The following is a 57,671-nucleotide window of genomic DNA, read 5'->3' as shown; positions in this document are numbered from 1 at the left end:
CCTTCATCTACATAGCGGACGTCTCTGACCAATGTGATGCCCGGGAATGCCTTCGCAAAATCATCCGCCACAAAGAAGTGGGTCGTGGCTTTCTGATGATCCAGCAAGCCAGCCGCCGCGAGTAAATAAGCACCGGTGCATACGGACATTACTACAGAAACACTATCCTGGTACTGCCTGAGCAGTGATAACATCGCACTATCCTTGCTAAGCGAATCAATCGTTCCCATAGATGCACCGGGAATCACCAGGACATCCATCTTTGGCATCTGCCGGATGGTGTAATCGGGTTGTATACCCACATGTCCTTCTGAATACACCCATTCCTGTTTCATTGACACGGTATATAACTGGTACTCTCCACGTGTTATTTCCGCTGCTTTTATAAATACATCTGCCGGGCCTGCAAAGTCCTGCAGTTCCATTCCCGGATATAACAATACCGCCACTTTTACAACCGGCGTTTGCGCATATAGCGCTACTGCTCCCGTTAAGAAGGAGACGATTAAAAAAATCATTCTCATGAGTAAAAAATTAAAAAATATTCGTAAACGTTAGGAGACCGCCAACAGGCGTGCCGAGGGAGGGAACCCCGACAATGCAAAAAACCGGTAAAAGCCGGTCAGTAGCGGGTAGACCGTTATGAGACGAAGTTGCATCATCCGCAAGTTATAAATAAAATGGTCTGCTTTTGATTATTTAACTACAATTGTCTAAATTGTTGAATTGATAATCCGCCTATGCCACGTCTTATGTTATGACTGACAAAGATCACTCAATGGTGAGATTTTGAACATGAATTATCAATGCGGGGAGTATTAATCTCACAGTTGAAAAAGACCTTCGATAAAAATTACAATTAAAATGGATTACTCTAAAAGCCACATCATTGAAGAGATCAACAAACTGATTCCTGATCACAACTTTAAACAAGAGCAAATTATTACTTCAGGGAAAAACTATTTTGGCTGGGTAAGAGAGCGAATCGTATGGGACACCCAGGTGATCATCAATGCCGTGAGATGTAACGAACAGGCACTACCTGACGTAGAGAAGAAAATCAGGTTTCAGCTGGAACAGGAATTCAGGTCTATTATCAAGGTCGAGCCTATATTTTATGATTACTCCAACATGGAACTGATGGAAGGGGTAGTAAATGGCGTAGTAGCCCATTATGGTACACATACAGCAGTGGCCGATATATTGCAGGATAATTCCTGTAAGGATGGAAGCAAACAAGCGGGGTGCATTGTGCTGACTGCAGTAAGACTACCCAGGATTGCATAGTCCCGGGCAGCTACTAAATCTGACTGTAACTGCTTCAGGACTGTCCTTACAAAAGGCAGCGCTGAAGCAGGTTTGATATTTTGGGCCAAAACTATTTACCATATGGTTCAAATTTCTCTCCGTCAAATTTAGCAATGCCAGCGGAAACAGGACGTTCCACATTATTAATATAACAACAGGCGATCAATATAGCGCTTTACCCTTTTCTAAATAACCGTGCAGCATTTAGAATGAAAATCAATTCAGAACCTACATGAATCATTGCGGCTGTCATGGGACTCAAATACCCCAGGAAAGCCAGTACAATGCCGATAGCATCTACAATGATGGTCCCCCAGAAATTAAACTGAATCACGTTCATACATTTCTTAGCAATCGCAATAGCGGTAGCCACTTTTCGTAAGTCATTGTTCGTGAGCACCATGTCTGCACTTTCGAAAGCCACATGGGAACTGGTACCCATGGCAATGCCGACATTGGCTTCCATAAGGGCTGGCGCATCGTTGATGCCATCGCCAACCATAATGACTTTGTGGCCACGGGATTTCAGACTTGATATGTACCCTAATTTATCTGTAGGCAGCAGGTTGCCGACGGCTTCGTCTACGCGCAGGCTTTTACCTATACCCGCCACACTGGCTGTATTATCTCCAGATAATAAAATGGTTCTTAAGTGATGATCGTGCAGGTCAGAAATGGCTTCGCACGCTTCGGAACGAACAACGTCGATGATTCGGGCGCCACCTAAAATATGTTGATCATTACCGATTAAAACAGTTGATTCTCCGTTTTGACGGGCTGTATCCAACCATTGTTCTGCAGCGTGTAAGTTGATATTGTTTTCAGTAAAAAGACCTGCATTCCCGATCAGGTACCTGGTATTTTGCCGGGAAAATTCTAACCCTTTTCCTGGGAGGTAATTATACGTGTCATAGTCAACAGGCAGGATAGCTTCCTTCTTTGCAGCATCCATGATAGCCGCTGCCAATGGGTGATCGGAATGTTGCTCACCGGTGGAAAGCAAGGTCAAAAGCATGTTTCTGCCAATGCCGTTAAAGCTGGTAACGTCTGTGACTACGGCTTTATTCAATGTTAATGTGCCTGTTTTGTCTAAGATAACGGTATCTGCCTGCGCCAGTTGTTCTAAATAAACACCCCCTTTTATGACTACGCCTTCGCGGGCCGCACGACCAATACCTGCTAAGATAGCGAGTGGCGTACCAGCTGCCACACCACAGGCACCAGTCACTACAAGCGCAGAGATGGTAGCATTGATATTATGTGTGACGAGGTAGGTGATCAAAGCACCTCCGAGAGCAAAATAAACGAGCCTTGCGGCCAGTTTATCGGCTGTTTTTTCAATGGGGGACTGAGTGGCCTGGATTGATTCCATCACGCCTATAATCCGGCCAAAAATGGTATCTTTCCCAACACTGGTCGCAATGATCTCCAGTACGCCATCCTGATTGATGGTTCCGGCCAATACTTCGCTATTGATGCTTTTTTCTACCGGCAACGATTCTCCTGTAATAGCGGCCTGGTTTACAAAGCTGTTCCCTTTGAGCACAATACCATCCACCGGGATATGTGACCCTGGTTTTACAACAACTGTATCACCGGGTTGCAGGTCCTTAGCGGTTTGTGGCATCAATGCAGCCAACCCGGTTAATGCATCGCGGCCACGATCTACAATCAGGTGTTCCAGTAATTCGGCAACGAGGACAAATAGCGTAATGACCAACCCTGTTGTATACTGCCCTACCAGCAGCGTAGCCAGTACGGCTATCGACATCGAGAGCTCCATGGTCATATGACGCTCCCTGATAGCGTCAAAAGCTTCTTTAAACATAGGATAACCACAAATCAGGGTGGCTGCAACAGGGATAATGATGTACGGCAAATAACCGGACAGGGATAGTGCCAGCGCCAGGGCGGCGCCTGCTATCCGGATAAGATCGGATAAATGATATTTCATGGCTCAAAAGTACCCAGGGGCATTTTCCTAAAACAGGTAAAAAACGAAGATATTTCCGTAATTTTCAGGCATGATTAAAAGTGACTTTGCCCTGGCTATTAAGGAGTATTTTGCTGATCACACCCCCATGCACAGGCATGACTGTTTTGAGATCATCTTTATACAGGATGGTCGTGGTATGCATTTAATCAATGATAATCAGTTCCCTTATGGCAAAGGGGACCTGTTCCTCCTCAACCCTGCAGACAAACACGCGTTTCTGGCAGCCAGCAGGTCTTCTTTCGTAATTATTGATTTTACAGCAGCGTTATTCGGACGCAATTCTCCTATCGGTTACGACAAACCGGAACTGAGTCATTACTTCCGCCAGCTGGAATATATTTTTCAACACGCCGGACATTTTAAGGGGTTCATCGGGTTAAATGAAGCTGACAGGGAGTTTTCCGGTTCACTCATCCAAAGGATCGTGACAGAATGGGAGCAAAATGGCATTTTTAGGGAAGTTGTGCTCCAAAATCTTGTTTTTTTACTGTTAAATATCATCGCACGCTATGCCCAGCAGCCTGTAACAAGTGAAATCCCTGTACAGGTAGAATCTGCCGGATACGAAATGACCCAGTTTATACAGCATAATATATATGACAACGAGAAGATCAGCCTGAATGGCATAGCTGCACATTTCAATCTTTCGAAAGATTACATCGGTGCCTATTTTAATAAAAAAACAGGCAAAACCATCAGGCAGTTTATATTGGATTATAAACTGGAACTGGCTAAAAGCCGGCTCAGGTATAGCAGCTTGTCTATTTCCCAGATTGCAGAGGAATTAGGTTTTACAGACGAAAGTCATTTAAATAAATTGTTTAAACGACAGGAAGGCCTGACAGCGGGACAGTTCAGGAAGACAGCTTTTTTATCACTTCCTTGAGTGTATCGTTTGAGTATTGTAAATGAACTGGTATACTCTTTTTGATTACATCCTGAAGGGGGAATGCTTTCGACCTCACTTTTACCAGGTTAATCAGGTATACTTTGAGCCGTGCTTTTAAGATTAAATACCTCCATTATTAATCAGTTTTAAAACATATTCCATCTGCGTATCCCTGTTCTGCATAAAGCCTTCAAACGTAGGCCATACCGTATAATCAGGAATAATACCCCTACCCTCCGGCTGATCAGGTTTCACCACCGCATCCTGCTCTACATGCACGATTGAAAACTTCGACCTGATCTTTGAATTCGGTAATTCATAGACCAGCGGCATGTGTCCATTGTGGTAATAATACCCGCCCGTCGTCTCTACTCCAACTACTGTTACATTCCTTGCATATGCTTTCACCAGCGATGCCATGTGCGAACCCGCAGAAGCGACACCTTCATCAATCAGCATATACAATTTACCTTTATAACCGGGACTTTTTGGATGATAGACAGGGTTGTATTTGGGGTTCTGCATATTTCGCCCATTTATTAAAACAGGAAAATAATCCTTTAAAAAAATCTTGCCCTCTACTTTCTCCACCGAATCCATTTTATGCGAAGTGGAAGTGCCCCAGAAGTATTGTTCATATGGGATACCGTCTCCCAAAATGCTATAGGCTACTGCATTCTCTTTGAAATTTGAATCCGTCAGGTACATTACCGGTTGTTCGAAGGTCGGGTCGCTACCACCGGGATTGCCACGCAGATCAATGATGAGATTGGGCACATTATTTTGCGCCAGCAACCGGAAGACACTATCGAGGTATTTTACATAACCGGGGAAACGGGGATCCGTATCATCATCCGCCATATTGAATATACGGAAATTGAACAGCCCCGTATTCGGACTGACCATTTTAAAACTATAAGAAGGCTGTACCCGCCAGTCAGTAATACTATCTACCGGGGCGCTATAGCGTTTTGGAAACATCGCATTCCGTTCATCGTTTGTGATGGCAGCAGCAGTGATAGTTTGGGACTGATTACTACCGGGCACACGGTAAGCTATTTTAAAGCTATCATTTACACCATATTCATAGAGGTACCTGATACCATAACTTCTATCTACGCTATTGGATTGTTTTTCAGTGATATTAAAGCCATCGGTAGTGCAGTATTTGTAAAAGGATTGCATCAGTTGTTGCGCCGGAACACCATTGATACTCAATATTTCAGCGCCAACAGGGATTTGTTCACCGCTGTTATTGAAGACTATTTTTCCTTCTATGTATTTCAATGCGTAAGGGAAAAAGGCTTTCTGGCGATTTAAATATTCCACCAGTGCTGACCCGGGTTCGGTATAGTTGTGACAACTCCCTTCAAAATCTGTGAGTTGCAGAATAATATGGAAAAATTCCAGCGTTGTCATAGGCTTTTTAACCTCCTTAAATGCCCATTTATAAATGCTGTCTATCTGCTTTTGTGACCGATAGCGATAAAGGCCTGAATTAGCCGCCTTACGGATGTTAAGGAAGATGGTCAGGTCAGATTTCATTTCTCCGGGATTCAGGGTTTTATTGTAGCGCTCAAGGCTATCTTTTCTTATAAGTTGTGCGCTTACCCCCTGCTGGAATAACAGGAGCAATAACAGTACATTTTTCATAGCTACAAATGTAGGCATGATTTTGTTACCTGAATCATTGCAACAAAACGATGTGATATGATACAGCAAGATCCCAAAAAGAAACAAGACGAGCCATTAGTAAAACCCGATCCTGAAACCACGGGAGGCCATCCTGAGGAACATATGGACGGACCGATCTCTACGCTTGTACGCAAAGTGGGAGAAGAAATGGCGTCACATAACGATTTGCCTGATAATGGGGAGGAAGATGAGGAAGATGATAAAAAATAAGTATATTTACAGCAGTGGCATACAGAGGATAATCTCCGTATGCCCTGCCATTATACTTATGTTGAATACCTTATTGCTATCCCTGGTTTTAGCCTGTAATGATGCACCCAAAGATCGGGGCATTGATTCTACGCTCATCGTAGCACCTGTAAATACTACTACCCTGACTGGCAAGGTCCTCCGCTTTGCCAAAACACTGAAAGGCACCCCTTATAAATATGGTTCGGCCAATCCCGGCGTAGGTTTTGATTGCTCCGGATTTATTACGTATGTGTTTAATCATTTCAGGATCGATGTGCCCCGGAGCAGCGTGGGATTTACCAATGAAGGCAGACCTGTTGCACTGGCTGAAGCACAACCCGGAGACCTGATCTTATTCACAGGCACTGATAGTACAGTACGTACTGTTGGGCATATGGGAATTATTACGCAGGTAGGTAACCGTATTGTGTTTATTCATTCTACATCAGGGAAGGCGTATGGTGTAACGGAGACCCCACTTGATAAGTATTATATGGGACGGTTTGTAAAGATCATCAGGTATATATAGCAAAAGCCGGGTTATAACCCCGGCTTTTCTGACTGAAACTGTAACTGTGTAGCTGGTGCTTTCTGCTGGCTCTTCTGCTGAATTTTCTTGAAATCATCCAGGTCTTTCTGATTGGTGATCTGTCCTTTTACAAAAGCTGACAAAGCTTCATTCCCACATACATTTTCATTGCATGACAGACCAGTTTCCCGCATGGTCTGGATATATTCTTTTACGAGATTTTTAGTCACCGATTGATCGGGGTGCCAATAGTCTTTCCGCACTACTTCCAGCATACGGGAGATCATCACCTGATAAGCATATAAATTATGCCCTTCAGCAAATTGTTTTTTGCGCCGGGTATTGATGTAGGTATTGTAGAACTGCTGCCAGTTATTTTCATCAATAGCTTCGGGTACGGTGACCTGCCAACCCCATACGTTCGCAACCACTTTATTGATCATTCTGCCTCCGGCGTAGCCTTCCTGCAACATTTTGTCTATCCATTTGGGATTCAGGTACCGGCTCTGCAATTCCTGACTGATGTAGGTATCCAGTGATTCCTGTACACCTTTTCCTTTTGTTAGATTAGAAATAACCACGGCCGGAGATTTACCATCGATCGCCCTGATAGCCATCGCAGCACCTCCAAGGTATTGGAACAGGTCATCATTATCCAATGCGCCATAGAGATTTGAGGAGCGACTGTGCACTACGACCTTTGTGCCGGAGAGCGTGCTTTTCATCAGTTGCATACTAAGGTTGTGTGGTAAGCTACTATCGATCGCCTCAGCTTTATCACCCCAGAAATGCTGGCCGTATAAGTGGCTCATCCTGTTAAAGTATACATCGGATACCTGGGTTTCATCATTCCAGGTACCTGAGGATTGGATTACATCATCGAGGCCGGTGCCATAGGCGCCACTGGGTACGGAGAACATTCTGACAGCGGCGAGTCTGGCAGCGAGGGAGTCGTTGATACCGCTGGCTCTTAGTCTTTGTTGGGTAGCTAAAATATGCCTGCGTACATAGTTATCCGGTTCATCCGCTTCTTTCACAAGAGAGACAGCTTTGTCTAAAAGTTCCATCAGATTAGGGAACATATCCCTGTATAAACCAGATGGAATAATGACTACATCTACTCTTGGACGGTTCAACTGCGAAAGCTTTACACCGCTTACCCGCCCGAAGCTATCGTAAGTAGGTTCTACCCCCATGAGCCGTAATATCTGTGATTCAATCACGCCTTCATGCCGGATCGTCTCTGTAGACCAAAGATTGAATGTGACCTTTTCAGGAAAAGTATCACAGCGGGCAATGAGTTCTTCTGCCAGCTCACTACCGGCTTTGTATACATCTTTAGAGGGTAGTTTAGCCGGATCGAAAGCATAAAAGTTCCTACCTGTAGGTAGGGATGCAGGATTACGAATAGGATCATTCCCCTGCCCTGCGGCGATGTATTTGCCATTAAGGGCATCCATGAGTGCATTCATCTCGGCTGGACCACTGGCAATGACATTGCGATTGGTATCAGGTGGAGAAACACCGAAAGTATGGAGACCAAAGGGGGTTTGTTTTTCGCCTGTTTCCTGCACAAAATGTTCAAGCGATTGAATGCCTTTATTAAATTCTTTTGTAAGGGAAAGTTGGACACTGAGTGCTTTGATGGCTGCTAGTTTTGCATTTGCCAATACCTCGCTCTTTTCTTTCGCAGCCATGTATTCATTGATCAGCGCTCCTAATTCTTTCATCTTCGGGTTTAACCCTGCACTATCAAATGGTGGTGTCATATGATCAATAACTATGGCCATCCCTCTTCTTTTTGCCTGTAAGCCTTCACCTACATCATCTACGATGTAGGGATAAATGTTCACCATGTTATTGATCAGTGCTTCGGGCGCATCATCATCATTCAAACCAGTTTCCTTCCCACTCAGCCATTCGTGGGTACCATGTGTACCTAAGTGAATGAGCGCGTCTGCATGGTATTTATGTTTCAGGTACAAATAAAATGCGATATACTGGTGATGTGGTGGCAATGTAATATCATGATACATGGTATTTACATCCTGATCCCAGCCACGGGCAGGTTGTGGCAGGAGCATGATATTGCCATATTGCACAGCAGGTAATACAAAGTAAGCCTTACCCTCCGCATCGCGCCATGTCATGATTTTCGAAAATGCAGGCGCCCCCCATTTGGCAATCACCTGTTTCTGGAAAGATACGCTTAGGGTGGCAAACCACTGCTGGTATTCTTCCATGGAAACTAAAACGGGATGACCATATTTCACAAGACGATCTATTTCGGCAGGTGCCCAGGTACCGATGTTCCGCCCCTGTTTCATTACATCTTTGAATACAGACAAGCTATCACTACCTAAGTTATATCCTTCCTGCTGCATTCTATGGAGAATTATTTCCATACTGGCAGGCAATACATTCAGGTAACTGGCGCCTACATTATCTTTTCCCGGAGGGTTGGAATAATATACGACTGCAATATGTTTGTCTTTGTTAGGTTTGTTTTGCAGGTTGATCAAGGCTGTCACCCTGTCTACGAGGCGTTTTACACGATCCGGAATGACGGCTTTTTCTACGATGCCATTCATTAACTCCTGACTACTGGTGACAGTGGGTTGTATTTGTCCTGTCAGTTCAGGTCTGCTCAGGTACATCCCTCTTGCAAAGATACTGAGACCCGTCTTAGAATGTGCCCAATCTTCATAACTGCCATCTAATTGAATGATACTGATAACAGGGATCTTCATTTTTGCAAACTGTTCCTGTAACGCTTCTGTAGACGATCCTGTTAAGGTAGATGCTGTGATGAGCAGATTGAGTTCAGCACCGAATTGCTTCAATGCATTTACCATCGGGAAACCAAAGAAAGGCATAACATTGTACCCTGCCATTTCCAGTGCTTCCACATGTTTATCAATATATCCATGTTGCCCTGTCAGGAACTCATAACGAAAACTATAGAGGCCGATCCAGGGCTGGCCGGGTTTGTAATGTTTGTAGGTATTTTTATAAATTTCAAAACTACCACATACTGAATCGGTGGTAAGATTATAGATCGCATTCTCCGGATAGCGGATCACGTCTTTGTAATCTAAGTTGGTTTTGAAATCTTTGTTCAGGCAGAAGCGTACCATGTTTTTAAGGTTCTCCAGACTGGCCTGCGCAAAGTAGCTCAAAACCTTCTGGTTGAAGATGACACCGTCCTTTTTATAGCTTTCCTCATCGGGTGTGGTGCCCAGTACGTAAACTTTCGCGCCATGTGAGACCGCCTTTATTATTTGTGGGCGCACCTGTTCGAATACCGAAGAGGCATGTATATATACAAATATAAGATCAGACTGCCCAAGCCATACCGCCTGTGCACTATCATAAGAGGCAGTGGAGAATACATGCATATTGCAGTCATTCGACAATAATTCCTTTACCCTGGCCCCTGTCTGACTAAAATTGTCAGACAGGACCAGACTTACTTTTACCTGGGCAGATACAATTGTGGTAAATAGCATTGCCCATAACAGGATCACTGATTTCTTCATAAATTATAAGATAAGCCTACATTAAATGAGCGGCGGGGTGCATAATAATAACTGGTAGCAGAGCCATAGTAGCCGTAATACAACTTATCAAACAGGTTCAAAACATTGGCATATACATTGAATTTTGTGATCTGTTTTGCGACCCTTATATCAAATACAGTGTTAGCTGCCAGCTCTCTTGCTTTGGTATTTTCCAGATCACCGTAACTTTTATCGGCATACCTTACCCAAACACTTGCATCAAAGAGTTTGGCTTTTGAAAATGCTATACCGCCATCCAATCGATGATGCGGGTTGCCGTCCATTTCATTGCCTTCGTAGGCAGTATTGGATTCGTATTTGAGGATCTTTGAGTTATTGTAGAAATAACTCAGTATCGTGGTGAGATAAGGTGCCACTTTGTAACGTACAGAGGCCTCTACACCTGAGAGTCGGACTGCGCCGATATTAATGTATTGACGTACAGCCCATGAACCCGGATCAAAGTATGAGGGCACCTTTGAAGCATCTATGAGAACCGCATCCAGGAAATCTTTATAGCGGGAAGTGTAAGCAGTAGCAGCTACTTCCAGCACCTGACCGATGGTATAATCAGCACCTGCTTCTACAGAATACACCATCCGCTCAGGTTTCAGATCCGGGTTTCCTAAGCGGAAAGTACTACCCAGCAGTGACGAATTGTACATGTAATACATACTGGGCGCTTTGAATCCCATGGCATATACAGCCCTGAGCCGGAACTGGTCAGTGATACGATATACTACACCTGCTTTTGGAGACAGTACTGACGACGAAGCATTGCTGTAGTGAATAGCCGTAGGTGTACCACTTTGGTTATCGTAGAATTTACCATTGTCATTGTGCCAGTTATCCCAGCGCAAGCCTACATTGAAATTCAGGGAATTGCCTATAGACAGATCATCATTTATAAATAAGGAATAGAAATTCTGATTGCCAGAATAGTTTTGATTGCCTTTGCCGTAATAGTATTTTTCTGAAGACAATTTATTTAATCTTATATCTCCGCCAATAGTCAGGTCATTTACGCCTATTTTACGGCTGATCTTTCCAATAAAACCCGTTACATCAACAGGCACATTAGTTGTATAATAGTTTGTGCTAAAGGAACCTTTTTCTGTATTGTAATTCAGCGCATCCGTATTCATTTTCTCATGATTATAATAAGCGGAAGCGCTATAGTCGAACAAGTTATTTTTTCCTGTATACCGCAGGAGGAAATTGGCTACATTGTTTTTCTCTTTATATAATATGGATGTACCGGAAGCAGGGTTTTCAGTGTGCAGGTCTACGATACCTTCCAGTTTGGATCGTTCATTCAGCTGATACACGACCTTTACATTTGCATTTAACAACTCCATGACTGGCTTTTGATAATAGCTTTTCCAAAGGCTATCTGCCATGTATTGGTAACCACCTGTTTTCTTATACTCTACAAATGCGATAATGCCAAAGCCGTTGTTAAAGAGCTTACCGGCTTTCACATTGGCGATTAAAGTATTCATAGATCCATAGCGTACATCTGCGCCGAACGTGGTTTGTTTGCGGGGATTTTCAGTCACTAAATTAATCGTACCACCCATAGAACTGGAACCGTAAATAGAAGACCCGGGACCACGTACGACCTCAATTCTTGCAATACTGTTTGACGCAATGCTGTTCCATAAGGAAACCCCACCGGTGTAAGTATCATTTAATGGAATGCCATCTTTCAGGATCAGTGTACGCCCTGCGGAGCCAGTACCTCTCAGGGTTACAGTGGTGTGAGAACCTGTAGTGGTCAATCCCCTGTTACGATCTACTGCAACACCGGGTATGTATCTTAATGCCTCATCAATGGTTTGTATCTGTTTCATCTCAGGATCACTGCTCTTGATGATGGAAACGCTGGATGAAATCTTTCGCAATTCTACCGGCATGGCGGATGCCGTGACGGTTACTTCATTTAATGGTGTCTGCGCGTGAGTTTGGAGCACGCAAAATAACGGCAATAATATGCCGGGTATAGTCAACTTCATTGTAATATTTTGAAAAAATAAGCCCTGCGCGAACGGGTGTTCACGTCAAAAAAACAAAAGAATTGTCAGGCTATTGCAGGCGGGCCGCGAAGTGGGTAGTGAAGGGATGTGAGGGAAATAAAACCTGCAGTATATGCAGCATACTGCTGTACGACAGGCAGTAAAGGAGGGAAATAAGTGGGCAGACCCGGTACCTCCACATCTCTGGTGAGGTGAAAGTCGCAAATGGCGCAATGATGACCGGGCTGCTGAAAAGAAATTATCTGCAATTGTCGCCCCTCCCCCTGCGGTACCGCATGGTGGTGGAACATCTTTACACTGTGTACTACCGCCAGCAAGGCAAGCAGGCACCAGGCAAGACATCTTTTGAAGATGATATTTCTCTTGTCAGACACGCGGCAAAGATATAAGATCACCCCAATAAATGCAACAATGTTTTATTTTTTATTCAACCACTCTAAACGACGCTGGTCAGGTAAATGCTTCACAGTAAAGTTTTCGAACTTTGCTTCGAAGCCCTGTCCATCAGGAGAAGCAGCCATCATGCCTACCATTACAGGGCGATTGTCCTGCAAAGGGCAGTTGCGGGTCATGACATAATTCACATCGTCAAAAGAGTAAAAGATCTCTACTGCATCCAGTCTTCTTACGGCTTTGATCCAGATGAACGGCGGCACCTTTTCCAGTGTGGTTACAGACCAGTCGCTGGTTTTGTGGGTCACTACAGTGCTTACATTGAACTTACCATCTACAAACTCCACTCCTGTCTTGATATAGTTCTCCTGGTCTGTTCTGATCATCAGGCCCATCTGATCGAAACGTGCTTTATAATTGCCGGTGAGTTTTACCTTTACCTCGAATTCTCCGCCGTAATCAGCATAATAAAAAGGGGCGTCATCTACGGTAAAGCCATAGTGGGAAATACGCCAGTAATCGGTTTGCGGGGTCACGAACATCGTCAATGCCTTATCCTTAATATCCCATCTGGCGGGTTCGTTATACCACTGCATTTTCTCAAGTGTCTGTGCAGATACGGTGTGCATGGCTATGAGAGCAGCTACGGTCCAGAGAATCTTTTTCATACTTGTTGAATTATTACTTTTGCAAATGTAAATGCTGGTTATGCAAGGTGCAATGGTTAATATTAACCAAAATATACTGAATGATACGCTGTTGACGCAATCCTTTTCGCAACAGGACTCTCCGCTGGCACAGTGCCAGTTGGTCGCGAAGATGTATGCGGGTATCGAAAATGCGGTAGCTGTATTGAGTGACCTGAAGGCTAACAGGAGTTATATCTATTCCGGTGGTGTGGGGACCGCAATGGGATTGGACATCGGAACGGAGATCGACTCTATCTGGGAAGAAGGCTTATTTAGCAGGATACGGCCGGATGATCTGGAAGCGAAACATGCGATGGAACTTCAATTCTTTCATATGCTGAAAGATCTGCCGAATCATGAACGATACGATTACTATGTAAACAGTATTCTTCATATGCGGAATGCACAGGATGAATATGTACCTGTGCAGCACCGTATGTTCTATATCAGGAGTGCAGATAATGGCAGTGTATGGATGGCGCTATGCCTGTACAATTTTCCTCCACAGCAGGTAGAGAGTGATAATTATTTCGGGCGGATCGTGAATTCAAGAACGGGTAAGATCATGCTGCCAGACAGGCAACAGGTCAATGATATTCTCTCAGAAAGAGAAAAAGAGGTACTGCGTATGATCAAAACCGGAAGTAGCAGCAAGGAGATTGCTGCGCGGTTTTCTATTAGTGTGTATACAGTGAACAGGCACCGGCAGAATATTCTGCAAAAGCTCCATGTGAACAACTCCATGGCGGCTTTAAGGATTGCGGATGCTATTCATCTGTTAGAGAATTAGCCTACATTTGCCCTATGAAAACAATAATTACCACCCTTATATCCCTTTCGCTATCAACCGGGATATATGCGCAAACCTTGAAAGTACCAGCTGCCAGCAGCGGCACCAGCATCACACAAAAAGTAGGTATTCACGATGTAACTTTAAAGTACAACCGTCCAAACATGAACGGTCGTAAGATCTTTGGAGGTCTGGTACCTTACGGTTCCGTATGGAGACTGGGTGCGAACGGTATTCCTGCTATTACCTTTGAAGATGCAGTTAGCATAGAAGGTCACAAGATCGAAGCAGGTACTTATGGCCTGTTCGCTATTCCTGAAAAAGATAAATGGACGATCATCATCAGCAAAAAATCTAATCAGTGGGGTTCTTATTCCTACAGCAAAGAAGACGATCTGTTGCGTTTTGATGTAAAGCCATCTACCCTGCCTTATGCAGTAGAAACTTACACCATGGCTTTCGAAAATGTAAAGCCGGCTGCTGCTGTATTGAGCATTTCATGGGATCATACACAGGTACAACTGCACATGACTGTCGATCAGAAAGCTGAGATCATGGCAAGCATTGATTCAGCTATGGCGACTGAAAAGAAGCCTTACATGCAGGCAGCACAATATTATTACGACAATAATATAGATGCTAAAAAAGCGCTGGAATGGATCAATGAAATGGACAAGGCACAGCCGAACGTATTTTATATTAAATACTGGAAAGCGAAGATGCAGCTGAAAGCTGGTGATAAAGCCGGTGCAATTGCTTCTTCCAAAGAGAGTATAGAGCTGGCAAAGAAAGATAATATACAGGAGTATATTAATCTCAACAACGAGTTCCTGAAGCAAGCAGGTAAATAATTAAACCCTTCATCAAAGAGTGAATTCACCAACTGGGATGAAAACCATTTTCAGAAAAAGAGCGGGGCACTTTGAGGTGCCCCGCTCTTTTTTTGAATAACCTAAGCCGCCCGCTCACAAGTATCAATAATATCCGCTGCAATCTGGTTCAGGTCCTGCAGATTTTGCGGCTTTACTATATACCTGAATGCTCCGGCGTTCAAACATTGTGTTCTAAAGTGATGAGAATTGGACGTGCTCCAAACTATTTTTGGTATGCTGGTGAGCCTGTGGATCTCTCCTATCCGCTCCAACACCTGCAGGCCATTGATGCCTGGCATGTTGTAATCCAATACTATTAAACAAGGAGTATCATCCTCCCTGGAAGATAAATAATGTAAAACCTCTGACCCGTTATTGAATAATTTAATACAAATAGCTGGCGCTATTTTATGAATGGCTTCAGAAAGTAATGTCTGGTCTTCAATATCATCATCTACCAGTAAAATGGTAATCTGGTCTTTGCACATAAGTGTAAGTCCCCCGGCTATTAGGGTGCCGCAAATTAGCAATTTTTATCAATTTCAAGTAATGAGTGATAAAACTGGTTTCGATTATATCCATCTGCTAAAGCCCACACCCGGCAATGCAATTCTTCCCTGATCGGGGAATACAGTGCGGAAGAATATGCCTGGCCCCCCTGCTACAAAAGAGCGGAATACGCATTTTAGTCGGCTGTAAGCGTATACACCCTGGAGTAAGCGCGCGTTCTGTCCTTATTATGCCAGATAGAAAACGCAATAAATTCGCAATTTTCACCCAGGAATCTTCCTCTCATATCGAAACCGGGGAACTGACAAACAATTGCCCGTTTGTCAGAAACTGAAAAAGTTCCGATGTCATTTGTATCACATTCCTCTCCATCATACCTGGACTGGTCGACAATCTTTGTAGTGAGGACTACTTCGTTCTTTTCCTCCGTAAAACGTAAAGTGGTTTTGTAGATATAACCATCAAAATTTCCGCCGGCCACCCAGTCAATGTCTGCATCAATAGGGCCGTCATACACCTTGTCAAATACGATCTTTTCAATACTCATAGGATAGTAAAAAATATGGGACCGTAAATTATAAAAAATTATCAAATATCCAATTTATAGCTTTAATTCATCTCCTTTAGGATCTCTGTTTGTATTTGCCATCTTTAATATTCGTCTCATTCTCATAAAAGACACGCCTGACATATAACCGATGTTCAACTGTAATCTAAACCCGCTATAGCGCTCCAATCCGCCGATGTAAGGGCTGTACTTCGGTGTCCAGATGTATTTGGCAGAAAAGTCGTACGTGAGGCGTTTTCCCACGCGGGTGAACATCCCAAACCCGCCTTCCAGTGCAAATTTCTGCTGGGAGTAGTCAGTAGAGCCGATACCGCTGGCATCACTACCCTTTACTTTGATCAGGGTGGTATTCACGGCACCTACCCCGAATAGCAGGTAAGGTTTCGGCTCTGCGGCCAGCATGGTCCTGAAGTAATTCCGCTTTGCCATGAGCAGTCCCGTTTCTATATCGTCTACCTCTTCAGAAGCAGCGATTTCGTCGTCCAGCTGGTGAATCTTAATCCATTGCCGTTTCTTATATCCCTCACTGTATATGCCTTTAAGGCCCCACTTCAGGTAAGTGAAGTTAGACAGGATCATACCCATTGTAGAATTGATGGATATACTGTTGGTACCAGTCACCGACATAAACCGTTCCGTCCTGTTGAGGGTCAATTCATTCCCGATGCGGTGCCGGTCGGTGATAAAGTTCTCAGTAGCGAAGCCAAAGAAGAACTTCCGTTCAGTGATACTGATCCTTGTTTTCATATCTTCCCCGCTTCTGAAACCATCCGGGATGAGGGTAACGCCCAGGGGTATGCTGAAGATGGTATTACCCTGATAATGATCCAGCATTTCGTCTGACAGCTCCTTTTTAATGTGTTTATACATTTTTTCGTAGCGTTCCAGCCTTTCCACTTCCCATTCATAATCGTTTTCACCATTCATCTTCCGCTTCTGGATATAGTACATGGTATCCGTTGGTATTTCGCTGGTGCCCAGGGTATAATGGGTCTTTTTCCGTTCCCTGTTCACTTTATGCATTGGGAACATGACATCGCCCACATAGGTGGATACAATAGACATACTGGGTTGCATGAACATCATGCCCGGCCAGGTAGTAAAGTAATCCGGTACGATAGACATGGCAGGAACCATGGTGACGCCGACAGCGGCACCTTCCAGGCCCATGTTGACCATACGGATACCTTTGATCTGGCTTAGTTTGATGGTATCGTATTCATGCATCGGGATCTTGTTGGGCAGGCGGATGGGAAGTGGGATCGGCAATGGAATGGGTGGTACAGGGATAAAAGGAGACCGTTTTAAAAATATAAGGGCACTATCCGTCACCCCCATCAGGTTGGATTCTACATAATAGGTATGTTTTCTGAAGTCGGTGCGGGTAAGTGGTTGTTCCATCTTCAGTTTCGTATCGGACCAGAACCACAACCTGATAAAATTACCCATTTTAACCGTGTCAGTTTTTCCTGTCTTTTCATTCAGAATAAGCAGCACTTTTTGCGTACGACCGGTAGGCATAGGCGGACCGGGAGGCTGTGACCAGACAGACAAAGGGATAAAAGCAAGTAGAGTGACAGGCAATAAATACTTCATCCGGCAAATCTATATTCCTATATATCCGGCAGAAAATAATAAGGGAAAACCATCCTATTTTATTGGAGAATCGTCATCACACTACTGCGATAAGTATCTCCTACCGGCAGCTTTTTCCCTGCCACCGTGACGTAACGGCTGGTAATAGCGCTCACCCTGGGGCGAGGCACGATGTAAGATCTGTGTATGCGCATGAACTGATGGCCCGGCAAGCGGCTCATCATCTCTTTCAGCGAAATCATAGACAATAAAGGATGTGTGGCCGATGTGGTATAGATTTTAACGTAGTTGTTTAACCCTTCGATATACAGGATGTCTTTCAGCTGCACATTCCTCGTTTCATAGTCGGCCCTGATAGTGAGTGAGGGCGCCATTTCCTGCACATCTTTCTGCATACCGGCTTTCAGGATCGCCTGTTCAAAACGCTCTTCCGAAAAGGGTTTCAGCAGGTAGTCTACCGCCGACACGTTAAATCCTTCTAATGCATACTCAGGATGTGCGGTTGTGAAGATCACCATAGGTCGCTGTGGCAACGATCTGTAAAACGCAAACCCATTTACATCTGCCATTTCTATATCCAGCAGGATCAGGTCTACATGGTTGCTGGCCAGGTATTTACATGCCTGCTCCGGATTGGTAAATTGCCGTTTCAGCCTGATCCCGTTTAGCCTTTTGCTGTAGTGTGCCAGGATTTCGTGGGCGATCGGCTCGTCGTCGATAGTAATAGCATCTAAAGGTCTCATAACTTTACACTGAGTTGAACGATGAATTGCTGCGTTTGCTGACTGATGGTCAGCGTGTATTGATCGGGATAAATTAAATCCAGTCTGCGTTTTACATTTTTGATACCAACACCGTCATTCGAAGCTGTTTTTACAATTGTATTTGTTGCTGAAAAATGAAGTGAATCTGTGGTTGTGTTTATTTCAATCAGCATTTGCGTCTCCCTGCTGGAAGAGATACCATGTTTGAAACTATTCTCGATAAAAGGTATTAGGATAAATGGTGCAATCTGGTTTGTACCCGCCTCCCCGGTGATGCGCAGTGATACCTGGTTGTTCAATCCAAGCCTGAGCTGTTGCATCTGGCAGTAGTTGCTGATGTGGTCCAGTTCTTTGGCAAGCGATACTTTGTCAGCATTGCTTTCGTATAGTACATACCGCATCATGTTTGCCAGTTTCAGAATATACGCAGGTGTTTTTTCTGATTGCTGTATAGATAACCCATAAATGCCATTCAGCGTATTGAAGAAAAAATGTGGTTGCATTTGTTGTTTCAATGCGAACAATTCAAACGCTGTCTTTTCTTCTGACAACTGTTTCCATTCATAGCGTTTGCGTGCGATGTACGATAACATGAGCGCTGCTGCCAGCAATACTAATTGAGGTATAGGAAAGTGCAGCGGATCTAAAAAGTGAAACCCTGAAAAAAAGTAGTTGAGTATTGTGGGAATATAAATCACGCATATTGCATAGGCGATTAATACCAGGAAATAAAACGCCCTTTTCCCGTAATACAAAAAGGGAATAAAGACATAAAAATTCAGGAAATATCCACCGGCGGCCATCACATTGTCCAGCATCACGGAATAGTATAATTCCCGCGCAGTGATGGTCAGGGAATGCTTAGGCGGATATGGTACAAATATGGTCAGGAGTATGATGACGACTATCAGTATGCCATGAAAAGTATTTTTCATAGGTGAAAATTATAACGAAGGAAATATTCATCCTATACCCTTAGTCAGAAATCCTAAAATTCAGAGATGAAAACCTCTTTTTCGTAGACAAAAAATTGTTAAAGTTGGTCATCAATCGTTAAATTTGTCCACTTCACGCTCTCACTGTTGTTTTTACCCACCTTTTTATTCCCCCACTATATGAAAAACGGAAACTTCTAAAACATTAGAAGGGCATAGAAAACTGGTTACGCCTTATTGGATGGCTGCTGATCGGGTTCGTGGTATACTTCCGTTACAGCCTCATCATTCGAAAATCAGGCAGAAAGGGTAGCCTAATTAAATAATATCTAAAAAATTCCGGGTCTCTTTGAAATAATTCCCGAAATATAAAATGGGTATTGACAATAATAAAAATCCTGATAACTTTGTCATCAGATGACACGACATCGGACTTAACATTTAGACTTTAATTAATACTTTAAGAAGCAATGGCAAATTATTTTAATTCTTTACCCCTCAGGGAGCAACTGAACCAATTAGGTGTATGCGAGTTCATGGACATCGCTGAATTTGCTGACGGCGTAGCAGCCCTCAAGGGTAAGAAAGTAGTTATCGTTGGAGCAGGTGCTCAGGGTTTAAATCAGGGTCTGAACCTCAGAGATAGTGGTCTGGACATTTCCTACGCACTGCGCCAGGAAGCGATCGACAACAAGAGAGATTCCTGGAAAAATGCAACTGACAACAACTTCAAGGTTGGCACATTCGAAGAACTGATTCCAGGTGCAGATGTGGTAGTGAACCTCACTCCCGACAAGCAACACACTGCTGTGGTAACTAAGATAATGCCTTTGATGAAAAAGAATTCTACCCTGCTGTACTCTCACGGGTTCAACATTGTAGAAGAAGGAATGCAAATCCGTAAAGACATCACTGTAATAATGGTGGCACCTAAATGCCCAGGTTCTGAAGTAAGAGCAGAGTACCTGAGAGGCTTTGGTGTACCTACCCTGATCGCTGTTCACCCGGAGAACGATCCTGAAGGTAAAGGTCTGGAGCAGGCAAAAGCTTATTGCGTAGGTACAGGTGGCCACAGAGCTGGTGTACTGCGTTCCAGCTTTGTAGCTGAAGTAAAGTCTGACCTGATGGGTGAGCAAACCATCCTGTGTGGCCTGCTGCAAACCGGTTCTATCCTGTCTTTCGACAAAATGCTGGAGAAAGGTATCGATGCTGGTTACGCTTCCAAATTAGTTCAATACGGTGTAGAAGTAGTGACTGAAGCACTGAAACACGGTGGTGTAAGTGGTATGATGGACCGTCTGAGCAACCCTGCGAAAATAGCTGCTTTCAAAATTTCTGAAGAACTGAAGACCATTATGCGTCCGCTGTTCCAGAAACACCAGGATGACATCATGAGCGGCGAATTCAGCAGCACCATGATGAAAGACTGGGCTAATGGTGATGCGAACCTGCTGAAATGGAGAGCTGAAACCGGTGAAACTGCCTTCGAAAAGACACCTGCTGGCGACGTGAAGATCGGCGAACAGGAATACTTTGACAACTACACCCTGATGGTAGCATTCATCAGAGCAGGTGTGGAACTGGCTTTCGAAACAATGGTAGAAGCTGGTATCAAAGCTGAATCTGCATACTATGAGTCTCTGCACGAAACTCCACTGATCGCAAATACTATTGCACGTAAGAAACTGTTCGAAATGAACCGCGTGATCTCTGACACCGCTGAATATGGCTGTTACCTGTTTGATCAGGCTTGTAAACCATTGCTGGCTGGTTTCATGAAGACTGTTGATACTGATCTGGTTGGTAAAAACTTCAACGAAGGTAAAACCGGTTCCGTTGATAACGCTGAACTGGTAAACATCAACGCAATCCTCCGCGACCATCCGGTTGAGGTAGTAGGAAGAAAACTGCGTAAAGCTATGACAGCTATGAAGTCAATTAAGACTACCTAAAATATATTAAAGAGCGTGTATCTTACTTTTGATACACGCTCTTTAAAATTCGGATCCATTTATGCGATTCTCAGGAGTTTCATTTATTGAAGATACATCCTGCCTCTTCCTCTCAGAAATTGGAATATGATGTCAGAGCCCGTTGTTAAAGTTTTAAATCTGAATGTCAGGTTTAAAGACAAGATCGTATTAGATAATTTAAGCTGGAATATAGTTCGTGGACAAAACTGGGTGCTGAACGGAATAAGCGGGAGCGGAAAAACCACCCTCGCCCAACTGATAGAAACACCTAAAGGTATCGACGGCAACATCGAATATAACTTTGATAAAAACAGCCTGCTTCCTCAGCAGGTACTCTACGTTTCCAACTGGTACCACTTTAAGAACTTAGAAGGCGACGCGAATTTTTACTACCAACAGCGCTATAATCGTAAACAGGCGAGAGAAACCCTTACCGTACTTGGCGATTTTAAAGTCTTTGGAAAAGAAAAGAACCTCGATATCGCCGATGCCGATAAAATTATCGATGCACTCGGATATAGAGAACTGCTGGACTCTCAGCTGATAGAACTTTCCAGCGGGGAGCACAAAAAGCTGCAATTGGTCAAGGCCCTCTGGCTCAAGCCACAACTGCTAATCCTGGACCAGCCTTACGCCGGTCTGGATGTAGCTTCCAGAAAGAACTTAAATACCCTGCTGGAAGAACTTACCCAGGTGGGATCTCAATACATTCTTATCACCAACGACTCTGCCGTACCCAATAATGTGCATCAGTATGCGCAGATCATTGATGGTAAACTGGTCTCCTCTTCTACCAATGAGCATTCCAGCGAGATATTGCACGAACTGGAACCACTGCCTGAATTCCTCACGGAAAAGCCAGTGTATCATGCAGCACAGGTAGTGAAGATGGTCGATATGAATATTCACTATGGTGAAAAGCAGGTACTGAATAATATTAACTGGGAAGTGAACGCCGGTGAAAAGTGGTTATTGCAGGGACACAATGGTTCCGGTAAATCAACTTTACTAAGCCTGGTCTGTGCAGATCATCCACAGTCTTATGTAGATGGCCTCTTCCTCTTTGGTAAACAACGAGGGAGTGGTGAAAGTATCTGGGACATCAAGGAAAAGATCGGTTTAATCAGTCCGGAACTGCACTGGTATTTTGATCCCAGTGCAACGGTATTCACCAGTATAGCATCCGGTTTTTATGATTCTATCGGGTTGTTCAAACAGCTCCCTTACTCGCAGACTGTGAAAGTAAGAGAACTGATAGCGTTCCTGAACATGAAGGATGTACAGCATGAACTACTCAACACCCTGCCATTGGGTAAACAACGCCTGGCACTGCTGGCGAGAGCGATCATCAAGAATCCTGAATTGTTAATTCTGGATGAACCGTGTCAGGGACTGGACAATGACCAGACACAATACTTCAATAAGTTTGTCGACAAATTGTGCGCAAACGGGACAACATTAATTTATGTAGGCCATTACGAATCGGCCCTTCCATCCTGCCTGGAAAAAAGGATTTTACTGGATAAAGGACATGTGGTAAAAATAGAAACGATTCAATAGCTGACATGACTAAAATACATAGGAAAACACTTGCGGAAGAAGTTGCTGATCGCATAAACGATCTGATTGTCAATGGTACATATCAGGTAGGCGAAAAGCTGCCGAACGAAACGGATATGATGGCTTCTTTTGGGGTGGGCCGGTCTACAATCAGAGAAGCTATAAAGTTGCTGGCTAACATTGGCATACTCGATGTACGCCATGGTGTCGGTTCATTTGTAAATGAGATGGTGAGCTCCCGCGAGCCCATCGATGTTCGTCTGAGCAAGGCGGATACCAAACACATAGATGAAGTACGCGCCTGGCTGGAAATCAAAATGGCGGAGAAAGCGGCAATGAACCGTACAGAAGCGGATATCCGCAACATGGCAGAAGTGCTGCAGCGCAGGGATCACTTTGGCAAAACCGGGCAGATAGAACAGAGTATTGATGAAGACCTGGCTTTTCATAGCTGTATGGCCCATGCAACCTGCAATCCCGTGTTGGAAGACCTATACAAGGCAACTGCCAAACATGTAAAAAGATACCTGCTGGACACCATGCGGGATACTTCTATCATGACCGTAACACAGGATCTGCATGTAGAATTATTAGACGCTATTAGCCGCCAGGATTGCGAACAGGCCATTGCCTGTATCAAAGAAATACTGGAATATTGAATATAACGTACATTTACCCCCAAAAAACCTATGAAAAAGGCCATATTTTCATTGGGGGTGGCTATGATACTGACTATTCCGACCTATGCACAACCCTTCACACAATTATTCCGGCAGGCGATAGAGTCGGGCATGTTCTCAGGACAGGCGGTGATTCTGAAAGATGGGGCTGTTTTTTACGGCAAGCAAAACGGCTTTTCTGAGAACTCTACCAAAAGACCATTGACTGCCAATACCCTGTACAATACAAATTATCTTACCAAACAATTTACTGAAGAAATTATCCGCCAACTGATCAGCGAGGGAAAACTGGATGAACTGGCATCTGTAGACAAGTTTGTGAACATTTTTCCGCCTGAAACGGGCAAGGCGATCACAGTCGCTCAATTGCTGACCATGCGATCCGGATTAGGGGATTATGAGCATAGTCCGGATTATGCGAAGATCAGGAAGACGGATTTTAAGCTCAACGACCTGTTGCAGATCATTTCCTGGCAGCCATTATTATTTAATCCGGGCACTGGCGAGGCCTATTCCAATTCCGCTTATGTGGTGCTGGGGGCGGTGATAGAAAAAATTACCGGACAGCCTTATGGCGATGCGGTGCGTACACGCATCGGGACCCCACTGGGCATGACTTCGATCGCTTATACCAGGGCAGAGAAACTGGCGGCCACTAACCGTGCGTATGGCCAGATCGTCAATCCTGATGGGACCAAAACCAATGTGGACGATATTGAAAACGGGCATCCTGATGAGGGGGTGTATATTACGCTGGATGATATGCTGAAATTTGTGGAGGCTAAGCGGAAGCAGTTGCTTCCCTCCCATTATAGTTATCCGCTCACAATGCATATGACGGGTAGGTTGCCTACGTGGACATCGGCGATCGGGTATACAGAAGATGGATATAGTTATGTGATACTATGCAATATGGGTGAGTCAGCTGATAGGTTGGCGCCACGGGTAATTTCAGTGATGAAGGATGGAACGTATAAACCATTTACACCGCCTACGCAGCTAACGCTGTACAAGTGGATCACGGGGAATGGAATGCCTTATGTAGAGCAAAATGTGCGTTCACTTTGTGAACAGGAGGGCAGAAAATTTGATGCTGATTTTTTAAATGCCAACGGTGATATTTTTATGCAGAGCAAGCAAACGGGGTTTGGAATAGCGTTGTTTAAACTGAATGTAAAGCTATTTCCAACTTCAGCTATAGCATATGAATATTTAGGCAATGCGTATACGCAGATAGGTGACAAAGCAAATGCTGAGATCAATTATAAAAAAGTAATGGAACTGGATCCAAAGAATGGACGTGTGAAGGATATTTTGAGTGCTAAATAGCATCTACAAGTATTTGTTCTTTTTCTACGTCATTTCTTACAACTATCTATTTGTTTGCTTCTTAAAAATATTTGTGCGAAAAAAGGGGGCGTGTCTCAATACTTCGAGGCGCCTCCTTTTTCTGAAAATGGTTTTCATTCCCCGTTGGTGAATTCTCTCTTTCATGAAGGTTTTATTCGGGTACCTTTTTCGTACATGTCATTCTCCTGGCCTTCCTGTTACTTGGTACATCCCTTTTTTCAAATCGGTATATTCGATTGTTTGGATTGAAAAATAACGTTTTGCCGATCCAGGAAACTTCAGACCTTTGCAGCTGTTTATGGAACAGCTTATCGAAAATTCAAAGCCACCTTATACTGTATTGTTGCTATCAGGCTTGTCACAGATCCTTTTGTGGGGCGGGTCTTACTTTCTTTTATCCGTATTATCCGGACCGATTATGCAGGAAACGGGCTGGTCGTACCAGCAGGTATACGGGTGTTTATCTTTATCGCTGTTGATTTCGGGCTTGCTATTGCCAGCTATCGGGAAGATGATCCAGCAATACGATCAGAACTTCATCCTGCATTATACGGGGATTGTAATGGGCATAGGGCTTATTATGATTGGATCCGCACAAAGCTATTTGCTGTTTGTACTGGGTTGGGGCGTTATTGGTGTAGGTATGGGCATGGGGCTGTACGATGCCCTCTTTGCTTCGCTGGGAAAGCTATATGGCAGCAAGGCGAAAAAGGTGATTGTATGGGTCACACTGATAGCCAGTCTGGCGCCTTCTATATCATGGCCATTTACTTCGTTTTTACTTCATGAACTGGGCTGGCGGCATACCTGTTTCACATTTGCAGGGATCCTAATGGTGGGGATCTATCCTATTCATAAATACATATTCCGGCCAACAATCATAAAAGAAACGATCACCCAAAGGGACAGTGTTTCTTTCCGTTCCAGGATCTTTTACCTCCTTCTTGCCAACTTTACCATCGGCGCCATCATCACTACTGGTGTAGTGGTACACCTTATCGACATCCTTAGTGCTAAAAAAATTGAGATGTCTGTTATATTGATGATCGTGGCCTTTCTCGGGCCCAGTCAATCAGCTGCCCGTACACTGGAACTCATGATCGCCAACCGCAGCGCGGTTGAAATGGCGTTCATTTCTACCTTCGCTATGCTACTCGGTATCGGCCTCCTCTTCTTTCACCCCGGCCTTGCTACTATAGGAATAATTATCTTTGGGGTTGGAAACGGCATGCGATCTGTGCTGAGGGGCACTTTACCTTTAGCTATCTTTGGTCCTGATCAGTACCCGCTGGTCATAGGCCGGCTGGCCCGTATGCCGCTTATCGCGCAGGCGGCAGCGCCTTTTATAGGTGGGTTTATGATTCAACAATTCGGCACTACTATTTACCTGTGTTCACTGTGTGCACTATTATTAATCAATCTCGTATTAATCTGGAATATAAGATCATATGAACTACAACTTCAGAAAAGCTAGCTTAGAAGAACAATCGGCCATCTGGGACATTCTGGCACAGGCCATTCAACGAAGAAAAGAAGACGGTAGCAGACAATGGCAGGATGGCTATCCGAATCCGGCCGTGGTAAAAGAAGACATCGAAAAGGGGCATGGCTATGTGTTGACTGAAGGCGATGAAATTCTTGGTTATGTAGCCATTCTTATCAATGACGAACCGGCTTATGCAGCCATAGAAGGCAAATGGCTTACTGATGGCGATTTCGTGGTATACCATCGTGTAGCGATCTCTAAAAAGCACCTGGGTAAAGGGCTCTCCAAAATCATGCTTAAACACATAGATGAATGGGCCTTGCAGCAGGGCATTACCAGTGTAAGGGCGGATACGAATTTCGACAACCCAAAGATGATGGGCGCCTTCGAAAAAAGCGGATATGTATATTGCGGTGAAGTATTTTTCAGGGGCTCAGCCCGCAAAGCATATGAGAAAGTATTAACTAATCCTCATGCTTAAGACCGATCAGGATCTTTTTGAATTCTTTTATAGCCCTGGTTTCGTAGGCTTCCTTCAGTGAGATAATATTTGTATTGCGCACCAGTGTTTTTTCATCAATAGGGATCGTCACCAGGTCCTTGTCAATCACACTCGTTTGTACGACGATGCTGTACCACTTACCTGTTTTGACGAGGTCTAATACTGTGGGGATATCATTGACTTCAATGGAAAATTTCGGGTCCAGGCCATATCTCGTAAAGGTCTTACTGATAATATGACTACTGCTGTATCCCCTTGTCGCAATGACCAGTGGCAGCTGGCAGATTTCATCCAGAGAAAGGATCTTCTTTTTCGCAATCTTTGATTGTTTGTTGGCCACCACGACCATGGGGCTGCTAAACAACTCCTGGTAAGCAAAATGGGGTACATCAGTCCCTTCGTGAAAGGCCAGGCTGAAATCCAGTTCGAACTGGTCCAAGCGGTCGAACAATCCCAGGGAGGAGTCGTATACTACCTTCAGGTTGATCTGTGGGAAAGTAGCGGCAAACTGTATGAGTGCCTTTGTGAAAAAGTTCTTCAGACTATACGCCACTCCTACCGTGACCGTACCGATATGCAGGTTATTCAGGTCCCTGATCATCTGCAGCCCGTCTTCCGCTTTCTTCACCGCCTGCTTGGCATAATCTGTAAACAGGGTGCCGGCTTCCGTCAACGTGATCTGTCTGCCGATACGGTTGAAGAGCGGGGTATTCAGTTCCATTTCCAGTTGTTTGATCTGTTGTGACAGGGTGCTCTGACTGATGTGCAGCTGTTGTGCTGCTTCAGTAAAGCTGAGCAATTCCTGTGCCTTCAGAAAATATTTAAGCTGTCTATGTTCCATCCTGGAAGCAAGTTACAATTAAGTTACACGCAACGATTGACAATGATCAATATCATTATTCCACATAATTTTAGTAATATGCAATTGCATGTAATTTTTAACCCATGGAAAGAAAAACAATTCTGTATATAGCTACCAGTGTTGATGGGTACATAGCCCAACCCGATGATGACCTGAGCTTTCTCTCCATTGTAGAAAAGGAAGGCGAAGACTATGGCTATGCGGAGTTTATCAATACCATCGACACCGTGATCATAGGTAGAAAAACATATGATTGGATACTGAGCCATGTACCGGAATTCCATCATGCGGATAAAACAACTTATGTGATCACAAGAACGCCACGGGCGACAATTGGCAGCACTCATTTCGATACAGGTTCGCTGCCGGAACTGGTTACCAGATTGAAAAAGGAGGAAGGGAAAAATATCTTCTGCGATGGGGGTGCGGAAATCGTCAATGCATTATTACAAGACAATTTAATTGATGAATTTGTGATTTCAATTATTCCCATACTGCTGGGTAGCGGGACAAAATTATTCCAGGATGGTCGTGGGGAACAACTACTGGATCTTATTTCTGTAAAACATTTTGAAAAAGGATTAACGCAACTGCATTATAAAAAAGCCTGATGAAATTATTGCTTTGCCCGTTAGCCGGCATGGCCACAAAGTAAACAAATGCAAATTGTATTACTGGTATTTGCGGCTATCTGTGCAGGAGTTTCGCTATATACTTTGTAAAGGCTGAAACGCTTATTAAATTAAGCATTCCAGCCCTTCATATCATTAACGCTGATGACCGTGCTCACCACCATGACGACCACCGCCGCCGTGAGGACCACCATGTGGTGCACAACTAGTTAAACTAATTGCTACTACAAATAACGCTACCAACAAATGAACGCTGTACTTTTTCATAATTACTCAATTTTAAAATATTGTGATTAAATAAATGACGATGCCCTTACCGTTTTACGCGATTCAAATGATTTTGAAGTGGTAAATGAAAAGGTGTGGCAGTTATTCGCATAGGAGCATAACAGGCAATTTCATTGCTCATTAAGTTCGCATACAGCTCAGTAAGAAGGTTAGGCTAAATGATAGAAAGGAAATATGTGGGCAAATATAAACATATATTCATAAACGTGAAAAAAATAAGGGGCTGTATCGTAAGTAACAGGAAGGCCATCAGAATTGCATGTACGAAAAGGTACCCGAATAAACATTCATGAAAGAGGGAATTCACCAACGGGGAATGAAAACCCATTTTCAGAAAAAAGGGGCGTCCCGAAGTATTGAGACGCCCCTTTTTCAATTTCATTATCCTTCACAACTCTTACAAGTCACCAGGTTTGTTACCAACTCTTTGGAAACGCTCTGGCTGCGTTGATAATAGAGTGTTTTCACACCCAGTTCCCACGCTTGTATCAGTAATCTGTTCACCTCTTTTACAGGCAGATTAGAAGGTATATTCAGGTTCAGACTTTGAGACTGATCCACATATTGCTGACGGATAGACGCCTGCTGAATGATTTCCAGCTGACTGATTTCCTTGAATGTTTTGAATACTTCTTTTTCTTCAGCTGTCAGTTGTTCCAGGTGCTGTACGCTACCATGGTTCATCATGATACTGCGCCAGGTTTCCTCATTGTCAATACCTCTTTCGGCCAGTAAAGCTTTCAGGTATTTATTTTTACGCATGAAGTTACCTTTTGACAGACCTGCTTTGAAATAGTTGCTGCTGAACGGCTCGATACCAGGAGATGTCTGACCCAGGATCGCGCTGGAAGAAGTGGTTGGAGCAATCGCCAGCAGTGTGGTATTTCTCTTGCCATAACCTTTCAGCAATTCTGGTTCACCATAGATCCATGCCAGTTCTTTACTTGCTTTCTCTGCTTTGGTCTGGATATCTTTGAAGATAGAAGATGTCAGTTGTTTAGCACGTAAACCTTCGAATGGAATCATGTTCTTCTGAAGATAAGAGTGCCAGCCCAATACGCCAAGACCCAGTGCACGGTGTCTTTTTGCAAAACGGTTAGCAGGCTCCAGGAAGTGGTTACCTTCAGTCTTTACGATGAACTCCTGCAATACTGCATCGAGGAAGAATACTGCCAGTTTCACAGCGTTGGTATCTTTCCATTCGTCGTACAGTTCCAGGTTCATGGAAGACAGACAACAGATGAAGGATTCTTCTTCTGTAGAAGGCAGCATGATTTCGGAACACAGGTTACTTGCGTGGATAGTCAGGTTCTGGTCTTTGTACACCTGAGGTTTGTGCCTGTTTACATTGTCAGTGAAGAAAATGTATGGCAGGCCTTTCTGCTGACGGCTTTCCAGTACTTTCGCCCAGATCTGCCTTTTCTCCATATCGCCATCGATCATGTCTTTCATCCAGTAGTCAGGCACACAAACGCCGTTGAACAGGTTCTGGATGGGATGTCCGATATCTTTGATAGAGAGGAATTCTTCGATGTCACCATGGTCGATGTCCATGTAAGCTGCAAATGCACCCCGTCTTACACCACCCTGACTGATGGTATCCATCGCAGTGTCAAACAGGCGCATAAAGCTCACAGCACCACTGGATTTACCATTGTCAGTGACCGCACTACCACGCTCACGCAGGGAACCGAAGTAAGCAGAAGTACCGCCACCCAGTTTGGTCTGCATGATCACCTCACCCAGTTTGTGGGTGATGCCTTCAATATTATCAGGAATGTGTACGTTGAAACAGGAAATAGGCAGCCCTCTTTCTGTTCCCATATTAGCCCAGATCGGAGAGCTTAAGCTCATCCAACCTCTTTCGATCATTTCTTTGAATACATCTTTCAGCTCTGGTTTGTACAGGCGTTGTGCTGCAGCAGAACAAATTCTTTCGATGGCACCTTCTACGGTTTCACCTTTCAGTAAGTAGCCTCTGTTCAGGATCTGCTCACTCTCTTCATTTTTCCACCACAGACGGTTGCTATCCTGCTCATTGGTTACAGCAGTTTCGGGGGAGGCTGTTTCAAATAAAGTCATCATTATCTATTATATCGTCAAAAAGTTAAAACAAATCGTGTGCTGAGATACTCTTATCAAACTTAGTATACTCTACAGGGCGTTTCGCAAAGAAGTCATCCAGGCTATTAGAATAGATCTCTTCTTCAAACCACAACATTTTACCACTCTCCTCTGAAGATACGTTAAAGATAGGAGCTATACCAATCTGTTGTAAGCTATCATCTGCTCTCTTCTTCATGAAGTTGATCAGGTCCACTTTCTTAATTACCTCAATATCGCCTTCGTTGAAGATCCAGTCGAGCATGCGGCTTTCCGTTTCGATAGACAATGTCACAATATCCACTACCTGCTTCACAGCTTCCGGAGTGAAAATATCAGGATATTCTTCTTTCACCTTGCTAATCAGGTAGATACCGGCATTTGCGTGAATCTGCTCATCTACGGAAGTCCATGCGATGATGTTGCTCACATTTTTCATCAGACCTCTGAAACGGGTAAATGACAGCACGATGGCAAACTGGGAGAACAGGCTCACGTTTTCGATCAGTAAACTGAACAGGATCAGGGAGATAGTATATTCTTTCTTATCGTTTGATTTCGCATTTTCCAGTGCAGCGCTCAGATAGGTGATACGTTCCTGGATAATAGGTACTTTCATCAGTTCGGTGAATTCATCGTTGTAACCCAGTACTTCCAGCAGACGGCTGTAAGCTTCTGAGTGACGGAATTCACATTCTGCAAAGGTAGAGCCCAGACCATTCATTTCCGGTTTTGGGAAATGCTGGTACAGGTTGCCCCAGAATGATTTTACAGCTACTTCCACCTGTGCAATGGAAAGCAGACTATTCTTTATAGCGCTTTGTTCTGGTATAGATAGGTGGGCATGAAAGTCCTGAATATCAGCTGTAAAATCCACTTCTGAATGCACCCAAAAAGATTTGTTAATCGCATCAGTATACTGGAGGACCTCCGGATACTCAAATGGTTTGTACTGAACCCTCTTGTCAAATAATCCCATGTCTGATTTCTTTAAACTTTTAAACAAATGATAAAATAAATATATCTATCATGTCCGGAGGCAAATGTCCCGATTAAATTAAAGAGAGTTGGAAAAAGAAATCAACATATGGGGATAATCAGTTTTTGGAATGATCGTTCTCCCTGTCAGGGCTGATTTAGACCAGGTTTATTATAACATTAAAATAATTTAATATATTTTTGCCCCCTTAATAATTTATAACCCTATGCGTAACCTATTTTTCTTGTTTGTGGCAAGCCTGTTGTTCGGGGCTTGTAAAAAGGACAATCAGACAACAGTAGATCCAACACTTACCGAGTATAAAGATGGACACCGGTTAAAACTGGTGAGTAAAACTCCGGAAGAGATCATATTTACTTTCACAGGTAAGTATGGCACCATCGTTCCGCCGGATGGCTATACCGCCACCATTTCCTACATCAAAACCAGCGACAAGGCCTGGACTGAATGGAAAAAACTTACCATTACCGGCGATACCATGCACCTGACAGAGGGGCTGGAACACCTGAGCACCTACGATGTAAAGATGGAGGTGACTACTTCTGGGGAAATTTTGGTGTAGCGGGTTTCAATGTGTTCGCTCCTTACATTTACAATATTCCTATTAAAGTGGTGCAAACCCATATGAGCATCAGTGACAGCCAGGGAATGATTGTAAGGTCTATTGATGTAGAACTGAGCAGGTCTACGACTGATTGTGAAACAGCATCTACGGCCTTTTACTGGACGATGGGAAGTCATGTAATACAATTGCGGTTAAAGTCAGGTTTGCCGGCAGGAACGTATACATTGATAGTGTATAATGTGCTGGTGGATGATAGTAAGCAGATAAGTAATCAGTTTCAGTTTATGATTCAATAAAATTAAAAAGAGGGTGTATCAAACTTTTGATATACCCTCTTCTATTTCGGATACCTGATGGAGGCAGATAATCCTTTATGCGATGCTCAGTGCTTTTATTTATTTTTAATTCACCCTCTTTTATAAAGTCTCCTCTTCAACCACACTTACATGTACCCTATTTATTATGTGCTATAAACAGTGGCCACTGGTGTTCTCTCACCAATATATCCGCCATACTGGGCCTGAATAACATGGACAAGGCATTCCGCTGATACGCTCCCAATATAACGAGTGATTCCATTGCCTGCTCTTTCAGATAATGAGCGATCTCTACCTCCGGCTGCCCTTTCAAGGATATAAAATGGGCCTGCGGCGCATGCATCCCGATCAACTCTTTCACCATGCCCTCATACGGCAATTCCTGCGCATGCGTTCCCGGCTGTACCGTCACCACATTCAATGGCAACGCATTAAACACCGGCAGGATATAAGAAAACATCTTAAATGCAAAAATGGAAACCGGAGAACCATCATACAACCAGCAGATCTTCCGTACATCCGTAAAATGTCTGGGTAACAATAATACCGGGCACTTTGCATTCGCCAGAATATCTTTTACAAAAGGTGTCGGCGATTCTTCTGTAAAAGGGTTCATTGTTTCACTCGCATCTATCAGCAGCATATCCGCATACCTGCTTTCTTTCAAAATACTCTGGGTAACCGCATCACTTCCTCTGCGTACATTGTAATGAATACCCGCATGCTGACAGGCATGTTCAAACTGCGCACTCCCATCCACGCTTCTCCTGCCTCCGCCACCGGCATAGGCAAATTCCATCTTCTGTGCAAAAACACCTGTAATGGTCGCATTATGTTGCAACCCCATTCTTATTGCATATTGCAGGGTACTGTCACTAAACTTTGACCCGTCGAAAACAGCCACTATTTTTTTCATAACCGTGAAATTTAAAATAACGCTTTATTTATGCGCAATAAATACAGGATACCTGTACTCTGAAATGTAACTCGTGCAAAAACTTCTCTTAAACAGATTAGACAAACCCGACCTTCCAAAAGCCCCTGTTACCAGCATTGGCCTGGAAATGCCTTCTAAAAACTGACCCATCTCCTGCAGTTCTAACTGCAGAAAAGTAAGATTATTGTAATGCCGGCCTGCCAGCTCCCTGATATAATCTTCATCCGGTATCTCGGGCTGATGCTTATGCGTAGCATATACCAATGTGGTACTGCAATCACAGAGATCACTAAAGAGGTAAGAAAACATTTTGATGGCGAATACCGATGACCGGGTGCCATCATATGCAAGTATGACATTCTCCGGATAGTCGAACTTTTCCGGCGCTACGATAACGGGACATTCTGTATCATGCAACACATCGCGCAGGTATTCGCTGGGTACTTCCAGCCGTAGATTCTCATAAAATTTCTGGCTACCCAGTATCATGAGATCTGCAAACCTACTCTCTTTCTGCAATTTCGAAATGGCATGCGGCGAATGATCTTTGTGTATACGGAATTCAATGTTATTCCTGACACACTCCTCTTCGAACAGCTGAATATTTTCATCTACCTTTTCTTCATCAATTTCAATCTGTAATGGAACATAGAGCCCTCCGCCTCCAAATACATACCCAAGTCCCGAAAAATCAAGTTCAGGCAGGAAGGCGCCAACCAATAGGATCTTTTCACTTTCATTCAATTTTTTAGCCAATCCGATTGCTCCATTAGAATAATGTGTACCATCAAAGGCAACGATTACTTTTCTCATGGCGTTGAATTAAGAAATGAATAATTGGGGAACGCCTTCAATTTCATTAAAAGAGACGGCAATAAATATGACCGTCATCAATCTAATAAATGACTCTGCTTAGTTTATCTACATCCAGAATATAAATGACTCCTTTCTTGATGTCAATCAGCTGCTCATCCCTGAAGTCGGACAATGTACGGGCAAAGGATTCTTTCGCCACGCCGGCCAGAGCCGCCAGGTTACTTCTGCTAATGCGAATGCCTTCGTTGTTATATTTCTTATTGACAGCCAGTAGGGTGTCCGCCGTCTTTTTTCTTAGTGAATCATATGCCACTTTTAGTAATTGTCCTTCTTTATCATCTACATTCTGGGCGAGGATCTTTATAAGCTGATTCTGGGCATAGTTGTTTTCAGTGACCATGCGGTCAAAGTCGGCATTCGGTATCACAGCCAGTTCTACATCGTCTACCGCTTCAGCGCTTTCGTGGTAACTGGTTTTATTAATAATAGCCACATGGCCAAGAAAACCTTCATTATAAAGTGCAGTGATAAGTTCACGGCCATCTTCACATACCTTGAAAGTTTTAACTTTTCCTTTTAAGATATAGAACAGACAGGAAGGATGATTGCCCTCCTGGTAAATGAGTTGTTTGTTTTTATAATAACGGATATTCCGGTTTCGGATCAGGTCCTGCAAAGGATCGTCCAACAGGAGATTCCCTTTTTTTACCGCAGATTTTTTGAGTCTGCATTCTATCGAGTTTAACAGTTCCGATGATTCAAAGGGCTTGGTAATATAATCATCTGCACCAAGGTCCATGCCTCTCCGAACCTCTGCCCGGTCGGACCTCGACGTTAGAAAAATAAATGGAATACTACTGGTTTCCTTATTATTATTCAATACCTGGAGGACGACAAACCCATCTAAAATGGGTAAAGTCAGGTCACAAATAATAAGGTCAGGATGTTTTTCTTCAGCAAGCAATATCCCCTCTTTACCGTCAACTGCCTCTAATACCATATAATTTGCCAGCCCAAGTATTTCAACAATTTCCTCCCGTACAGCAGTGTTATCTTCGATAACAAGAATAGTAGACATACAGCTGTGGATTTTTTTTGAGTTCACTCAAAACTACGCACAATCGCAGACCTATTAGTTGATGGCTGTCAACCAACAAGGAAACAACTATCTATGATAAATATCAGTTAATATAATTAATATGACAGAAAATAGGAATTGGTGAGTTCGGGCTTGTTATAAGTGAGTTCTTCTTTGACAGTGGTATGATAAACGCCCCGGTTAGATGCGTTTAATATAGCGTGTGCTGCAGCAGTGTCCCATTCCATAGTTGGGAAGAGGCGTGGGTACAGATCGGCTTTGTCTTCCACCAGGAGCATGAATTTGAGAGAGCTGCCCATGGAGGTAAGTGTAACGTTGGAGAATTGAGAGATGAATTGTTTTGTTTCGTCTGATAAATGAGAACGGGAAGCGATGATGGTGATAGAAGGTTTAATTAATAGCTCCTGTAAAGTGCGTCTGGATTTTAAAGGAGGAATTGCGTGATCATTTTTATATACCCCCGTCTCCTCACTCCCATAATAAAGATCTCCCAATACAGGGGCATACACCACGCCGCCCACAGGTTTATTATGATGCATCAATGCTATATTGACGGTGAATTCTCCATTTTTATTGATAAACTCCTTAGTACCATCCAGCGGATCTACCAACCAGTAATATTCCCATGCAGATCTTATTTGAAAATCCTGGTGTTTGCCTTCTTCTGATAAAATAGGGAGATCCGTCTGTGCTAATATTTGGGAGATAATAGTGTGAGCAGCTTTGTCAGCAGCCGTAACGGGAGATTCGTCTGCTTTTTTTTCAGTATCGAAATTATCCGAATGGTATACATCTAAAATAGCCTTTCCTGCCTCAATAGCAGCCTTATTTGCGATTTCTAATAATTGCCTCATCATGTGGCAAAGATAGAAAAGAGTGGGTAGAGAAATCCACCCACCGTAACCTTTGGAACAAAATGCTGTATGAACTTCAAATCGAAGCATTTTAGCACCTAAAAGTAACCAGCATTTGGCTCCTGAAACGATAATGACCATCACATCTTCACGGGTAATCTGTCAATCATTATTGCTATCGAAATCATTTTTATTCCAGCACGTCCAGGCACTGCATGGTTTTGTATCCGGCAGCAACCTTTCTACCTTTCACCGTTTTAGTTAATAAGAAATTGACCGTGTTTCCAATTATTGTCAGACATGCAATAAAGGAGATTGCTTTGATGTACTTTTTCATGATGTACGGGTTTACAATATGAAGTTACCAAGGGTATAGATGGCGGGAAATGATGGCCGGCAAGCAAAAGATTGATTAGGATCAGTCATGTATTTGGTTGATTTACAAGAAAATAAAAATATTTGCAACATTGTTTAACAATCGTTACTATATTTGCAACACCGATGCAATAGATATACCGTTTATTTAAATCCAGGCCTGCATCAATTGATGTTGCAGGCCGCAGGCGTACAAAATGTCTGAAAAAATGTGAATGCTTATGAATAAAGGATGGGATGCTATCGGAATTGGAGCATCATTAGCCTGTGCCATACATTGTGTGCTATTACCCTTGCTATTTACAACACTGACTTTGTGTGGCGTTGAGTTTATTGAGAATAAACTGCTGGAAGTACTGACGATTGTCTTATCCATGTGTGCAGGAAGCTGGGCTTTGATCAGGGGGTATCGCAAACACCACCACCGGTTGTCGTTGGTATTGTACTTCATTATTGGCTTACTATTGATGATAGCAGGGAATTTTATGCATGGCCAGTTTGCCGAGATTCTGTGCAAATTAGCCGGTGCTGTATTAATCATTACCGCCCATGTCAGGAATATTTATTTCTGCAAGCATTAATAAATGGTTGCTGGTAGGGGTCGATTAAGTTATCGCAGGGGCCTGCGGCCTGCTTGACTAAATTCAAAATGATACATTACTTTGTAATTTGTAATTTGCAATTCTGATATTCAACCCCTACCTTTGCACCCTATTATTACTAATAAGTCCAACATGAAATCTGCATTCAGAACAGCCGTCTTAAGACACCAGATGTAACTACCCGGTTACATTGTTCTGATCTATTCAATATCTACACACTCTTTTATTTTCTTATCTAATTCCGCAAGGGATACCTATTGCCATTTTTCATGAAACTGAAAGAAATCTCAGCATTCTTATGCATTTACATTATCTGGGGTACCACCTTCTTAGGCATTTCCTATGCCCTCAAAGGCTTTCCACCATTTATTCTATTAGGACTCCGATTCACTACCGCAGGCGTCCTGCTTTTATCCTGGCTTATATATAAGGGAGAAAAGCCAACAGGATTTGAAACATGGAAACAAAACAGCATTTCCGGCATCTTAATCCTGACCATGGGTATCGGTAGCCTGACCTATGCGGAGCAATACATTACATCCACAGAAGCAGCGATTGTGGCCGCACTGGAACCCTTCTGGTTCATGCTCATCGACAAAAAAAGCTGGAAATTCTACTTTGCGAATAAGATATCCGTACTTGGAATTATCATCGGTTTTGTAGGACTATTGATCTTTTTCAGAGACAGTCTGGCGGTGCAGGCAGGTATGGATCACGGCAGAACAGTAGGTTTCATGGTCATGATCTTTGGAACGATCGTATGGGTATTGGGTGCATTTCATTCCAAAAAACCGACAAAAGCCTCACTATTGATGAACGTTTCACAACAATTGTTTATCGGCGGAGTGATTAGCTTAATCATCGCCACCGTACAGGGAGAATGGCACGTTATTCAATGGGGAGCAATTCCATTGGCATCCTGGAGTGCGCTGGTATACCTCATCTTCTTTGGTTCGATATTGGCCCATTTGTCTTTTATCTGGTTGTTATCCATCAAGCCTCCGGCTATGGTAAGTACACACACGTTCATTAACCCTATCGTAGCGGTACTGGCGGGCACCCTGATTGCAGGCGAAGCCCTCTCTTTCGGTCAGGCTATTGGCATAACAGTTATTGTAATAGGAGTGGCGATGAATAACCTGACACAATTTAAATTGAGCCCGGCAGCAAGCTAAAATTTAACCAACATGCCTTACGTCTGCACCCTAAGCAGAAGCCGGCAATTGATGCTATACCGGACCTCATGCTATTGGTCACAGTAATCGGTAATGGGTGCACAAATGAAGCAACCAATACCGATTATTGTCATCATTATCGGTTACTGTAATTGGAGGCTTTATTACGGGTTTGCCGTTATTACTACTGGCATTAGCGGACCGGCCGGGATGATGGATATTGAAACAAATAAAGTAATCCCTTGTAGGAAACGCTATTGGTAATAAGCTATAAAGAGAGGATCCAGCCCTCTAATCCGCTGTAAGTTGATAAACTTTAACATTTCTATATTAACCTGCTTCAATCCATTTCCGGATACCAGCAGCGCCAGACTCACCCCAAAAACAGCTACCATGCTTACTATCACACCGATTTCATGTATTTCACAGGCAGCAAGCTACCTGGTGATTTTGCAGAAATGTTGGAAGCCCAATCCAGAATTTCTACCAAATTGGGGTTCAATTTTGTACTTCAACTAAGTAGCATATGAAAAAGTGGCTCCTATTTTATTTTTGTACCTGCTATATCTCATTATTACATGCCCAGACAAGGGATAGCATCATTGTTCGTCCTTATCCGGCATTTACAGTCCGGCAGCTCAGTCTGCCTTTAACATTGGCTGTTTTAGGACTCGCCTCTAACGGCAATGGCAACGAGGCATTCAAAAAGGAAGTAGTAGAGGAAAGGAATGAAATGATGCCAAAGTTCCATACCAGTATAGACAATTACCTTCAGTTTGCACCACTGGTCATCGCTTATGGGCTGGATGCTGCGGGAGTAAAATCAAAAACAGACCTGCTGAACCGATCTGCCATCCTCATGAAAGGCGAACTGCTCATGCTGGGATCTGTCTATGTACTGAAAAAATACACACATCAGCTTCGCCCGGATGGCTCTACATATAACTCCTTCCCTTCCGGACATACCGCACAGGCATTTGCCGCTGCCACCCTGCTCTGTGAAGAATACAAAGACCGGTTTCACTGGATGCCCTATGCTGCCTATGGATTAGCCAGTGGCGTAGGCATGCTTAGAATGGCGAATAACCGCCATTACATTTCTGATGTATTGCTGGGTGCCGGTATTGGAATTCTTTCTATGAAAGTGGCATATTGGACCCATCAATATAAATGGGGTAAGCGCACTCAGGCTATTAATCTTGAAAATCCATAATAATGCCATACGCATCATTGCTGGTGAAAATAGAGGCCCACGTACGCAATCTATTTGCCATCCATATGCATCCTTACCTGGTTTACCACAATCTCTCCCATACGGAGAATGTGGTGAGGTATACAGCTAGATTGTCGGAATATTACGACCTGAAACCACACAGTCATTTCATTATTATGGCAGCCGCATGGTTTCATGACACAGGGCATCTATTCGGAGAGATCGAAGGTCATGAAGCCCGTAGTGCGACCCTCATGGAAAAATATCTGGGCGATACAATCTCTAAAATTTATTTAAACCATATCCGTCAATGCATCATGGCTACCAAAATGCCGGTGCACCCTGACAATTTACTGGAAATGATTATCTGTGATGCAGACACCTGGCACCTTGGCACAACAGATTTTTTCGGGGAGGACCATAAAGTATGGCAGGAGGTCGAAGCAAGAAAAGGGAAAACATTTGATAATAAACCAGCTTTAAGTCTCAGGTTTATGGAGCAGCATATATTTTTCACTTCTTATTGTATCCAACATTTGTCTGAAGGGAAAAGAGAAAATGTAAAGCGGCTAAATGAATTAATAGGTGGATGATTCTTGTGTAGTACCGTGACATTCTATCTGCGGAGGTGGTGACAGACGAAACTGTGCTGTGGTCAGATGCGGAACAAAATGGCCGAATATAGCAGAAAACTTCACTTTATGTTGGATACAGTATCTGCCAAACACGATGTGAACACTTACCTGAATCTGCTCAGGAACCACACCCTTCTCATACCCCTGCTTATTTTACCTGGTAAGCAATAATGCGGTTCCTGTTAAATACCGGAACATAAAGTGTTTTTGTTTTGCTGTCATAGCTAATATCATTAGCCATCAAACGATCTGCCCGGGTATCCAACAGCACTTCCTTGCTACCATCGGCCTTCACATAGTATAAGATCCCCGTGTAGTTGCTGACAATAAATTCATTCGGACTAACCATAACAATACCATCAAGACCGTTTTCAAAACCATCAGCAACTTTTGTCACCTTCTTATTAGCATTCACCTTATACAATGTATTTGTAGTTATCACATACAGATCATCATTAACAGTCAGCAAACCGTTAGCGCCAGACATATTTTCCAGGTACAAAATAGCTTTTTCATTCTCAACACGATACACCTTGCCCGTCCTGGTATCACTCACATACACCACTCCCCTGCTATCTACAGCTACATCATTGAGCCTTCCTATACTATCGATAAGGATCTGTTTAATCACAGCTGCCTTTTCAACATCAACAACCGCAATCCCTGAAGGGGCAGTAGTATAGAATAGTCCTTTGAACAACGCAGACCCCATGTTCGAATTAAGTCCTGTTAACCACTCTTTAGTAATGATCCTTCCATCAGTGCCCATGTAATCCGGCCTTTGATGGTTCCGCTTTTGAGGATCCTCCACCTGCAGAAAGCGCCAGTTCTCTTGCGTTGCTCCCCGAAGCCAGCAGTGAGCCACCAGCTATCGTTAAACCAGTTTTTAAAAGGCTGCGACGATTCATTATAATTGTAATTTTAATGTTGCTGATTAATTGCATCAGGCATTTTAACAGGCCTGAGCAGTTGAGAAAAAGTAAGAGAACCCATCTTCCATTTACCATCTTCTTTAAGGTACACTTCAGTCACCATAAAGGAGTGAACCACTTCGTTACCACCCACTACAGCAATAAGATCAATATCGTTTAACAAAATAGCATTGTTGCCGAAAATATTAACTGCCGCTCCATACACCGCAGCCTTCTTATACCATATCATGCCGCCCTTAATAGTATTTAGCTCCTGCGTTTTGCCCCAGCTTCCACCCATGTGCACAAAAACACACTTGTCCGTAAACAGGTTGTTAAGTGCATCCACATTCTTATCTGCCATCCATGTCCATTTGGCTTTTGACAGATCAAGGATCTCCTGTTCCTGTTTGCCGGGTGTTGCTGAATCGCCAGGCAGATTGGCCTGAGCGCGGCACAGTTGGAAACCCGAAACAAGTAAAACGAAAAGGATCAATCGTTTTTTCATAGTCTTATCAATTAAAGGTTTATTGGTTATAACAAAGCAGAATTAAAATATCATCTCCCGACATGGCAGGCATAATTAACAAACTAATCTATGAGGTTCTTTAATATCATCCATTCATCAATGTGATCGTCAGCATATAAGCCTAATAGCATGTTGTATACCGATCATAAATGCCCTGTTCAGGCCCTCATAGTTCTGATCATTAATCATTGAGCTTTCTGTTCCCCAGCCACTTCACCATTGCCGGATCGCGATGATCAAAAAATGCAGAGGTAGTAGTATCCAACGTCTTGATAGCATCTAAATCAGCCGTACTCAGTTCAAAATCGAAAATGCTAAAATTCTCTTCCATGCGTTCTTTACGTACAGACTTTGGTATAGCCACTACCCCCCGCTGCGTTAGCCAGCGCAGTATCACCTGTGCTACGGATTTATTATATTTTGCACCAATGGAAGCCAGAAGTTCATTTTTGAAGATATTATTCTTGCCTTCTGCAAACGGCCCCCAGGATTCGATTTTTACATTTTGTTCTGCCATGAATCCCTGCGCTTCATTTTGCTGATGGAAAGGATGCGTTTCTACCTGATTAACCGCTGGTACTATATCGTTATGAATAATCAGGTCAATTAACCGGTCAGTATAAAAATTGCTAACACCGATTGCTCTTACCCGGCCTTCCCTATAGAGGTCCTGCATAGCACGCCATTCACCATACACATCTCCGTAAGGCTGGTGGATCAGGTACAAATCCAGGTAATCAAGTTGCAGGCGTTTAAGCGATTCTTCAAATGCCTTTTTAGTATCTTCATATCCATTTGACTGGATCCAAAGTTTGGTCGTAATAAAAAGCTGATCGCGGGCTACACCACACTTTTTAATCGCGCGGCCTACTGCTTCTTCATTGCCATAAGAGGCCGCTGTATCAATTAACCGGTAGCCGGTGGCGATGGCATCCATTACACTCCTTTCACACTCTGCCATATCAGTTACCTGAAATACGCCAAAGCCCAGCACGGGCATTTCTACACCATTATTTAGAATCATCTTCTGCATATACTATTTTTATTTTGTGTTGAACTTATAAGCTATTCCGGGATTTTCTGCCTCTTTGATCAATCTGAACCTATCTTATAAACTCAGCTGTAAAGTCCGCTACCTCCACCTAACTACATCGCCAAACAAATGTCACGCTTATTGGGGTCTGGATACTTACCTGAATTACTGCACTTTTTACCTTGATTACAGATCAGGCACCCGACAACAACAAATGGTTAAAATATGCCGTAATTTTAGAGAAGAACAACAGTGGTATTATGGACAATATGTTGCGATTTAATACAATTGGCGAATACAATGCCTTTAACAACAATGAAACCCTGCATCCGCTCGTAAGTGTGGTGGACCTTTCCAAAGCCAGTCCACGGCAGGGAAGGTGTATGTACTTTGGATTCTATACCGTCTTTCTCAAGGATTTGAAATGCGGGGACATGGTGTATGGACGTCATACCTACGATTATCAGGAGGGAACGTTGGTATTCCTGGCGCCGGGACAAGTAGCTGGCATCAATAGCAATGGGGAAACCTACCAACCCAAAGGCAATGCATTGGTATTTCATTCCGACTTCTTACTGGGCACAATCCTTGGTAAACATATCAATGATTACGGCTTCTTTGGCTACCAGACCAGAGAGGCACTACACCTGTCTGAAAAAGAACGACAGATCGTGCTGGACTGTTTTGCCAAAATTGAATACGAACTACAACGCCCAATTGATAACCACAGTAAAAAACTCATAGCCTCTAATATTGAATTATTCCTTGAATATTGCACCCGTTTTTATGAACGGCAGTTCATTACCCGCGAACACGTACACAGGGGAATACTATCCCAATTTGAACAAATACTGAACGACTATTTTATTTCAGATAAAACATTTACCATCGGACTACCATCGGTAGCCTACTTCGCCGGTGAGTTAAACCTCTCTCCAAACTACTTTGGTGACCTGGTGAAAAAGGAAACCGGCAGATCAGCACAGGACTATATTCAGTCAAAAATCATAGCGGTGGCCAAAGAAAAGATCTTTGACCCAAGCAAATCGCTTAGTCAGGTGGCAGCTGAATTGGGTTTTAAGTACCAGGCACACTTCACACGTTTATTTAAACAAAAGATTGGCTGTACTCCACAGGAGTTCCGGGCTGCCAATTAACAATGCAGTTCACTACCATTGGCCTAATATTAAAAGTTAACAAGCCAGGCCGCGCCCGGGTGTTCAGCTATAAATACAACAAACGTCCCACATTTATTGATCTTCGCTGCTGCAAAGGATCTTATCAGGGAGGGAAAATATGATATTATCACTTATCGTGAAATTGACGGGAAGACCCGAAGGGCATTTTTTCCCTCCGGAAAATTCTCTTTATCATCCCGAAAGCCTGTCAGAAATGAAAATGGCAGGTTTGTATGCAAAGATAAAAAGTAAATAAAATCGGAATATCAAAGGCTGTTTCAATGGTGAGATTGAAACAGCCTTATAAAAAACGAGCGAAATGGGAACTTGTTACATCATAACATTTGTTCCGGAATAAGAGCCAGATTAATCTGCTCAATTCCTTTCAAAATAGCATCCGGCATGTATGAAATGCTCGTGATACCATTCCTTACCAGGAACAGGGCTATTTCGGGGAAGTCGCTGGCAGCCTGACCACAAAAACCAACAGGTACTATTTTTTCGTGCGCTTTCCGTATAGTTTCTCCAATCATTTTCAATACAGCGGGGTCCTTTTCATTGAACAGGTCTGCTATCAGAGTGGCATCCCTGTCTATTCCCAATACAAGTTGCGTAAGGTCGTTGGACCCTATGGAGAAACCATCGAATATAGCGGCCAGTTTTTCAGCCATAATTACATTGGAAGGTATTTCTATCATCACATATACTTCTAGCCCGTTTTGCCCTCTCTTAAGGCCTAATTCACCCATATAATCCAGCACCTTCTCTCCTTCTTCCACCGTACGGCAGAATGGGATCATCACCTTTACATTTGTTAAGCCCATCTCGTCTCTTACTTTTCTGATGGCAGCACACTCAAGTTTGAAGCCATCTTTATATAGATCATGACAATACCTGGATGCGCCCCTGAATCCGAGCATAGGATTAGGTTCTACCGGCTCAAACTGTTTCCCGCCCAACAGTGCAGCATATTCATTTGTTTTAAAATCACTCATACGCACGATGACCTGCTTGGGGTAAAAGGCCGCTGCAATCGTGGCAATTCCCTGTGACAGGCGATCTATAAAATAGGAAGTTTTATCCGGATAGGCGGCAGTGAGTAGTTCGATCTTTTCGCGGGCTGCCTGGTCTTTCAATTCATTAAACTTAACCAGTGCCATAGGATGTACTCCTATAAAGGATGCGATAATAAATTCCATCCGCAGCAATCCTACACCGGCATTTGGATAAAAGGATAACCTGAACGCCTGTGCCGGATCGCTGATAATAAGCATAGGCAATACACCTTCCGGAATGGATATGCTCTCAAGGTCCTTTTTTTCTTCATGGAATGGCAGGATACCTTCATAAACAAATCCTGTATCTCCTTCGCAACAGGACACAGTAATGTCTTGCCCCTCCCGGATGGTAGTAGTAGCATCTTTGCATCCTACGATGGCAGCAATACCGGTTTCGCGGGCTACAATGGCAGCGTGACTGGTGCGCCCGCCGGTGTTGGTGATCAGGGCGCCTGCTTTCTTAAAAACAGGATCCCAGTCAGGACTGGTGGTATTGGTTACTACGATATCGCCTGTTTTTATCTGCCACGCGTCAGCAGGGGAAGATAATATACGCGCTTTACCAGCGACAACTTTATTGCCAATGGCGAATCCCCGGGCCATGACGTTTCCTTTCTTTTCGAGGTGCCAGGCAGACAAATACCTTTTCTTTTTTCGTGAGTGGACAGTTTCCGGACGTGCCTGTACAATATATAGCTGTTCGTCGATACCATCTTTTGCCCACTCTATATCCATTGGCCGGCCGTAATGTTGTTCTATTTTGATAGCCCAGTCGGCCAGTTGTGCTATTTCCTTGTCAGAGAGCACCATTTCCTGCTGCCGGGCTGTAGACACTGGCACATTTTCCAGTGATCCGCCATTTTCTGCAAAGCAAAGCATCTTATCTTTGCTACCGATACTCTTCCGGATGATAGCATGCGTGGGTTTGAATACAACGTATTCATCGGGCACCACAGCACCCTGTACAATGTTTTCACCCAACCCCCATATACCATTTATTAATACGAGATCTCTGAAACCAGAATCCGGATCCAGCGTAAAGCAAACACCGGATGCAGCCAGATCTGACCTGACCATAAGCTGTATGCCCACAGACAATGCCACCTTTTCATGTTTAAAACCATTATCTTCCCGATATTTGATAGCTCTGTCAGTATACAGGGAAGCATAACACTTTATAATTGCACTGATAAGAGCATCTTCTCCCCTGATATTTAAGAATGAGTCATGCTGCCCTGCAAAACTGGCATTGGGAAGATCTTCAGCGGTAGCACTGCTTCTTACTGCCACCGCTTTATTATCATTACCACATAGAAGACGGTATGCACCCAAAATTTCAAGAATTACTTCTTCCGGGAGGTTAGCTTTCAGGATCATTTTTCTTGCCGCCTCACCTTTTTCTGCCAGGTTGGTCCAATTCTCTCTGTCCAGCTCCATCATCAGTTGCTGCAGGGGTTCCCACAAATTATTATAATCGAGAAAGGACCAGAATGCAAAAGCATTGGTAGCAAAACCATCCGGTACGTTGATACCTTCCTGGTGAAATGAATTGTATAATTCTCCCAGTGAGGCATTTTTACCTCCCACATCCGGTACGTTTTTTAATCCGATACCTGAAAAATGCATGATAAAGCTTTCCATCTCTTTGCTATTTATCGTGAGCGATAAAAAGAGGCCACTGATGTTCCCTTACCAGTACATCTGCCATACTTGGTTTAAAAAGCATGGAGAATACATTGCGCTGATAAGCGCCTAAGATCAACAAAGATTCCTTATCCTGTTTTCGGAGGAACAGGGGTATTTCTACATCCGGCTGCCCTATAAGAGAAATGAAACCGGCATGTGGAGTATGTAGGGACACCAGTTCTTTAAACAGCACACTGTTTACCGTTTCATCCTCCCTACCGGGAAAATGTGCGGTGATTATCTCCATAGGCAATACATTCAGTACAGGCAGGAGATAATTAAACATTTTGAACGCATATATGGAAACAGGTGAACCATCATGCAACCAGAATACTCTCCTGATATCTGTAAAATGCCTGGGCAATAATAAAACCGGGCACCTGGTACCTTCCAGAATTTCCCGTACAAAGTGAGTAGGCGATTCTTCTGTATACCTGTTCATAGATTCGCTGGCATCAAGGAGCAACAGATCTGCATAACGGCTTTCCTTTAGCAGATCGCGGACAGCCAGTTGTTTGTCCCGGTGAACCATGTATGCTATACTTGCGTCTTTACAGGCATTTTCAAACCGGTCTACAGCGGCATCCCGCTCATGCCGGTCTTCTTCTACAAGATGTTTAACATTATCCACGGCATATTCTTTTTCACTGTACAACTGGTAGATTCCACGGCTTGAATACGTCATATCTTCCAGGAAAACACCTGTAATCATGGCATTGTGTTGAATGCCCATTTTCACAGCATATTGCAGGGTGCTGTCTGAGAACTTTAAGCCATCAAAAACAGCCAGAATCTTTTTCATAACCAACGATTCAATTGTGAGCAATAAACACCGCCTGGCTAATCACTTTAATAACCGGGTTAGCATGACTGGGACTAAGGAAATTTGAAATCATACTCCGCCCATAAGCGCCCATTACTACGATAGATTTATCCCTGTCAAACAATAATTCCACGAGCCCCATTTTTACATTTCCTTCAGAAGAGAGAAAGTCCAGGTAATTGTAATGAGCATGCATCCATTCCCTGAATTTGTAGCGTTCTTCAGGACTTACTTCTTCGGGGTTCACGCTGACCACGACTGTCTTGAGTTCATTGAGTTGTGGAAAGAGGTAGGTAAATTGTTTAATAGCGTGAATAGAAGATGGTTTGCCATCGTAGGTGAATACGATTTCCCCGATGCCGTTAAAACTTGCCGGCATGAGCATAACAGGGCATTCAGCATTGCTCATGACATCCTTCACAAAATCGGTGGGTGTGCCTTCGTTATTTGGGCTGAATGTAGTACTTACATTCAGAAGCAAAAGATCGGCATACCGGCTTTCCAGGATCAGTTCGGATAACGGGTTACCACGGTCCCGGTGCACAACACAATCAATGCCTTTGCTTTCGCAGGCGGTTTTGAAACGTTGAATATTTGTATCACAGGTATGTTGTTTGAGGGACAAAGGTTCTTCAGTTACATTCAGACCAGCATTAACGGCGGCAGTTCTGATCATACTGTCCGTACGCATTTCTGATTCATCGTTTTCAAGAAAAACAGCGAGGAGCTTCGATTGGGCCAACTCACAGATATAACCTGCAAAATCCAGGTTATCAAGATGCAGGTCGAGTGCATCTGTTACATACAATATCTTTTTCATAACAATGAGGTTTTCAGATAAAGGTGTCAGCCCATTAAAGGGCTGACACCATGAATTCATTACTGAATCACTACGTGTTTTGTACCATTTGCCTTCCTGGCTTCTTCAGTCTTTGGCAGGTATAATTTCAGTATACCATCTTTATATTTTGCTTCCACTTTATCTTTAACTACACTGACAGGCAGTCTGAAGCTCCGGGAGAAGCTACTGTAGTTGTATTCCTGCCTGGTAGGGGTTTCTTCAGTTTCTTCTGTTTCAGCACTGATCGTCAGCACATCATTATCAATATCGATCCTAAAGTCATCCTTATCCATACCTGGGGCAGCCACAGTCAGCTTAAACTGATCTTTTTCTTCTGTAATATTTACAGCAGGAACGGTAGCAGTATATGTTTTGCCGCCATTAAAATCAAATAAATCTTTCCAGGGTTTAAAATAATCATCGAATGCAGATGGCAGAATGGAAGTTGCCTTAGTTAATTCTTTAGACATAGTTACCTCCTTGTTTTAAAAATTGTGAAGAATATTGGGATTATATTTTCGAAAATTTCAGGGTCGTTTACAATATGAATTTACATCTTATTTAATACTGAAAACAATGATCTGGAGTATCCGAAACATTGATTCTCATCACCATGCAGCCATTGTTACCGTGGCATTGTTCAATACCTGCTGAAATAATTTCTCTACATCTTCCGGCTGGCACAAGGCGGTTCCGGGATGCAGGGTGGCGGCGGCTCCACAGGCAATGCCATAACGTATTGCACCTAAAAATCCCGCACCTTTTGAAAGCTTATATACAATACCGGCAAGCATCGCATCACCAGCCCCCACGGTACTGACAGATTTCACGAGTGGAGCAGGGATCATGACCTGCTCATCTTTTGTAACCAGTATAGCACCGGCAGCACCCAGCGATACGACTACAGCCGCGCTCTGTCCTCTGTTTATGATTTGCCTGGATTCCTGGTATACATCCTGCTCAGATAAGTGTGAATTGCCAATTAATAATTCTAATTCTGTGAGATTGGGTTTGATAAGATACACTCCTTCTTTTAGCGCACAGGCGAGGGCTTCACCAGATATATCTACCACAAGCCTGGCTCTTCTTTTTTTTACGATAGCAGCGATCTCTCCCATTACTTCGGGAGGCATACCAGGTGGTAAACTACCACTTACCACAATAAAATCATCTGCTGCACATTTACCTATTATTTCAAGACAGGGCTGCCATTCTTTTTCACTGACAGTGGGCCCTGGCATGCCAAAACGATATTGCTGATTAGTAGACACATCCATTACCACCAGGTTCTCCCTCGTTTTGCCACTGATGGTAACATTGATAGCATCCAGGTGTTCCTTTTCAATCAAAGAAGAAAAAAAACGGCCGGTATACCCACCGGAAAGATAAACGGCGGTAGCATGACCACCCAGGTTCCTGATAGCCCTGGCAACATTTATACCTCCGCCACCCGGCTCAAATACAGGAGGTGAACAGGCCAGTTTCTTTTCAGGCACCAGGTGGTTGATAGTAGTACTTTTGTCAATTGCCGGATTAAAAGTGAAGGTGATGATACGGTTCATAACACTGGGTTTAAAGTTTTATTTTATTATATACGTCGTCATAAAAACAGATTTTCCCTTTTCCATCTGGCCAGGCTACTTCATATAGAATAAATAGTGGAATTTTATGTTTCAGGGGAAAGATCAGCTGTCCGCTATCTGACGCTAAATCACATACCTTAGTCGCAGCATTGGCCAGAAATGGGTGCAATGCAGGTTCCAGCATTTCTGCCAGCGAATCGACATCTTCTACCCGTATACACCCATGACTGAAATACCGGCTGTTGAACATGAAGTAGCTTTTATTGGGCGTATCATGCAGATACGTGCTGTAAGGGCTGAAAAAATTGAGTTTGATGATACCCAGAGAATTATCACATCCAAATAGCTGCCTTAGTGTATATGGAAAATTCCTGCTGTTCAGCTGCTGCCATTTGATAGTGGACGGATCTAATACCTTACCGGCTTTGTCCAGCACCTGATAATTACCGTAGTCCAGATAGTCCAGCGGAGCAGATTGAATGGCAGGTAATAATTCGTTTACAGCGATGCTACGCGGTACATTCCAATATGGGAATAATATTACCTCATGTACGCTGCTGGCTAGTGGTATACTGGGCGTAGCAGCTTTGCCCACAATACAGCGGGTGTAGAACAAAACTGAATCTTTACATATATAAAAAAGATTCGCCGCCGGAATATTAACGATGATCACAGGTTGTTCCTGTTGAATACAATCCAGCCAGCGCCAGGTATTTAAAGCATGTTTTAGTTCATATAGTCTTTTTTCTACGGATATATTTAGTTCTTCCAGGATGCCCGGGCGAAGTGTGCCATCTTCCAGCATTTCAAACATACCTTGTGCTAACCTCAGTTTATTCCTGAGTGTATCTTCGTGAATGGTATAATCAGGGGTATCTGTAATACCCAGTTGAAATAACTTTTCGATAAGGGGATGATTAGTGGTATCCAGCTTATCACTGGTGACTGGAGAGAATATAAATTTCTTACGGTTTTCCAGCACAGCTATCTTTTCTTTCAACTCCATGTACATTACATTGTGCGGTTCCAACCTGGCAGGCAAGGTGGCAAACTGATCTTCTGCCATAGCAGTCAATATGCTGTCGCGGATATTCAAACAAGCGGGGTAATAGTTAATTCCATTATAAGGCACACGCACTTCCTGATTACCATAAACGATATCAGAAAAATAACTGATTGCAGCATTTGTCAGTTCTTTATCAATACTGGCAGTATCGACAATTTTTATCCCGGATGTAAGCTGCTGCACCGTTTTATAAGCATAGTCTTTTTCATTAAGGCCTGACAGAGAGGCCTGTGAGAAGAAGCTGACAAGTATGCGCAGGTTCACAGTATCCGATAACCATCCGATATGTTGGCCAGTGGCTGTCGATATCGCCAGTGATAAAAATATTATTGTCAAAAACCAATATTTCATATCTAAAATATTATGTGCGATATAATCCTGCCAGGAATACTCCGATCAATAGTATCTTTTCATTTATCCTTTTTGCCAATTCATATGCTCTATTAGAATAATGTGCGCCATACTTTTCTCATGGCTTTTGAAATATCAGAGGAATAATTGGGGAACAACATAAAATTCGCAATAACCAGCGCCAACAAAAATGATACTGATCATACAGAAGTCTGACTTTGATGCAAGAGAAGGTTGCAATATCAATGAAAAACATGACAAAAATCATTGATTTTAATAGAGATAGAAAACTACCTTTCAGTTCGAAAACAAAATGAATTCCACGGTTACGATTGCAGAATCTATATAATTTGTTACAATCCTTTAGTGCAAGCAACGATGTGCTTTTTTCATAACCGATAAAATGAACAGCGAAAGAAAGGTAGTAACCGTAATTGCTATCTTTCTTTACAACAACTATCTAATCCCAATTATTTACCTCAAAAACCTTAATCATGAAAACAGACTACGAATTACAACAGGATGTGCAGGATGAACTGATGTGGGATCCTTTACTCAACGTACCGGAAATAGGGGTTATAGTAAAGGATGGTGTGGTGACGCTGACTGGGATCGTTGATAGTTTCAGCAAAAAAATAGCCGCAGAAAGTGCCGCCAAAAGAGTAAAAGAAGTTATAGCTGTAGCTGTAAATATTGACATTAAATTGCCGGGAAAACATCTCAGAACAGACGCCGAAATAGCAAAAGCTGCGTTCGATGCGCTGAAATGGTCCAATATTATTCCTGACGAAAAATTGATGATACAGGTAGAAAACGGATATATATCTGTGGAAGGTGAAGTGGAATGGCAATATCAGAAAGATTCTGTAACGAGTGCGATAAAAGATCTTCAGGGAATAAAAGGGATTACAAACCTTATTCACGTAAAACCACGACCTGGCAGCAAAATTATTAATAACAATATACGGAAAGCCTTGCAGCGGATCGCCAACCTTGAAGCAGACAAAATAAATGTAATGACTACAGGCAGCGATATCAAACTGACAGGTAATGTACATTCATGGCTTGAACGGGCGGAGGTAGAAAGAGCAGTATGGTCAACACCTGGTGTTACAACTGTTCATGATGAACTGACCATCTCATAAATCCTTGTACCGGTGACAAGAAAACCCTGATCAAGAGCCCAATACATCTACAGGCCAGTCCGACACCGTTTCACGGACTGGCCCTTTTTTTCCGATAATAGGCTTTAATGATCCGGGTGAATGCACGAATTCGATTCCTTTATAATCAGGATAAAAAGTTTCGTATGAAAAATTCACTTAAAATATTTTTCATCAGAGGAATTCCGATTGAATTACATTGGACATTTCTGTTATTGATATCCTGGGTATTGCTCATGCAACTAATAGCCAGAGAACACGCCAGCATCGTATTACTGACTATCAGTGAAATGTTAGCAGTATTTGTATGTGTATTGTTGCATGAACTGGGACATACCTTTGCTGCTCTTCACTACAACATCCCTATCAAAAAGATCCAGTTGCTCCCCTTTGGTGGAATCACATTCTTTTCCGGCCAGCCAGGAAATCCGCGCCAGGAAATAATAGTCAGCATGGCAGGGCCTTTGGTCAATATCACAATTGCAACCTTATTGATACCATTTCTTCCGGCGGGCACGCCTTTCTGGAAATTGGGTACGATTATAACAAGCATTCATAGCGCCAACTTTTCCCATTTTCTGTATAACATCAATATTACACTGGCAATTATCAACCTGCTGCCCGCATTACCTCTTGACGGGGGAAAAATGTTAAAAGGATTACTGGGACTTCGCTTTACGCCATACACTGCTTTGAAAACTTCGCTTTTTATAAGCAGGGCTATCAGTTTGCTACTGACAATAGCCGGATTGCTGACAGGTAATCTGCTATTCATTCTATATGGCTGCTTCCTGCTTTTAATGTCAGGCATGGAAAAGGATAACTACCTGATCTCATTTCTGATGAAGGATGAAAATGTAGGTGATGTGATATCCCGGGATTTTAAAACATTAAATGTACGGGCAACCCCGGAAGAGATCCTTCATACCCTTGGCATGGGCAATGACCGGTATTATGTATTGACCGACAATGGAAACATCATTGGCATATTGGACAAAGAAACAATTTTATACAGACTACTGACCAACAGGAACGAAATAACCCTGCAGGATCTGGTCATCCCTGATCTGTCTGCTGTGAGGGCGGATAGTAAGTTAATTGAAATATGGAATCGGTTGCCAGACAAAGCAGATCTGATATTGCCGGTTACTACTTCAACCAATAAATTGATCGGGGTGGTCAGCAGGGATAACATCCTCAGTTCGGTACTTAAACATGCAACGGAAAAGCATAAAAAACCATATGCGCTTGCCTGGACATTTCCATTGCTGCTTTCACTATTTTCAGTACAGCAAAAAGGTCATTCCGATACCACTGGTTACCATCAGCATGCCATGAGATTATTGCATGACACGCCTACCCTGGCATGGAAGTATAATCCTACCGCTCCCCTGCCGGGTGCAATACTTCCATACAAAAGGATTGTTGCATTCTATGGCAACCTGTACTCTCCGAAGATGGGAATATTGGGAGAATTACCGCCGGATAAAATGAAAGCCCAGTTACTCGCTGAGGCTGGAAAATGGGAGCTTGCGGACCCACTGTTTCGGGTACAGCCAGCACTGCATTACATTGCGATTACAGCACAAAGAAACCCGGGGAGAGATAAAAAGTACCGGCTCCGGATGCCTGGGCAGCAAATAGACAGTATTATTAAAATGGCGAGAGAGATAAATGCCATCATCATACTGGATGTTCAGGTGGGCCATAGCACCCTACAAGAAGAGCTGACTACACTGGAAAAATACCTGCAGCTTCCGGATGTTCACCTGGGAATAGATCCTGAATATTCCATGAAGAACAATGCCGTACCCAGTTCAGAAATTGGCACTTTCGACGCAGCAGATATAAATTTTGCCTGCGATTACCTGAAAACACTCGTACTGAAATACCATCTCCCACCTAAAATATTGGTAGTACACCGGTTCACACAAGGTATGATTACCAATTACAGAGAAATACATCCCTGTGAGCAGGTACAAATAGTCATCAATATGGATGGATTTGGTTTTCCTGCTAAAAAGAGGGATTCCTATAAATATTTTATTGCGAAAGAACCAGTTCAGTATACTGGTTTTAAGCTGTTTTACAAAAATGATATTACACCCATCCGGCAGACCATCATGCAGCCGGAGGAAATTCTCAGATTGTACCCAATACCTGTTTACATTCAATATCAATAGAAATGGGATATACGATCATATACTTATTATTGTCATACTGCCTGCAGTACCAGCAGGTACCTATCCTTTGTTATCATAATATCAGTAAGGCTGATGATGGTAAAGAAGATCTTTTACATATCAGTGAAAAACATTTTCAGCAACAAATGCAATATCTGTATAATAACGGATATACTGCCATTACCCCCGACGGGTTATATGCCCACATGAACGGAGGCGCTCCCTTACCGTCAAAACCAATTATGATCACCTTTGACGACAGCCATGAAACACATTACAGTCTGGCGGTACCAGTATTGAACCAATTCCATTTCAGGGGCGTGTTTTTCATTATGACCGTCTGCCTGAATAAAACAGGGTGGCTTACCGCCTCTGAAATCCGGGACATGTCGGACCAGGGACATATTATCGCCTGCCATACCTGGGATCATACCAACCTGGCCTTACATCCCTCCTATAATGTAAATGAGCAAATAGTAAAACCCAAAGCACTTCTAGAAAAAATAACCGGCACATCTGTCTGCTATTTTGCATTTCCGTATGGCGAGTGGAATGAACAGGCTATCAAAGACCTGAAACAGGCTAATTATATCGGCGCCTTCCAGCTGGCTAGTCATCAGCAATCTACGGATCCCAACTTCACCGTCAGGCGTATAATGGTATCCGGTAAATGGACTGCAGTCCAATTGAAAGAAGCAATAGATAAAGCATTTATTCTTCCTTAAACAAAAATATACCGCAATGGAAAAAGAAGCTAACAAGGTTGTTTTTCTGATCGATGATGATTCAGATGACCAGGAAATTCTGATAGACGCAATTCATCAGATAAATCCCGGTATCATGATGGAGGTATTTAAAAATGGAAGAGATTTCATGAACCGTGTAGATATGGATAACTGTTCGGACAGGCCTTCACTCATCATTCTTGATTACAACATGCCTTATTATTCGGGTGCTGAGGTATTAAAAAAACTGAATGACCATCATCGGCTGCCGGGGATACCTAAAATCATATGGAGCACGGCCTGCGACTATATTACCAGGAACGATTGCATCACCAATGGTGCAACTAATTATTATGAGAAACCAGATAACTACTCAGGATATTGCCAGGTAGCTGCCAATATGCTGGGGTATATCATATAAAAAATTATGCTATGAAAGCACTCGTTTACAAGAGCACCGGCAAGGTAATGCTTGAAGAAAAAGAAAAACCAGGACTGATTGCATCGACAGATGCTATCGTGAAGGTTATAAAAACAACCATCTGTGGTACAGACCTGCATATATTAAAGGGAGATGTAAAGGAGGTCGTGCATGGTACCATCCTTGGACATGAAGGCATAGGGATCGTGGAAGAAACAGGGAGTAATGTCAGCAATTTCCAAAAAGGAGACCATGTATTGATCTCATGTATTACATCCTGTGGTAAGTGTGAATACTGCAGGAAAGGGATGTATTCCCATTGCAGGAACGGCGGCTGGATACTGGGGCACCTGATAGATGGGACACAGGCAGAATATGTGAGAATACCTTATGCAGATACAAGCCTGTACCATATACCCGCAGGCACAAATGAAGAGTCCCTGGTCATGTTGAGTGATATTCTGCCTACGGGTTATGAATGCGGGGTACTGAACGGACAGGTACAACCGGGTACAACAGTGGCAATAGTGGGTGCAGGACCAATAGGACTGGCAGCGCTTACCACAACGCAGTTCTTTTCTCCTGCCATTATCATTATGATTGACACTGATAATAACCGTCTGGAAGTGGCTAAACAAATGGGCGCGACCCATGCAATTAACAGTAGCCAGGAAAATGCGATCAAAGCTATTATGGCCCTTACTGATTATGAAGGGGTAGATACAGCTATGGAAGCTGTGGGAATACCGGCCACATTTGAATTGTGTACACAAATCATCCGGCCCGGCGGTAAAATTGCCAATATAGGTGTACATGGTAAGTCAGTATCCCTGGCGCTGGAAGATTTATGGTCAAAGAATATCACTATTACTACCAGGCTGGTAGATACCTATACCACGCCAATGCTACTAAAAACAGTTACCAGCAATAAATTGGATCCGGGAGTATTTATAACACACCGGTTTAAATTATCTGAAATAGAAACTGCGTACAACACATTTGGCAATGCTGCAAAAGAAAAAGCACTGAAGGTAATTATTAGCAATGAACTATAAAAATGAATGTATTAAAGTGGATTCAATAATAGGCGGTCAGACAAAGTCTGCTATCCGCATAAAAGAGCTTGTTCACTACAGTCCCTTTTCCTGAAAATGGTTTTCATTCCCAGTTGGTGAATTCCCTCTTTCATGAATGTTTTAATTACTCAATTGGTTCAGTTTACCAATATCGAGCAAATAGATAACCCCTTTCCTGATGTCAATCAGGTGTTCATCCCGAAAATCTGCTAGTGTACGGGCAAAGGATTCTTTTGCCACACCGGCGATTGCCGCAAGGTTTCCCCTGCTGAATTTTATTCCTACGTTGTTATCTCCTGCCACATTATACTTATTGAAGACAGCGAGTAGGGTATCTGCGGCTCTCTTTCTTAATGAATCGTAAGCCACTCTTAAGAGTTGGACTTCTTTTTCCTCAATGGTATGCGTCAACATTCTGATGATCTGTTCCTGGGCATGTTTATTTAGGTTGGTCAATTCTTCGAAGTCACTAATCGGGATAACTGCCAGCACCACGTGATCAATAGCCTGCGCCGAATCGCTGAAGTGGGTTTTGTCAAGTATAGGAATATATCCGAGAAAATCACCTTCCTTAAATAATCCGGTAATAAATTCTTTTCCATCTTCATCAATCCTGAAGGATTTTACAAATCCTTTCAAAGAAGTTGTTTAAACTTATT

56 protein-coding genes (1 of these 56 running past the window's edge) are annotated in these 57,671 nt (G+C 43.2%); 25 read left to right on the top strand and 31 right to left on the bottom strand.

Annotated elements, in window-relative coordinates:
* Positions 1–524: the 5' portion of a DJ-1/PfpI family protein gene (locus BW716_RS24030; protein ID WP_083726813.1), read on the bottom strand. The gene continues 310 nt to the left of window position 1, outside the view; only the first 524 of its 834 coding nucleotides appear in the window; its start codon is at positions 522–524; the stop codon falls past the left edge of the window.
* 340 nt (positions 525–864) lie between these two features.
* On the opposite strand from BW716_RS24030, the gene BW716_RS24025 reads away from it, so the two are divergent.
* Positions 865–1,287 (top strand): hypothetical protein, encoded by a 423-nt coding sequence (locus tag BW716_RS24025; RefSeq protein ID WP_083726811.1) that lies wholly within the window; start codon positions 865–867, stop codon positions 1,285–1,287.
* A gap of 196 nt (positions 1,288–1,483) precedes the next feature.
* Here the strand turns inward: BW716_RS24025 and BW716_RS24020 are convergent, their stop codons facing one another.
* Positions 1,484–3,262, bottom strand: a complete 1,779-nt coding sequence (locus BW716_RS24020; RefSeq protein WP_083726809.1) for a cation-translocating P-type ATPase — start codon at positions 3,260–3,262, stop codon at positions 1,484–1,486.
* A 70-nt stretch (positions 3,263–3,332) separates the two neighbouring features.
* Here BW716_RS24020 and BW716_RS24015 point away from each other — a divergent pair, with 70 nt between their 5' ends.
* Complete coding sequence (locus tag BW716_RS24015) at positions 3,333–4,190, top strand: AraC family transcriptional regulator (protein WP_083726807.1); 858 nt, start codon at positions 3,333–3,335, stop codon at positions 4,188–4,190.
* 123 nt (positions 4,191–4,313) lie between these two features.
* Here BW716_RS24015 and BW716_RS24010 read toward each other — a convergent pair whose 3' ends face one another.
* Positions 4,314–5,864 (bottom strand): S41 family peptidase, encoded by a 1,551-nt coding sequence (locus BW716_RS24010; RefSeq protein ID WP_083726805.1) that lies wholly within the window; start codon positions 5,862–5,864, stop codon positions 4,314–4,316.
* Positions 5,865–5,903: 39 nt separating this feature from the next.
* On the opposite strand from BW716_RS24010, the gene BW716_RS24005 reads away from it, so the two are divergent.
* Both BW716_RS24005 and BW716_RS24000 read left to right on the top strand, forming a co-directional pair.
* Positions 5,904–6,098 carry a hypothetical protein gene (locus BW716_RS24005; protein WP_083726803.1) on the top strand — a complete coding sequence of 65 codons (195 nt, stop codon included), beginning with the start codon at positions 5,904–5,906 and terminating at the stop codon, positions 6,096–6,098.
* Positions 6,099–6,156: 58 nt separating this feature from the next.
* A complete protein-coding gene (locus tag BW716_RS24000; protein ID WP_179091246.1) occupies positions 6,157–6,648 on the top strand; it encodes a C40 family peptidase in 492 nt (163 codons plus the stop codon).
* An 11-nt stretch (positions 6,649–6,659) separates the two neighbouring features.
* Here BW716_RS24000 and BW716_RS23995 read toward each other — a convergent pair whose 3' ends face one another.
* From BW716_RS23995 to BW716_RS23980, 4 genes are all read right to left on the bottom strand, one after another.
* Positions 6,660–10,187, bottom strand: a complete 3,528-nt coding sequence (locus tag BW716_RS23995) for a cobaltochelatase subunit CobN (RefSeq protein ID WP_083726799.1) — start codon at positions 10,185–10,187, stop codon at positions 6,660–6,662.
* Positions 10,184–12,223 (bottom strand): TonB-dependent receptor, encoded by a 2,040-nt coding sequence (locus tag BW716_RS23990; RefSeq protein WP_083726797.1) that lies wholly within the window; start codon positions 12,221–12,223, stop codon positions 10,184–10,186. The genes BW716_RS23995 and BW716_RS23990 overlap by 4 nt, the downstream gene beginning before the upstream one ends.
* A gap of 65 nt (positions 12,224–12,288) precedes the next feature.
* Positions 12,289–12,618 carry a hypothetical protein gene (locus BW716_RS23985; RefSeq protein ID WP_083726795.1) on the bottom strand — a complete coding sequence of 110 codons (330 nt, stop codon included), beginning with the start codon at positions 12,616–12,618 and terminating at the stop codon, positions 12,289–12,291.
* Between the two features lie 42 nt (positions 12,619–12,660).
* On the bottom strand, positions 12,661–13,305 hold the full coding sequence (locus BW716_RS23980; protein WP_083726793.1) for a DUF1349 domain-containing protein: 645 nt from the start codon (positions 13,303–13,305) through the stop codon (positions 12,661–12,663).
* Positions 13,306–13,345: 40 nt separating this feature from the next.
* Between BW716_RS23980 and BW716_RS23975 the strand changes: the two genes are divergently transcribed.
* Both BW716_RS23975 and BW716_RS23970 read left to right on the top strand, forming a co-directional pair.
* Positions 13,346–14,116: a response regulator transcription factor gene (locus BW716_RS23975; RefSeq protein WP_220388824.1), complete on the top strand. Its 771-nt coding sequence runs from the start codon at positions 13,346–13,348 to the stop codon at positions 14,114–14,116.
* A 14-nt stretch (positions 14,117–14,130) separates the two neighbouring features.
* Positions 14,131–14,967 (top strand): DUF2911 domain-containing protein, encoded by an 837-nt coding sequence (locus BW716_RS23970; RefSeq protein ID WP_083726791.1) that lies wholly within the window; start codon positions 14,131–14,133, stop codon positions 14,965–14,967.
* A 101-nt stretch (positions 14,968–15,068) separates the two neighbouring features.
* Here BW716_RS23970 and BW716_RS23965 read toward each other — a convergent pair whose 3' ends face one another.
* The 5 genes from BW716_RS23965 to BW716_RS23945 all read right to left on the bottom strand — a co-directional run bounded on the left by BW716_RS23965 (position 15,069) and on the right by BW716_RS23945 (position 19,361).
* A complete protein-coding gene (locus tag BW716_RS23965) occupies positions 15,069–15,476 on the bottom strand; it encodes a response regulator (RefSeq protein ID WP_083726790.1) in 408 nt (135 codons plus the stop codon).
* 197 nt (positions 15,477–15,673) lie between these two features.
* A complete protein-coding gene (locus BW716_RS23960; RefSeq protein ID WP_083726788.1) occupies positions 15,674–16,045 on the bottom strand; it encodes a hypothetical protein in 372 nt (123 codons plus the stop codon).
* 54 nt (positions 16,046–16,099) lie between these two features.
* A complete protein-coding gene (locus BW716_RS23955; protein ID WP_143708997.1) occupies positions 16,100–17,662 on the bottom strand; it encodes a hypothetical protein in 1,563 nt (520 codons plus the stop codon).
* Between the two features lie 59 nt (positions 17,663–17,721).
* Complete coding sequence (locus tag BW716_RS23950; protein WP_083726784.1) at positions 17,722–18,405, bottom strand: LytTR family DNA-binding domain-containing protein; 684 nt, start codon at positions 18,403–18,405, stop codon at positions 17,722–17,724.
* Positions 18,402–19,361 (bottom strand): sensor histidine kinase, encoded by a 960-nt coding sequence (locus tag BW716_RS23945; protein WP_083726782.1) that lies wholly within the window; start codon positions 19,359–19,361, stop codon positions 18,402–18,404. Before BW716_RS23945 ends, BW716_RS23950 begins: the two co-directional genes overlap by 4 nt.
* 470 nt (positions 19,362–19,831) lie before the next feature.
* On the opposite strand from BW716_RS23945, the gene ilvC reads away from it, so the two are divergent.
* The 6 genes from ilvC to BW716_RS23915 all read left to right on the top strand — a co-directional run bounded on the left by ilvC (position 19,832) and on the right by BW716_RS23915 (position 26,891).
* On the top strand, positions 19,832–21,313 hold the full coding sequence (gene ilvC, locus BW716_RS23940; protein ID WP_083726780.1) for a ketol-acid reductoisomerase: 1,482 nt from the start codon (positions 19,832–19,834) through the stop codon (positions 21,311–21,313).
* Between the two features lie 126 nt (positions 21,314–21,439).
* Entirely contained in the window at positions 21,440–22,894 is a 1,455-nt protein-coding gene (locus BW716_RS23935; protein ID WP_083726778.1) for an ATP-binding cassette domain-containing protein, read from the top strand.
* A 5-nt stretch (positions 22,895–22,899) separates the two neighbouring features.
* The gene (locus tag BW716_RS23930) at positions 22,900–23,553 is read left to right on the top strand and encodes a FadR/GntR family transcriptional regulator (RefSeq protein ID WP_083726776.1); all 654 of its coding nucleotides are present in this window, start codon (positions 22,900–22,902) and stop codon (positions 23,551–23,553) included.
* A gap of 30 nt (positions 23,554–23,583) precedes the next feature.
* On the top strand, positions 23,584–24,903 hold the full coding sequence (locus BW716_RS23925; protein WP_083726774.1) for a serine hydrolase: 1,320 nt from the start codon (positions 23,584–23,586) through the stop codon (positions 24,901–24,903).
* 319 nt (positions 24,904–25,222) lie between these two features.
* Positions 25,223–26,398 (top strand): MFS transporter, encoded by a 1,176-nt coding sequence (locus BW716_RS23920; RefSeq protein ID WP_083726772.1) that lies wholly within the window; start codon positions 25,223–25,225, stop codon positions 26,396–26,398.
* A complete protein-coding gene (locus BW716_RS23915; protein WP_083726770.1) occupies positions 26,373–26,891 on the top strand; it encodes a GNAT family N-acetyltransferase in 519 nt (172 codons plus the stop codon). Before BW716_RS23920 ends, BW716_RS23915 begins: the two co-directional genes overlap by 26 nt.
* Here the strand turns inward: BW716_RS23915 and BW716_RS23910 are convergent.
* Positions 26,875–27,753 carry a LysR family transcriptional regulator gene (locus BW716_RS23910; protein ID WP_083726768.1) on the bottom strand — a complete coding sequence of 293 codons (879 nt, stop codon included), beginning with the start codon at positions 27,751–27,753 and terminating at the stop codon, positions 26,875–26,877. The genes BW716_RS23915 and BW716_RS23910 overlap by 17 nt on opposite strands.
* Before the next feature lie 104 nt (positions 27,754–27,857).
* Between BW716_RS23910 and BW716_RS23905 the strand changes: the two genes are divergently transcribed.
* Positions 27,858–28,385, top strand: coding sequence for a dihydrofolate reductase family protein (locus tag BW716_RS23905; protein ID WP_083726766.1), 528 nt, complete (start codon positions 27,858–27,860; stop codon positions 28,383–28,385).
* 156 nt (positions 28,386–28,541) lie between these two features.
* Here the strand turns inward: BW716_RS23905 and BW716_RS38480 are convergent, their stop codons facing one another.
* The 3 genes from BW716_RS38480 to BW716_RS23895 all read right to left on the bottom strand — a co-directional run bounded on the left by BW716_RS38480 (position 28,542) and on the right by BW716_RS23895 (position 31,776).
* Entirely contained in the window at positions 28,542–28,673 is a 132-nt protein-coding gene (locus BW716_RS38480; protein ID WP_255373894.1) for a hypothetical protein, read from the bottom strand.
* Between the two features lie 402 nt (positions 28,674–29,075).
* Positions 29,076–30,779, bottom strand: a complete 1,704-nt coding sequence (locus tag BW716_RS23900; protein WP_235643935.1) for a ribonucleoside-diphosphate reductase subunit alpha — start codon at positions 30,777–30,779, stop codon at positions 29,076–29,078.
* 22 nt (positions 30,780–30,801) lie between these two features.
* Complete coding sequence (locus BW716_RS23895; RefSeq protein ID WP_083726764.1) at positions 30,802–31,776, bottom strand: ribonucleotide-diphosphate reductase subunit beta; 975 nt, start codon at positions 31,774–31,776, stop codon at positions 30,802–30,804.
* A 226-nt stretch (positions 31,777–32,002) separates the two neighbouring features.
* Between BW716_RS23895 and BW716_RS23890 the strand changes: the two genes are divergently transcribed.
* Positions 32,003–32,359 carry a hypothetical protein gene (locus BW716_RS23890; protein WP_083726762.1) on the top strand — a complete coding sequence of 119 codons (357 nt, stop codon included), beginning with the start codon at positions 32,003–32,005 and terminating at the stop codon, positions 32,357–32,359.
* A gap of 62 nt (positions 32,360–32,421) precedes the next feature.
* Positions 32,422–32,658 (top strand): hypothetical protein, encoded by a 237-nt coding sequence (locus BW716_RS23885; protein ID WP_083726760.1) that lies wholly within the window; start codon positions 32,422–32,424, stop codon positions 32,656–32,658.
* Between the two features lie 157 nt (positions 32,659–32,815).
* Here the strand turns inward: BW716_RS23885 and BW716_RS23880 are convergent, their stop codons facing one another.
* The 5 genes from BW716_RS23880 to BW716_RS36895 all read right to left on the bottom strand — a co-directional run bounded on the left by BW716_RS23880 (position 32,816) and on the right by BW716_RS36895 (position 36,722).
* Positions 32,816–33,595, bottom strand: coding sequence for a universal stress protein (locus BW716_RS23880; RefSeq protein WP_083726758.1), 780 nt, complete (start codon positions 33,593–33,595; stop codon positions 32,816–32,818).
* 24 nt (positions 33,596–33,619) lie between these two features.
* Positions 33,620–34,429 carry a universal stress protein gene (locus BW716_RS23875; protein WP_083726756.1) on the bottom strand — a complete coding sequence of 270 codons (810 nt, stop codon included), beginning with the start codon at positions 34,427–34,429 and terminating at the stop codon, positions 33,620–33,622.
* An 82-nt stretch (positions 34,430–34,511) separates the two neighbouring features.
* Positions 34,512–35,510, bottom strand: a complete 999-nt coding sequence (locus tag BW716_RS23870) for a response regulator (protein WP_083726754.1) — start codon at positions 35,508–35,510, stop codon at positions 34,512–34,514.
* Positions 35,511–35,626: 116 nt separating this feature from the next.
* Positions 35,627–36,388, bottom strand: coding sequence for a 3'(2'),5'-bisphosphate nucleotidase CysQ (cysQ, locus tag BW716_RS23865; RefSeq protein ID WP_220388823.1), 762 nt, complete (start codon positions 36,386–36,388; stop codon positions 35,627–35,629).
* Between the two features lie 187 nt (positions 36,389–36,575).
* A complete protein-coding gene (locus BW716_RS36895) occupies positions 36,576–36,722 on the bottom strand; it encodes a hypothetical protein (protein WP_179091245.1) in 147 nt (48 codons plus the stop codon).
* Between the two features lie 259 nt (positions 36,723–36,981).
* Here BW716_RS36895 and BW716_RS23860 point away from each other — a divergent pair, with 259 nt between their 5' ends.
* The 4 genes from BW716_RS23860 to BW716_RS23845 all read left to right on the top strand — a co-directional run bounded on the left by BW716_RS23860 (position 36,982) and on the right by BW716_RS23845 (position 40,343).
* On the top strand, positions 36,982–37,341 hold the full coding sequence (locus tag BW716_RS23860; RefSeq protein ID WP_179091244.1) for a MerC domain-containing protein: 360 nt from the start codon (positions 36,982–36,984) through the stop codon (positions 37,339–37,341).
* A gap of 290 nt (positions 37,342–37,631) precedes the next feature.
* The gene (locus BW716_RS23855; protein WP_083726750.1) at positions 37,632–38,537 is read left to right on the top strand and encodes an EamA family transporter; all 906 of its coding nucleotides are present in this window, start codon (positions 37,632–37,634) and stop codon (positions 38,535–38,537) included.
* A gap of 526 nt (positions 38,538–39,063) precedes the next feature.
* Positions 39,064–39,750 carry a phosphatase PAP2 family protein gene (locus tag BW716_RS23850; RefSeq protein WP_083726748.1) on the top strand — a complete coding sequence of 229 codons (687 nt, stop codon included), beginning with the start codon at positions 39,064–39,066 and terminating at the stop codon, positions 39,748–39,750.
* Between the two features lie 2 nt (positions 39,751–39,752).
* On the top strand, positions 39,753–40,343 hold the full coding sequence (locus BW716_RS23845) for an HD domain-containing protein (RefSeq protein WP_083726747.1): 591 nt from the start codon (positions 39,753–39,755) through the stop codon (positions 40,341–40,343).
* 190 nt (positions 40,344–40,533) lie between these two features.
* Here the strand turns inward: BW716_RS23845 and BW716_RS23840 are convergent, their stop codons facing one another.
* The 3 genes from BW716_RS23840 to BW716_RS23830 form a co-directional block, all read right to left on the bottom strand.
* Entirely contained in the window at positions 40,534–41,250 is a 717-nt protein-coding gene (locus BW716_RS23840) for an ATP/GTP-binding protein (protein ID WP_220388822.1), read from the bottom strand.
* 56 nt (positions 41,251–41,306) lie between these two features.
* A complete protein-coding gene (locus BW716_RS23835; RefSeq protein ID WP_083726743.1) occupies positions 41,307–41,804 on the bottom strand; it encodes a nuclear transport factor 2 family protein in 498 nt (165 codons plus the stop codon).
* A 202-nt stretch (positions 41,805–42,006) separates the two neighbouring features.
* On the bottom strand, positions 42,007–42,858 hold the full coding sequence (locus tag BW716_RS23830; protein WP_083726741.1) for an aldo/keto reductase: 852 nt from the start codon (positions 42,856–42,858) through the stop codon (positions 42,007–42,009).
* A 182-nt stretch (positions 42,859–43,040) separates the two neighbouring features.
* Here BW716_RS23830 and BW716_RS23825 point away from each other — a divergent pair, with 182 nt between their 5' ends.
* Positions 43,041–44,015: a helix-turn-helix domain-containing protein gene (locus BW716_RS23825; RefSeq protein ID WP_321566875.1), complete on the top strand. Its 975-nt coding sequence runs from the start codon at positions 43,041–43,043 to the stop codon at positions 44,013–44,015.
* A gap of 356 nt (positions 44,016–44,371) precedes the next feature.
* On the opposite strand, the gene ppsA is transcribed toward BW716_RS23825, so the two are convergent.
* From ppsA to BW716_RS23795, 6 genes are all read right to left on the bottom strand, one after another.
* The gene (gene ppsA / locus BW716_RS23820; protein ID WP_083726739.1) at positions 44,372–46,735 is read right to left on the bottom strand and encodes a phosphoenolpyruvate synthase; all 2,364 of its coding nucleotides are present in this window, start codon (positions 46,733–46,735) and stop codon (positions 44,372–44,374) included.
* Positions 46,736–46,742: 7 nt separating this feature from the next.
* Positions 46,743–47,582 (bottom strand): hypothetical protein, encoded by an 840-nt coding sequence (locus BW716_RS23815; RefSeq protein ID WP_083726737.1) that lies wholly within the window; start codon positions 47,580–47,582, stop codon positions 46,743–46,745.
* A 10-nt stretch (positions 47,583–47,592) separates the two neighbouring features.
* Complete coding sequence (locus BW716_RS23810) at positions 47,593–48,423, bottom strand: universal stress protein (protein WP_083726735.1); 831 nt, start codon at positions 48,421–48,423, stop codon at positions 47,593–47,595.
* Positions 48,424–48,482: 59 nt separating this feature from the next.
* Positions 48,483–48,914 (bottom strand): Hsp20/alpha crystallin family protein, encoded by a 432-nt coding sequence (locus tag BW716_RS23805; protein WP_083726733.1) that lies wholly within the window; start codon positions 48,912–48,914, stop codon positions 48,483–48,485.
* 138 nt (positions 48,915–49,052) lie between these two features.
* Positions 49,053–50,006, bottom strand: coding sequence for a 1-phosphofructokinase family hexose kinase (locus tag BW716_RS23800; protein WP_083726731.1), 954 nt, complete (start codon positions 50,004–50,006; stop codon positions 49,053–49,055).
* Positions 50,007–50,016: 10 nt separating this feature from the next.
* Positions 50,017–51,444 (bottom strand): L,D-transpeptidase family protein, encoded by a 1,428-nt coding sequence (locus tag BW716_RS23795; protein WP_083726729.1) that lies wholly within the window; start codon positions 51,442–51,444, stop codon positions 50,017–50,019.
* Positions 51,445–51,938: 494 nt separating this feature from the next.
* Between BW716_RS23795 and BW716_RS23790 the strand changes: the two genes are divergently transcribed.
* The 5 genes from BW716_RS23790 (at position 51,939) to BW716_RS23770 (ending at position 56,991) form a co-directional block, all read left to right on the top strand.
* The gene (locus BW716_RS23790) at positions 51,939–52,589 is read left to right on the top strand and encodes a BON domain-containing protein (protein WP_083726727.1); all 651 of its coding nucleotides are present in this window, start codon (positions 51,939–51,941) and stop codon (positions 52,587–52,589) included.
* A 164-nt stretch (positions 52,590–52,753) separates the two neighbouring features.
* Entirely contained in the window at positions 52,754–54,790 is a 2,037-nt protein-coding gene (locus BW716_RS23785) for a site-2 protease family protein (RefSeq protein WP_179091242.1), read from the top strand.
* Between the two features lie 2 nt (positions 54,791–54,792).
* The gene (locus tag BW716_RS23780) at positions 54,793–55,515 is read left to right on the top strand and encodes a polysaccharide deacetylase family protein (protein WP_083726723.1); all 723 of its coding nucleotides are present in this window, start codon (positions 54,793–54,795) and stop codon (positions 55,513–55,515) included.
* A 16-nt stretch (positions 55,516–55,531) separates the two neighbouring features.
* Positions 55,532–55,936, top strand: a complete 405-nt coding sequence (locus BW716_RS23775) for a response regulator (RefSeq protein ID WP_083726721.1) — start codon at positions 55,532–55,534, stop codon at positions 55,934–55,936.
* A gap of 11 nt (positions 55,937–55,947) precedes the next feature.
* Positions 55,948–56,991 (top strand): zinc-dependent alcohol dehydrogenase family protein, encoded by a 1,044-nt coding sequence (locus BW716_RS23770; protein ID WP_083726719.1) that lies wholly within the window; start codon positions 55,948–55,950, stop codon positions 56,989–56,991.
* A gap of 141 nt (positions 56,992–57,132) precedes the next feature.
* Here the strand turns inward: BW716_RS23770 and BW716_RS23765 are convergent, their stop codons facing one another.
* Positions 57,133–57,651, bottom strand: coding sequence for a Crp/Fnr family transcriptional regulator (locus BW716_RS23765; RefSeq protein ID WP_083726717.1), 519 nt, complete (start codon positions 57,649–57,651; stop codon positions 57,133–57,135).
* Between the last annotated feature and the right edge of the window lie 20 nt (positions 57,652–57,671).

This window comes from [Flexibacter] sp. ATCC 35208 (assembly GCF_001975825.1).
GTDB lineage: Bacteria > Bacteroidota > Bacteroidia > Chitinophagales > Chitinophagaceae > Chitinophaga.
The sequence above is the reverse complement of the archived record's forward strand: the minus strand, read 5'-3'. Positions and strand labels throughout refer to the sequence as shown.

Coding starts and splice junctions, on each gene's coding strand:
- BW716_RS24025 (WP_083726811.1), top strand. CDS start 865: ATGGATTACTCTAAAAGCCACATCATTGAAGAGATCAACAAACTGATT.
- cysQ (WP_220388823.1), bottom strand. CDS start 36,388: ATGATGAGGCAATTATTAGAAATCGCAAATAAGGCTGCTATTGAGGCA.
- BW716_RS23855 (WP_083726750.1), top strand. CDS start 37,632: ATGAAACTGAAAGAAATCTCAGCATTCTTATGCATTTACATTATCTGG.
- BW716_RS23775 (WP_083726721.1), top strand. CDS start 55,532: ATGGAAAAAGAAGCTAACAAGGTTGTTTTTCTGATCGATGATGATTCA.
- BW716_RS23790 (WP_083726727.1), top strand. CDS start 51,939: ATGAAAACAGACTACGAATTACAACAGGATGTGCAGGATGAACTGATG.
- BW716_RS24015 (WP_083726807.1), top strand. CDS start 3,333: ATGATTAAAAGTGACTTTGCCCTGGCTATTAAGGAGTATTTTGCTGAT.
- ppsA (WP_083726739.1), bottom strand. CDS start 46,735: ATGGAAAGCTTTATCATGCATTTTTCAGGTATCGGATTAAAAAACGTA.
- BW716_RS23960 (WP_083726788.1), bottom strand. CDS start 16,045: ATGAGTATTGAAAAGATCGTATTTGACAAGGTGTATGACGGCCCTATT.
- BW716_RS23970 (WP_083726791.1), top strand. CDS start 14,131: ATGAAAACAATAATTACCACCCTTATATCCCTTTCGCTATCAACCGGG.
- BW716_RS23910 (WP_083726768.1), bottom strand. CDS start 27,753: ATGGAACATAGACAGCTTAAATATTTTCTGAAGGCACAGGAATTGCTC.
- BW716_RS24010 (WP_083726805.1), bottom strand. CDS start 5,864: ATGCCTACATTTGTAGCTATGAAAAATGTACTGTTATTGCTCCTGTTA.
- BW716_RS24000 (WP_179091246.1), top strand. CDS start 6,157: ATGTTGAATACCTTATTGCTATCCCTGGTTTTAGCCTGTAATGATGCA.
- ilvC (WP_083726780.1), top strand. CDS start 19,832: ATGGCAAATTATTTTAATTCTTTACCCCTCAGGGAGCAACTGAACCAA.
- BW716_RS23935 (WP_083726778.1), top strand. CDS start 21,440: ATGATGTCAGAGCCCGTTGTTAAAGTTTTAAATCTGAATGTCAGGTTT.
- BW716_RS23905 (WP_083726766.1), top strand. CDS start 27,858: ATGGAAAGAAAAACAATTCTGTATATAGCTACCAGTGTTGATGGGTAC.
- BW716_RS23850 (WP_083726748.1), top strand. CDS start 39,064: ATGAAAAAGTGGCTCCTATTTTATTTTTGTACCTGCTATATCTCATTA.
- BW716_RS23845 (WP_083726747.1), top strand. CDS start 39,753: ATGCCATACGCATCATTGCTGGTGAAAATAGAGGCCCACGTACGCAAT.
- BW716_RS23955 (WP_143708997.1), bottom strand. CDS start 17,662: ATGAAGTATTTATTGCCTGTCACTCTACTTGCTTTTATCCCTTTGTCT.
- BW716_RS23885 (WP_083726760.1), top strand. CDS start 32,422: ATGAGCATCAGTGACAGCCAGGGAATGATTGTAAGGTCTATTGATGTA.
- BW716_RS23990 (WP_083726797.1), bottom strand. CDS start 12,223: ATGAAGTTGACTATACCCGGCATATTATTGCCGTTATTTTGCGTGCTC.
- BW716_RS23770 (WP_083726719.1), top strand. CDS start 55,948: ATGAAAGCACTCGTTTACAAGAGCACCGGCAAGGTAATGCTTGAAGAA.
- BW716_RS23810 (WP_083726735.1), bottom strand. CDS start 48,423: ATGAAAAAGATATTGTATGTAACAGATGCACTCGACCTGCATCTTGAT.
- BW716_RS23890 (WP_083726762.1), top strand. CDS start 32,003: ATGCGTAACCTATTTTTCTTGTTTGTGGCAAGCCTGTTGTTCGGGGCT.
- BW716_RS23815 (WP_083726737.1), bottom strand. CDS start 47,582: ATGAAAAAGATTCTGGCTGTTTTTGATGGCTTAAAGTTCTCAGACAGC.
- BW716_RS36895 (WP_179091245.1), bottom strand. CDS start 36,722: ATGAAAAAGTACATCAAAGCAATCTCCTTTATTGCATGTCTGACAATA.
- BW716_RS23780 (WP_083726723.1), top strand. CDS start 54,793: ATGGGATATACGATCATATACTTATTATTGTCATACTGCCTGCAGTAC.
- BW716_RS23920 (WP_083726772.1), top strand. CDS start 25,223: ATGGAACAGCTTATCGAAAATTCAAAGCCACCTTATACTGTATTGTTG.
- BW716_RS23880 (WP_083726758.1), bottom strand. CDS start 33,595: ATGAAAAAAATAGTGGCTGTTTTCGACGGGTCAAAGTTTAGTGACAGT.
- BW716_RS23950 (WP_083726784.1), bottom strand. CDS start 18,405: ATGAGACCTTTAGATGCTATTACTATCGACGACGAGCCGATCGCCCAC.
- BW716_RS23975 (WP_220388824.1), top strand. CDS start 13,346: ATGCAAGGTGCAATGGTTAATATTAACCAAAATATACTGAATGATACG.
- BW716_RS23800 (WP_083726731.1), bottom strand. CDS start 50,006: ATGAACCGTATCATCACCTTCACTTTTAATCCGGCAATTGACAAAAGT.
- BW716_RS23925 (WP_083726774.1), top strand. CDS start 23,584: ATGAAAAAGGCCATATTTTCATTGGGGGTGGCTATGATACTGACTATT.
- BW716_RS23805 (WP_083726733.1), bottom strand. CDS start 48,914: ATGTCTAAAGAATTAACTAAGGCAACTTCCATTCTGCCATCTGCATTC.
- BW716_RS23830 (WP_083726741.1), bottom strand. CDS start 42,858: ATGCAGAAGATGATTCTAAATAATGGTGTAGAAATGCCCGTGCTGGGC.
- BW716_RS23870 (WP_083726754.1), bottom strand. CDS start 35,510: ATGTCTACTATTCTTGTTATCGAAGATAACACTGCTGTACGGGAGGAA.
- BW716_RS23915 (WP_083726770.1), top strand. CDS start 26,373: ATGAACTACAACTTCAGAAAAGCTAGCTTAGAAGAACAATCGGCCATC.
- BW716_RS23835 (WP_083726743.1), bottom strand. CDS start 41,804: ATGAAAAAACGATTGATCCTTTTCGTTTTACTTGTTTCGGGTTTCCAA.
- BW716_RS24005 (WP_083726803.1), top strand. CDS start 5,904: ATGATACAGCAAGATCCCAAAAAGAAACAAGACGAGCCATTAGTAAAA.
- BW716_RS23875 (WP_083726756.1), bottom strand. CDS start 34,429: ATGAGAAAAGTAATCGTTGCCTTTGATGGTACACATTATTCTAATGGA.
- BW716_RS23895 (WP_083726764.1), bottom strand. CDS start 31,776: ATGGGATTATTTGACAAGAGGGTTCAGTACAAACCATTTGAGTATCCG.
- BW716_RS23930 (WP_083726776.1), top strand. CDS start 22,900: ATGACTAAAATACATAGGAAAACACTTGCGGAAGAAGTTGCTGATCGC.
- BW716_RS23795 (WP_083726729.1), bottom strand. CDS start 51,444: ATGAAATATTGGTTTTTGACAATAATATTTTTATCACTGGCGATATCG.
- BW716_RS38480 (WP_255373894.1), bottom strand. CDS start 28,673: ATGAAAAAGTACAGCGTTCATTTGTTGGTAGCGTTATTTGTAGTAGCA.
- BW716_RS23980 (WP_083726793.1), bottom strand. CDS start 13,305: ATGAAAAAGATTCTCTGGACCGTAGCTGCTCTCATAGCCATGCACACC.
- BW716_RS23945 (WP_083726782.1), bottom strand. CDS start 19,361: ATGAAAAATACTTTTCATGGCATACTGATAGTCGTCATCATACTCCTG.
- BW716_RS23995 (WP_083726799.1), bottom strand. CDS start 10,187: ATGAAGAAATCAGTGATCCTGTTATGGGCAATGCTATTTACCACAATT.
- BW716_RS23785 (WP_179091242.1), top strand. CDS start 52,754: ATGAAAAATTCACTTAAAATATTTTTCATCAGAGGAATTCCGATTGAA.
- BW716_RS23860 (WP_179091244.1), top strand. CDS start 36,982: ATGAATAAAGGATGGGATGCTATCGGAATTGGAGCATCATTAGCCTGT.
- BW716_RS23965 (WP_083726790.1), bottom strand. CDS start 15,476: ATGTGCAAAGACCAGATTACCATTTTACTGGTAGATGATGATATTGAA.
- BW716_RS23900 (WP_235643935.1), bottom strand. CDS start 30,779: ATGATGACTTTATTTGAAACAGCCTCCCCCGAAACTGCTGTAACCAAT.
- BW716_RS24020 (WP_083726809.1), bottom strand. CDS start 3,262: ATGAAATATCATTTATCCGATCTTATCCGGATAGCAGGCGCCGCCCTG.